The following is a 57,671-nucleotide window of genomic DNA, read 5'->3' as shown; positions in this document are numbered from 1 at the left end:
AAAGATGAAAAACCAACCTATTTTTCATCTATCCCAAACTCTCAAACCTAAGAAACTGTTTTTGTTCCGTCTTAAATTTCTTGTTAGTAGTTTATTTTACTATAACCTCACTCAATCTAAATCTGATTGACTCACATGCGAGATCAATGAGAGCACTAATCTCTCTGTTATTTTCTACAGAATTTTTATAGTAATTTTGATCACTAGATTTACCGTGCTTATAGTCAACGCTTTCGTTATAACAAGCTTTTCTCACATCACTAAGTGTTTGATAAACAGCTAAAGAAAAGAAAGGTTTGTTCTTTTCAATTGTTGATGCAAATTTATTAAATGGAGTAGCAAAATTGTTATAACGCTCTCTCTTGCGATCATCTTCCAACTGATTTTCATTAATAGTATCGAATACAGGTCGAAGCTGGCTTGTTGAAACATTCAGTTCGACTAAATACTCCCATACTTCACCATAAATTTTATATTCTTTATCAAATTGAACCTGAGATACAAATATTGAATGTTGCAAATCTGCATCTAAACGTTTATTTGAAGCAACGAGTTCTTGCTCAAGCCTTTTTAACTCTAAAGTTAACTCACTCTTATTTTTCTCAACTATTCGGCTTAACCATATCTTCCCAACAAAACCAAAAAACGCAGCAAGGACAATGGTTGTGCCACCAAGCAGTTTAATCGCTTCACTATAATATTCCAATCATACACTCCGAAATAGTACTTCTAACACAAAGCCACCCCTAATTTTGGGTCAGATAAAAAAACAATCTATTTTCAATCTGACTTCAAACTTCAATTATTTATTTTGATTATATGAAAATCAATTCCAAAAGATCCATGTTTTTTCTCTCCCTTATAAAAAGAAACATTGTGCAAGCCTTTACTTTCAAAAATACCGATAATTTCATATATATCTTCTTGACTACTATTTATTCCAAAGTAAACTTCTTTAATAGCCTCTTTATTTATTTCATATAAACCAAACTTACTTTTATATATTCTTATCTCTTTTTCATATTCCCACTGCGAAGATTTTATTTTTATTGTATCAATAGCTGACTTATTTGGGTTTTTAAAATAATTAAGCTCATCATATTGATCTCTATAATCAACTTTTATGGGTGTGACAAAAAAACCCAAATCAGACTTCAATTCAAAACCGAAAACAATTCCTTTATGACTGTCTGAATAATGTGACCACATCAATATATTATCAAACCTTTCAGAAAGAGCGAATACACCATAAGAATCAATTACTTTTTTAATTCTGCATAAAATACCATCAACTGTACTAGGATCTTTTTTAAAAAGCTCGATTGCAATATCAATAACTCCTTTTTGCTGTCCTAAATTCTCAAGGTGTTTTTTCACATCATTTAAATCTGGGCTCTTTTTTTCTGAAAGAGAACAATCAAATGGATCATTAAACGAACTAGGACTTGCGAACCAAAATGAAAAATTCTCTAAAGCTTTCCTAGCTTGATCAACAGTCCTATATTTATACAAAACCTCAGGAAAGCTTCCATTTTCAATCCCCTTCAAAAGAAGATTTTTTTTATCAACTTTAATTGAACCCATAAACACTTACCTATAAAACTATCTATTTTTATTCAAAACTCTTATTTATTAATACTAATGCCCTTAATCTTTCAACACCAGAAAAACCCTACAAACCAATGACAATTCTCAAGTCTAACTCCCCCGCTTATCCGTCAAGCTCCCATCGGCTCTTGTGGCCACATCCATGTTGCCCATCATGCCTTGTGCAAATTCGGCTTTAAGGCGTTCTATCACTTGGTCGCTGAGTTGTTGGTCGTAACTTGGATTGCCTGTTGGCGTTAGGTGGATGGTTGGCGCGAAGGTCATGCTTTTGTTGTTGTTTTGTAGCTGTTGGCTTTGCTTTGCGATGGCGTCTGGTGCGGGTTGGTCGGTTTTGTCGTCTTCAAACCATCCGCCGATTTTGCCGCCGATCCATTCGCCCAAAGAACCACCGCCCATGCCCCCTGCAATAGAGCCGACGATTCCGCCAATGGCGGTGCCGATAATGGGCACGACGGAACCAATGGCGGCACCAGCTAACCCGCCAGCGGCCGCGCCACCCAAGCCCCCTGCCATGTCGCCTGCGGTCGCGCCGATTTGGGTGCTGTTGCCTTGGGATATGGCGGAAGCAAGGCCTGCGCCTTGTAGGGCGATGTCTAATGGACGAAAGAGTTTCCCCGCGCCTTTTAGTACGCCGCCAGCCATGCCACCCATTGGCAACATGGAAGATAATCCGCCAGCGGCTCCCGCTAGGTCTGCCCCTGTCATGGCAAGGTCGCCTAAACCACCCGCACTCGCTGATCCTGAGAACATGGACAAAGCCGCGCCGCTGCCGAGTAAGCCAGCGAGTCGACCGTATTTGCCAAAGCGAGAACGTCCGCTTAGACGGGATGGTCTGGCGCGTTGTGTTTGGGTTCGGCCTTGCAGGTAGTCTTTTTTACGTCGTTTGCGTTCCTCTTTGCTGAGTCGTTCGCCACCGTAGGAGGTGGGGCTTTGTCGTGCGCCTGCGCCGAGTCCGTTTAGTTTGCGGTTGAGTCGGTCGAGGGAGCGTGATGCTCGGTTGGCGCTTTGGGTGGTTTGGTCGGTGGAGCTGGTGAGTTTGGTTTTGCCAAGGTTGAAGCGATCGCGTCCGTTGCCAAGGGTGAGTTTGGCGAGTTTGAAGGCGATGGCGCCGGCTTTTACGACAGCAATGGCGGCGGCAACGCCCATTAAACCTGTGGCCAGTTCTGGGTTGGCTTCGGCAAAGTTGGCGATGCCATCGACCACGGACATGAGCGGCGGCAAGACGGTATCGAGCACGGGCAAGAGCCTATCGCCAAGGATGATGGTCATGCGGTCGAATTTGGCACCGAGCATGGCGAGGCTGTGGCTTCGTGTGGCGGCGCGATTGGCGTATTCGTTGTTGACGCTGTTGGCTCGGTCGGCTTGGTTGGCGACTTTGCCAAAGGCGGCGACGAGGCCGTTTTTGTCGTCGTCCAGTGTGGTGACGAGTTTGGCGACGGCGCCTTTTACTTCTTCGCCAAAGAGTTGCGAGATGACCGCGCCTCGGTCTGTGGCGTTGACGTTTTGTAGGCCGCGCATGACTTCCACAAGGGTGCCTTGGGCGTCTTGCTGCATCATTTCCGCGAGTTCTTCCGCGTTGAAGCCAATGCGCCCCATGGCGTCTTTTTGTGCGCTTGTGGCGGCGTAGCCTGCGGTGAGTCGTCCAGTGATGTTTTTCAGCGCGGTCGAGGCGACTTCGTCCGTTGCGCCGCCTGCAATGAGGCTGGCAGACAGGGCGGCGGTTTGGTTGTAGCTGAGGCCTGCGCCCATGGCGGTGGAGCCTTGACGCACCATGACGGCGGCAATGTCCTTTGCCTTGGCGTTCATGTTGTTGCTTAGGTAGTTGGTGGCGTCGGCGAGGTCTAGGGCGTTCTTTTGGGTTAAGCCCATGGCCGCGCGGAATGTCGCTAAGGTGGAACCGGCTTCTTCTGCCGATACGTCCCACGCGACGCTCATTTTGGTGGCGGATTGGGCGAATTGTAATAGCTGGTCTTTTTCGATGCCCGATTGCCCTGCGGCGGTGACGATGTCGGCGATGCCTTCTTGCTGTACGCCAAGGCGGCCAGCGAGTTTCATCATTTCGGTGCGGTATTGGGCTTCTTCTTTTTTGTCGGAGAAGTCGACAACCTTTTTGACGTCGGCAAAGGTGTTTTCGTATTCGACCGCGCGTTTGCCCGCCATGATGAGTGGCGCTGTTTTCACTGCTAGGCCGACCGCTTGCCCGACGAGTTCGCCTTTTTGGGCGTTACGATCGGCAATGCGCCCTTTTAGGGTTTGGATCTTTTTTAGCTTGGCTTGCTGGCGGTCTAGGGCTTGGCTGGCTTGATCGGTTTGGCGCGCGAGTTTGAGTTCTTGGGCGCCAAGGGAGTTGACTTTTAAGCCTGCGGCGCTCATGTCTCGACGCAATCCGCCTAGTTCTTTGGCTTGGTGGCCGTAGGCGGTGGTGAGTTTGTTGCTGGCTTGTTCTGCGTTTTTGAGGGCGGCTAGGTGGTAGCGACGTATGGCTTCGTCGATGAGCCAGTTTAGGATTTCGGGTGGGAAAGGTGAAGATGCCTTCTGCGACGAGTTTAATTTCACTTTTGCCTTATTAATTTCAATGTTTCCATCAGACTCTTAGATATCTTGTAATTTTATGACATAATATGACCCATCAGTCGCTGGGAGGCATTCCCCTATGTCGCGACGCTTTTTTGAATTAATTCGATAGTAGAAGCATGTCACTAGATAACGGGGTAACCCCAGTAAACCCAAGCAATAAGCTTGATCGTCGATTTTCCATCGCTCCAATGATGGATTGGACGACCAGCGATTACCGAGTATTCGCTAGAAAATTGACGAAGAATACGTTGCTTTATACCGAGATGGTGACCACTGGCGCATTGCTACAAGGCAATCATCCTGAAAGATTCTTACGTTATGATGGTTGCGAACACCCTATTGCGTTGCAGTTAGGTGGATCTGACGCGGTTGCGCTGGGTAAATGCGCAAAAATGGCGCAGCAAGCTGGCTTTGATGAAGTTAACCTTAATGTCGGTTGCCCAAGTGATAGAGTACAAAACAGTTTAATCGGTGCGTGTTTAATGGCTTACCCTGATAAGGTGAAAGATGCCATGCGTGCGATGCAGGATAACTGCGATATTCCGGTGACGATCAAACACCGCATTGGTTTAGATGACCAAGAAGATTACGGCGTAGTACGAGATTTTGTTGGCGATGTGGCCACCACTGGCGTGACGACTTTTATTGTCCATGCCCGCAATGCGATTTTGGAAGGTTTGAGCCCGAAAGAAAACCGCGAAGTACCGCCGCTCAAATATCATTATGTGCATCAGTTAAAGAAAGATTTCCCTGACCTTGAAATCATACTAAACGGTGGCATAAAAACACTAGAGGAATGCAAAGAACAGTTAGCACACGTAGATGGCGTAATGGTTGGCCGCGAGGCTTATCATAATCCTTGGATATTAAGCCAAGTCGACGACGCATTATTTGGCGGTCAGGCGTTGGTTCGTGATCGCTACGAGGCACTAGAAGCTTTCGTTCCTTATGTTGAACGTAAGCTAAAAGAAGGCGAACGCTTGATGCACCTAACCCGACACATTTTGGGTATTTTTCAGGGTGAAGCCGGCGGCAAACAGTTCCGTCGCTACTTGTCTGAAAATGGTCACAAAGCTGACGCACAGGTAAATGTATTATTAGAGGCCATTGAATTGGTCAAAAATCATCAACGCAAAGGATAAGAGCAATGAGCAATAAGTTATCTCAGTTAAAAGAGTTCACGACCATTGTGGCCGACACCGGTGATATCACGGCAATCAAAGATTTTTTACCACAAGATGCGACAACAAATCCGTCTTTGATGCTTAAAGCCGCGCAAATTCCAGAATACGCACCTTTCCTTGACCAAGCAATTGCTTGGGCAAAAACACAAAGCAAGGATAAAGATCAGCAAATTCTAGACGCTGGCGACAAGCTTGCAGTTATTGTTGGTACTGAAATTCTAAAATATGTTCCAGGCCGTATCTCTACCGAAGTAGATGCACGTTTGTCTTTTGACAAAGAAGCGACACTAGCGAAAGCACGTAAACTGATTGCACTATATGAAGAAGCTGGCGTGTCTCGTGACCGCGTCCTGATTAAAGCGGCGTCTACTTGGGAAGGCATCAAAGCCGCAGAAGAGCTAGAAAAAGAAGGCATCAACTGTAACCTGACTTTGCTTTTCTCTTTTGCTCAAGCACAAGCTTGTGCTGAAGCTGGCGTTTACCTGATTTCTCCATTCGTGGGTCGTATCCTTGATTGGTACAAAAAATCTACTGGTCAAGAGTACACAGCTGAGACTGATCCAGGCGTTGTTTCTGTGACTGAAATCTACAACTACTACAAACAGCACGGTTACAAAACGGTTGTCATGGGCGCGAGCTTCCGCAACATCGGTGAAATCGAGCAACTTGCTGGTTGTGACCGTTTGACTATCAGCCCTAACCTGCTGGAAGAATTGAAAAAAGACGAAGGCAAACTTGAGCGTAAATTGGTTCCAACAACTGACGTGAAACCTGCTCCAGCATCTATCACAGAAGCAGCATTCCGTTGGGCGATGAACGAAGACGCAATGGCTACAGAAAAATTAGCTGAAGGCATTCGTAACTTCGCTGCAGATCAACGTAAATTAGAAATTACTCTAGCGTCTATGCTATAAAATAGAAGCACGTAAGTTAAAAACGCGGCCTAGGTCGCGTTTTTTATTTTTCACAAGAAGAACGAAAGATGACCGAAACAACAGAATTTGAAAAAATGGCTAATGGCGAAGCGTTTAATGCTATCGACCTAGATCTTCGTCTACGAAGAGAAGCGGTTCGTCTTGCCTGTGCTAAATTCAATGCGCATCCAAGTAAGGGTAATCTTCGTCATGTTACGCGTTTGTTTGCAGAATTTGGTAGTGTGGTGATTGAACCGGGCTTTCAATGCGATTATGGTTCGCAAATTCATCTTGGTGAACGAGTATTCATTAATTTCCAATGTATTTTCTTAGACAGCGCTAAAATTCATATCGGTGACGATGTATTAATCGGTCCCGGCGTTCACTTTTATACGGTTGATCATCCTAGGGATGCTGACTTACGGGCCTCTGGCGAATGCTTTGCGCGGCCTATTACCATTGGTAACAAAGTCTGGATTGGCGGCGGTGCCAAAATCCTACCCGGTATTAAAATTGGCAATAATGCCATTATTGCCGCTAATACAGTGGTGACTAGAAATGTAGCTGAAAACGAACGCTACTTCGGATCGTCACTTTAGATCTTCAATTTAGATAGTTACTTTAAGTAGATACTATTTGCATGATCCCATCAAAAAACATGCTTTAAGACCTTAATTAACGCTTCGCTGAATACTTTATCCAACTAGGCAAGCAATCGGCAATTGTTAAGGAAATGCCTTCCAAAACCCTCATCTTGCGACTATTTTCTATATACTTCACTGAAATTCGCGGTAAGAGGTCGCCTTTATGAAAACTTGGATTCTATTTTTAGCAGGCCTGATGGCGCTAAATGTTAGCGCCTCTGATGCTATCGTTGACGATTCACTAAACATTGATCAGATCACTCAATTTGATGGCATACCTTGGGGTATTGCCATAATCAATGATCAAGAAGCTATTGTCACAATCAAAAAAGGTTCTGCCTATAAAGTCGATTTAACTACGGGTAAAAAACAGGCCCTTACAGGACTTCCAGAAGTGGATAACCGAGGCCAAGGCGGCCTGCTAGACGTGGCAAAATCCCCGCAGTTTAAAGAACAAGGTTGGTTATATTTCACCTATTCAAAACCAACCGATGATGGCTCAAAAACTACGTTAGCCAGAGCTAAATTAGCAGGCAACAAACTAACTGAATGGCATGATTTATTGGTCACAGACTCAGCGACCAGCGAAACCAAGCACTATGGTGGACGTATTGCCTTTGATGACCAAGAGCATGTCTTTTTCTCGGTTGGTGATCGTGGTGTTCGTGAGAATGCTCAAGATTTAACAAACCATGCGGGCAGCGTTATTCGTTTAAATTTAGATGGAAGTGTACCAAGGGACAACCCTTTTGTGACTCATGCCAACATTCGTAATGAGATATGGAGTTACGGACATCGCAATCCTCAAGGCCTTTTTTACGACACAGATACCCATACGCTATGGTCAAATGAACATGGTCCAAGAGGCGGAGATGAAATAAATCTAATACGCCCAGGTGCGAATTACGGCTGGCCAATTGTGTCTTATGGCAAAGAATACTGGGGACCAATCAGCGTCGGTGAAGGGAACACAAAAGATGGCATAGACAACCCTGCTAAGGTGTTTATTCCTTCTATCGCACCAAGCAGCTTGATACGTTACAAAGGTATGTTGTTTTCGAACTGGAACGGTGATTTTCTATCTACCGCGCTCGCTTTGAGACATTTAAACAAGATCAAAATTGATAAGAATGGCAAGACAACAGAAACTCGTTACCTAGAACATTTGGATGAACGTCTTCGTTCAATTGCTCAGGATTCAGCTGGTGTGCTGTACATTGGTACAGACTCTGGAAAGGTATTAAAGATTACACTTGCAATAGATAGTGGTCTCAAGAAAGCAAGCTAAGGAGCATTAACAATGCTCCTTCATTTTGGGCTCAATCTATTACTAGCGTCTAATGATTCATTAAATGAACTCATCAAAAACACCTAAACTCTTAATCCATTAAAACAACACAATTCCGACCAAGGCTTTTTGCTTTGTATAACCGCTGATCGGCAATTCTGTATAAATGCTTAAAATCACCACGCCCTTTCTGACTACAAGACACGCCAATACTCACAGTATAATGAATTTCCAGCTCATCAAAATAAAATAGAGAGTCATCTACATACTGGCAAAATGCGACTGACCAGTTCTTGCTTTGCGCAGCTGGCATAAAAACACAAAACTCTTCTCCACCTAAGCGAAATAGCTGCTCGTTATCATCAACATGCGCCCTTAATCGCTCAGCAAAGTCCACCAGCACCGCGTCACCCACTTCATGTCCATGGGTATCATTTATCTTTTTGAAATTATCTAGATCTATCAAAACAAGTGCTAATTCATCGCCCATCCCAGTAACTTGTTGAAGCTGATATAGCGAGTTTTGATTAACATTACGGCGATTGGCAAGACCTGTAAGAGGGTCGGTAGATGCTATTTTCTTTAAAGCATATAACATTTTCTTGTGAACTCGCTCGGCACCGTGAGTTAGCCCCCATAAGAAGACATAGGCTAGAAACAAGTTCACGACAATACTAATTAGACCGTCTTTAAAATCATCATAAAAGCGCAGAAATAGAATAGTACTAACCAAACAAAGGCAAACAGCGCTCAACCAAAAGCCTGTGCGTTTACCCAACATAAGATAGGAGGTCATAGGGAAAATAAGCACCCAAACTTGTCGACCAGAATGCAAAGGAGAAAAGCTGATTCCGATTAAAATACAGGCAAAGATAAACGCTACATAAATAGACACAACCCATTTATAGTGACGCCATTGTTTAGGACAAAACCATACGCAAATGGTTAATATCAGTAAAATGCTTTCTATTAATGCAAGTTGATACTTTGCCGACACCACATTAAGCGTTATCAGCATAAGACAGGAACTGCCGATAACAAGCAAAAAACCTTTTATTAAAGCTTCATTAAAAAGGCTTTCATTAAACCAATGATGTGTCGACAGTCGCTTATTCATTAAAATAGATTCTGTTATTCGGACCAACTACTGTCCGCGGTGACATCGCCCTCTGACGAAATATTTTCATCCTTAGCTGCGGTAGAGTCATCCCCCCAACTATCGACTTCAGTTTCATCACCCCAACTATCATTCGCTGCATCATCACCCCAACTATCGTCTGCTGAATCAGTATTTTTGATAGCTTGTTTCTTTGGTGGATTTCCATCGTAAACTTCATAAGCTCTATTCTGTAAATACACATCTCGGATAAAGCTATACCTGTCCCCAACAATCATGCCTTCTGCATTGAGGTAACGTGCTCTTGTTTCCACAACGTCTAAGGCTAATAAACCAAGCTCCTCATCACCATTTAAGTCGAGAATACTTGTTTCATCAAGGTACGTATATTTAATGGCTAAACCTGAACCATCACGCACAGTAGAAGGGCCAAAGAATGGTAATACCAAATAAGGGCCAGATGACACACCCCAATACCCAAGCGTTTGGCCAAAGTCTTCATCGTATTTTTTTAGCCCCATTTCGCTAGCCACATCAAAAAGACCCAACCAGCCAGCTGTACTGTTTATCAGAAAACGAAAAGTAGACGACGCCGTTGCATCCCATTTACCCTGTAGTAAATTGTTGGTTATATTGCCGATTTCCCCAAGGTTAGAGAAAAAATTGCTCACACCTCTCTGTACGGGGTTAGGCGTAATAGCCTTATATCCCTCAGCAACAGGCTTTAAAACAGCACCATCAATTGCATCATTGAAAGTAAACATAGAACGGTTAAAACCTTCCCATGGATCTTCTTTGGTTTCTACTGGCACCTGTGCGCAAGACTGCACAAGCAATAACATAGAGCCAAAAAGTAAAGCGCCTATTACTTTAAACATTTTCACTATCCTTAACTTGTAAGACTGCACACACAGCGTATGACTAAAAAACAAGATCTTATCTATAAAATCAAACCAATTTTTTAACTTCCTGCCACTGTTTTGACAAGCGCTTCTCTGAAATAGGCTCTAACGTGCCAACCGACTGTGCAAACAAAGAAATACGATATTCCTCTAACATCCAGCGATATTTGATCAACTCTGGATCATATAATGCTTTCTCGTCATGGGCTTTTTTTTGTCTAGAATAAGTTTGCCAAAGAATTTCTAATTCAGACACATATTGATTTTCTTTGTTCAAATGATTTTGAAAACGCTCCAAGCGCACTTCAATACCTTTGAAATAACGCGGTAATTGCCCTAACCAAAACAAGGGTGTATTACCGATAAAGCCAGGGTAAATAAGCTGCTCTAATTGGACTTTAATATCACCGTAAATTCGTGTCCAAGGCAATGGAATACTGCCTTTCATCCTCTTTGCCACACCTTGATAAGATGACAACACACGATAAAGCTGTCCCGCCATGTCGTTCGCCACACTCACTAATTGTGGTTTATGATTCAAAACACAGCTTTCAAACTCAGCTTTCGTTCGTGGCAAAGCACGCCCATCCAAAAAAACCTTATCTAAAACCGCATTAAGTAAATCGTCCAACAAGGTTTCTTTTTGACCTAATGGAGAAAAAATTAGCATGGATTCTTTTAAGTGCGGTAGGTTCTTTTGCAAATAACGCATTTCTTTGCTCAATGTAAGTTTAAGCAAAGTGACCACCCCTTTTCGATGGGTTTCCAACGCGGTGTTTTGATCATCGAACATCTTCAATGAAACATGATCGCCTTGCGCTACCAAAGCGGGAAAAGCCGTGACCTTGATACCAGCTTGTTTAATCTCCTGACGCTCAGGAATGCCCTGCTCAGGCCAAGAGGTTAAACCTTCTTGCTCATGCTGCTTGGTACCAAATTTTGCAAAACTTTCTTCAACTAGGTCACTAAACTGAGTTTGCAGCTGCGCTAGGTTTTTACCTACACCTAGTATCTTACCGCGCTCGTCCACTACTTCTAAGTTCAGCGTTAAGTGTGAATCAAGTTTTTCAGCATTCCACTCATTTAGCGGGATATCAATCAGCGTTTCGCGCTTAATCTGCAAACTAAGCTGCTCAAGCAAATCGCCTTTGTCTTTCGACAAGTTGGGATAAACACGATCAACAAACTGCGGAATCGGCACAAAGCGACGACGCAAAGCCTTAGGCAAAGCACGCAGCAAGGCTTCGCAGCGCTCTTTGATAAAACCGGGCACAGCCCAACCTAAATCCTCTAAGCTCAGCTGACGTAACAAACCAACTGGCACTTTTAAGGTCGCACCATCGGCTGCTTGACCTGGATCGAATTTATAATCAATCGGTAACGCGACGCCGTTCAAACCAAAGGAATCCGGGAAGGCAAAATCATCGACGCTAACGTCTTGGTTGATCAAATCCTCACGAGTCATTAACAAAGCATCTGGCGAAGTTTTAACGAAATGCTCTAAGCTTTTTAGATTGCGAACATGATCGGGTAATCGAGAATTGTAGAAGGCAAACACCGTTTCATCGTCAACCAGAATGTCACGTTTGCGCAGTTTAGCTTCTTGAGTTGCTAACGATTCCATCAGAGCTTTGTTCTTACGATAGAACGCCTGTTTAGTACGAAGTTCTCCTTCCACCAGCCCTGAACGAATAAAGATCTCACGCGCTTCTTCAGGGTTCACATGACCATAATCAATGCTGCGTTTCGCCACAATCACCAAACCATAAAGCGATACTTGCTCATGGGCCATGATGCGGCCTTGGTTACGCTCAAAGTGTGGATCAAAGTATTGACGCTTCACAAAGGGCGCTGCGTACTCTTCAATCCAAACAGGATCAATTCGCGCCGTGACTCGCGCATACAATTTACTGGTCTCAATTAACTCAGCCGCCATAATCCATTGCGGTGGTTTTTTGAATAACATGGACCCAGGGAAAATCGCCAATTTACGCGAACGACAGCCAAGCATTTCTTTGCTGTCTTCCATTTTATTAGCAACTTGCGTAAACATACCCGCCAACAAAGCGCGATGAATCGCTTCGTAATGACGTTCTTCATGCTGCACCTCTTTAAAGCCGAGCTGCTTACAAGCAATCATGATTTGACGATGAATATCACGCCATTCGCGCATGCGCATGAAGTTCAAAAATTGCTTACGGCAATACTGGCGTAATTGATTCTGCGACAAAGCTTGACGCTGCTCTTCAAAACGTTCCCACAAATTCAAGAACACAGCGAAATCAGAATCTTCGTCTTTATCTACCGCATGAGCCTGGTCTGACTGAGTCTTCTTGTCTTGCGGACGCTCACGAGGATCGGGAATAGACAAGGCACTAACAATAATGGCCACTTCTTTGAGAACACTGTGCTGCTCGGCTGCGATTAGAATTCGCCCTAATTTAGGATCGATTGGCAACTTAGCAAGCTGACGTCCAATCGGCGTCAGTCGCTCTTTGTCCAAGGCACCAAGCTCGGTTAACGCTCGATAGCCATCGTTGATCATTCGTTTTTCAGGCATTTCAACGAAAGGAAATTTCTCCACCGCACCAAGTTTTAAATTGGCCATCTGCAAAATAACCGATGCCAAGTTGGTACGGAAAATTTCAGGATCGGTAAACTCTGCACGATTGTTAAAATCTTCCTCGTCATACAAACGAATACAAATACCATCCGCCACACGACCACATCGCCCTGCTCTTTGGTTCGCACTGGCTTGGCTGATTTTTTCAATCGGCAACTGTTGGACTTTGGAACGCACGCTGTAGCGACTAATTCTCGCCAAGCCCGGATCAATCACGTAACGAATACCCGGTACCGTCAACGAGGTTTCAGCAACGTTGGTCGACAACACAATACGACGACCAGAATGGGATTTAAAAATACGTTGTTGCTCGCTAGCGCTCAATCGAGCATATAAGGGCAAGACTTCCGTGCTGCGTAATTCGGCACGACGAAGAATTTCTGCGGTTTCACGAATTTCTCGCTCACCCGGCAAGAACACTAGAATGTCACCCGCACCGCGATAGCCGGATTGTCGCTCTTCGGCGATCAGCAGTTCTACTGCGTCTAAAACGCCTTGCTCCATACTTTGGTATTCGTCTAGCTCTTCTGAGTCAGACTTACTGAGCAATGGCTGATAACGCACTTCAACAGGATAAGTTCGACCTGATACTTCGATGATAGGTGCGTTTTCAAAATGCTCAGAAAAACGCTCAACGTCGATAGTAGCCGAGGTGACAATGACTTTTAGATCTGGTCGAGCCGCCAAGACTTGCTTTAAATACCCAAGCAAGAAATCGATGTTCAGACTGCGTTCATGGGCTTCATCAATGATGATGGTATCGTATTTATAAAGGCGTTTATCTTGTTGGATTTCGGCCAACAAAATACCGTCTGTCATCAGCTTAATCAGTGTTTCTTCATTACTTTCGTCACTAAAACGAACCTGAAAACCCACTTGCTCGCCAAGATTAACTTGCAACTCATCACTGATACGCTCAGCCACGCTACGAGCGGCAATTCGTCTTGGTTGTGTATGACCAATTAGACCCGCAATACCTCGACCTGCTTGCAAGCACATTTTAGGCAATTGCGTGGTTTTACCCGAGCCTGTTTCACCAGCAATAATGATGACTTGATTTTCTTGGATCGCTTTGATGATTTCGTCAGCACGAGCCGCAACCGGCAAGCTTTCATCGTAGGTAATCTTTGGCATACGTGACAAACGAGCTTGGTACAGAGTCTCAGATTTTTCGATAAGAGCATTCACTTCAGATTGCATACGATCAAAAGGCAAACCATCCTTTTGACGCTTACTAAGCTGCGCTTGTTTTTGATCAATTAGATGACGATCGCGCGTCATTACGGCATTTGTCGGCATGATAGGTAAACTTGTATCCTTTTTACTTGGCGCAGAGAAAATAGTTGCAATAAATAAAGCGCCGTTTCTATTCGAGGTTGTGGCACAGCGCTTCAAGTGAAGCTAAGTTGTTGTACAAAAACCTCTATCTATATAGTTGCAAATTCTAACATCAATCCCAACCTAAGGGTTATAGTGAACAACATTCGCGGCACATCTAATACGATGTTGCCATTACTCTCTAAAGACCAACTAACTACAGATCAACAACAAAAAGGAAATGGTATGTCTCATCAAGTATTTGAAGATAACTCTCTTACCATTGGCAACACGCCACTTGTACGTTTAAACCGTATCGGGAATGGAAATATTTGGGCAAAGCTCGAATCTCGTAATCCTGCTTTCTCAGTAAAATGCCGCATCGGCGCCAACATGGTGTGGGATGCAGAAAAGAAAGGCATTCTGAGCAAAGGTAAATCCATCGTTGAAGCCTCAAGCGGTAACACAGGTATCGCCTTGTGTTTCGTTGCTGCATCTCGTGGTTATCCGATTACCATCACTATGCCATCCAGCATGAGTGTGGAACGTCGCCAAGTCATGAAAGCCCTTGGGGCGACTATCGTTCTAACTGAGCCAGCGAAAGGCATGAAAGGCGCCATTGCCAAAGCCGAAGAAATTGCCCAAGACGAAAACTTCGTTTTGCTGCAACAATTCGAAAACCCAGCCAACCCTGAAATTCATGAAAAAACCACTGGCCCAGAAATTTGGCAAGACACCAATGGTGAAATCGATGTTTTCGTCGCTGGTGTTGGTACTGGCGGCACTATCACTGGCGTGAGTCGCTACATTAAAAACACCCAAGGCAAAGCCATTATCAGTGTCGCGGTTGAGCCAACCAGCTCACCTGTTATCACACAAACAATTAACGGTGAAACACCAACACCATCTCCACATAAAATCCAAGGCATTGGCGCAGGCTTCGTACCGAAAAACTTAGATCTTTCTATCGTAGACCGAGTTGAGCAAGTATCTAACGAAGACGCCATTGCCATGGCAAAACGCCTAATGCGTGAAGAAGGCATCTTGTGTGGTATTTCTTGTGGTGCTGCTGTCGTTGCTGCGGAACGCTTAAGCAAACTAGCAGAATTTAAAGACAAGAAAATCGTCGTAGTATTACCAGATTCGGGCGAGCGCTACTTGTCTACCGCTTTGTTTGAAGGTGAATTTACCGACAACGAATTGGTTCAGTAATAAACGAAATGTAGGTCGACATAAATGTCGATAAAAAACTCGAATCCCTCCTCCTAATGTCTTGCAAGAGGAGGGATTATTTTATTAACGCAAAGCACAATTAATGCGGTTTTTTCGTACCGTAACGAACCATGTCTTTACCATTTTCAAATACTTCGGTGGTCACATAACGCCCTAACACCAACTGCTGATTATCATCCAGCACTGCCACAAATGGACGACCATTGGCATTATTCGTCGCCAACGCCACGCCAGATACACTGTTCAGACCTAAACCACCCACCTCAACCAAACGTAGAAACGTCTCAAGTTCGTCCAAGGTTTCAATTACATCATTATCATTAATCATTCGTTCTACTCTGTTACACCAATAATGGCGCTAGAATAACAGTAATCACAGCGAGAGAAAAATGGGAAGCCCAACAAAAGTGCTGAGCGTTAGTAATCTCTCATAACTCTTTGTTAGGCTTTTTCTACCACTAGGTAAGTATGAAGTTCAGGATATTGGTCAAACTCTAAGTGCCTGATAATACAACCAAGCTCAATGAATAACTTTAGGAAACCATTTAAACCAAGTGACGAATAGTAAACTTCTGGCCCCATAAAATTGTTAGTATGAAAACCCTCTTCATCTGTACCACCAAATGAAAAAATCAACACACCACCGACATTCAGACTTTCTACTAGTTTAGTAAGAACATTTCTTTGCTCTGACAAAGGAATATGCCAAATACTGTCCCATGCTGTTATGAAATCGTACTTCTCAGATAGTTCGCATTCACAAATGTCACCTTGCACAAAGCGAATATCCGGATGCTTTTTACGCGCAATATTTAGCATCTCATCGGAAATATCTAAACCTGATGGAGTAAAACCTTCACCTTGGAGTAAATCTATAAAGCGTCCAGTGCAACCGCAGCCAACGTCCAAAGCGTTGCCTCGACTCTTAACAAAACTAATTGCTTTCTTGTGCTGAGAAATCCCATTATTTATATCAAATTCTTCACTATTCCAAATATGAGTGATTTGATTATATGCTTTCCCGATATCTTCTGGCTTCACCCTTTATCTCCCTTATAAAGCCTAACATTGCTAACTGCGACCAAACTCAGAACACTCCAGCGCACGAAGCCCCAAGCAACTAGTCTTTGTTATGCATCTTGATCTATTCTCAACTGAAATATATTGCCCTCACAGTCATGAGCATCACATACTTTTCGGCCACCAAATTCCCAATTTTTTGGAGGAAAGACAGAACCACCTTTGTTTTTAATCATCTCACTAATTATCTCTAATGGAGTATTAATAAAAAATGTTGGTTTGATCGGAGTACTCGCTCTTGGAGAGTGCAAGTCGGAAACCGTTTTAGAAGCCTCTGTCTCAAGCAACACCAACTCAAAATCGCCATCCGCCAATAAAGCATATGAATTATCCCCTTCAACTTTATTAAGCGCGAAGACGTGAGAATAAAAATCAGACAATCGGCTAACTGAAGAAGCGTACATCACAAATCCTGTTTTCATATGCCTATCATATGCCTCAATCTTGGTTACACAATGTCGGTAGTTTTCTGGGCATGCACATTAGCTTATCGATGCAACACCTCACCAGTTCTAATATTAAATGAGCCTATACATGGCTGTTGAACGTCACGCCCAAACTCTTCACAAGATAAAAGATATTCATCTACCGAACAACGAAACTCGGCTTCAAGCTCTTTCAACGTCGTCGCTTCATACATCGCTAACAGGTTTCTTAGGTCATTTAAAAAATATGACAATCATTAACGCTCCGTTAAGCAGTGAACAACACGCTGATTGCATCGATGCTTCACTGAAGTTAGAAATACCATGTACTGGCTATCAGCTTAAGCCGTTACTTTTGTTAAATCGCCTAACTTTGGTACGCATATTTTTCATTGGTGATGATGTATTGAACTGAATCATTCGACCTAACGTCCATTTTTCATACCATGTCGTTTCATACAATTCTTCATTGCTTAAACTTGAAACTAAAGAGATAAGCTCGTTAATAGTTGAGTCCAACTCCTTGAGTAAGTCTTCATATTTCCAGTCACTGTACTCATCATGAAAACTGACAGCCAATAAACCAAGCTGATTCCATTTATAGCCAGTATCTGGGAAATCCACCGGAAGACCTTGAGACTTCAAACTATGCCACTTCAAGACCAACTTCCCCCAGCCTACAAGGTAGGTAACAGTGTCACAAACACTAATTTGTGTTCCTTTTATATTACCCTCAAGCTCGCACTTACGTGAAAGTGACTCTGGAACAATCCGGTAATCGTCCATAAGTTTGGGAAATATCGAGTTTATGGCAAAGAGCAGCTCATCTTTTGATTGTGGAACTGAGGACATACTTTCCTCCATTTACATAACATAAGAGTTAAAAGGCGGACTTCAGCCCGCCTCAATAAGCGCAACAAATAGTTTGATCCACTTATTAGACATTGCTCACTATAACTTCACAATTTGTCAAGGAAGTGTTCAAGTATCTCATCATCAGCATAATTAAATAAACCAGTGGAACGCCAGCCTAGGTGTCGATAAAACCAAATCACCTAGGTGTAATGGCAACAGGGAACATCAACAGAGCATAAAACCGGAAAAATGAGCGTGCGTATTGTGTTCTTTTAAAAAGAATAAAAAGAAGTTATTTGAAGGGTCAATCGTCCATTAATTTCTTTGCTTTTGATTCCTTTACGTAGCAAATGTAACGCGAGTTAAAGTAGATTTCCAGAGAGGTTGTCGGCACCTGCTTGAAAATCAAAAATTACCACAACCTGCTTTCACTAATAAAACCATGAAAGCCAAAGCAAATCCCATAAGCGAGGTCAAACGATAGTCTCGAGCGACGGGGATTGCTTTGGCTTTTGCTGATTAGAAAACAACCCCATCTTCCGTCTTCCCCTTTCTTCAAGGGTAATAGACTTTAGTTCGCTTTGATCTGACAAACCACTTCGCCACCTTCAAACACACATAGCTCACCTTCTTCCATTTGTTGCCACGTTTCGTCGTGGGTTAATGGTTGTGTGGCGATGACGGTGACGACGTCTTTGTCTGTGGTGACTTCTTTGAAATCAATAATGACATCTTCATCTGACAAGGTGGCTTTCTTAAATGGCGCTCGACGGGTAATCCAATGCAACTTGGTGGTACAAAAGCAATATAAGCGCACACCATCAGACAACATCATGTTGAACACACCACGTTTTTTTAGCTGCAAAGCTAATGCCGATAGCGCTTCAGACACTTCTGTTAAGCTTGGTTCCTTATCACCAAAGCGTGTTTGTAGTTGCTCAACGATCCAACAAAAAGCGCGCTCGGAGTCTGTGCTACCCAATGGGTGATGAAAAGTAATCGGTAAGGAATCCGCTGCTTCTAATTGCCCGTTATGAGCATAAGTCCAAGTTTTACCCCATAACAAACGACTAAACGGATGTGTATTTAATAAACACACCTCACCTACGTTGGCTTGGCGGATATGACTGATCACGATATCGCATTTTAATGATGTGTTGCTGATGACTTCCGCCATATCCGAATCAGCACTCGGTCTTGGGTCGTGGATCGCCCAAACATAGCCATCACGATACATAGCCATTCCCCAGCCATCTTTATGAGGACCAGTACGCCCGCCACGAGCACGTAAACCAGAAAAACTAAAACATATATCGGTCGGCACATTGGCGCTCATGCCCAATAACTCACACATCGTCTAGATCATCTCTTCTAAGGGATTGATTTTTCTTTATACGACGATACAAAAATATACCGCCAGCTATCACCACAATGCCTCCTAGATTTAGTGCGGCATACAAAACCCATTCTGATGTTGATAGATTGTTTGCTTTATCTAAAACTTGATCAGCTACAGACTCTTCCGTTGCTGAACTCTCTTTTGGTAATGGATCAGAAGTTTCTGCAACATCGTCGACAATAGACACAGATGGTGGAACGAACACAGGAGCCACATCATTGTTAGACGAAGGTTCTGACATATTGAGCGAACTATTCATATCGCCATTCACCAAAGTAACGATTGGCGCGCCATTTCCTTGTCGATCAAAGTGCCACATCGGCGTCCAATAATCAAAACGCTGTCCAGTTTGAGTCATACCAATCAACTTAGCTCGGACATTAACATTATCGCCCGGAGAAACTGGAATGATTTTTTCCCAATAACCTTGCCCAACAAGGGGCATTTCTTCCGTCTCGGTGGTGCCATTATTGTAGGTAAACTCAAGCTTCACATTAGAACGCAGCATGTTCAGTTTTAAGTTCACAGGCTTCGCAGAAAACGCGACTAAATTACCGCCAGGACTCGTACCTTCGAATTCAATAGCAGGATGAACGGTAAAAAACTGGCTAAGCTGGCGAGAGAAGGTTTTGCCATCTAATAAGCTGACAAGCTCATAATTGCCCGGTTCGTTAATGCCGTCTAAACGCTGTTTAAATTGCTCATTCGTTCTCACCGTATCCTGAGAGAAAATAGTCTCTTTTTGTTCGCCACTTAAACGTACTAACGTTTGTTTTACGTCCAGTAGATTCAGCACTTTGTCGTCTTTGATTAGCTCATTTTTTTGAAACAAGCCGACAGTTGAATAAATAGGTTCATTCTGAAATATCACGGGTGCGACAGGTGTTGCTTGCGCGCTTAAATCTGTAATCACGCGAATGCTGCTTCGATCAAGATCAACATTATTGACTTGCCATGTACCAGACGCAGGACCGCGAACTGTTATTAGGGTGTAATGATCCGAACTAGAGACAGACACTTCGGCATTGCTAACCAGTGACAATAACTTACCATCAGGTTTGACAATATGAGGCTGTATACCGTTTTCGTGGAAAACAACAAGTGTAAGCTCTTGGATCGCATCGTCCACTGTAAAACGATTACCATCGAATGGTAATTCATCTGAGGGTGAAGCTTGGGAGAAAATACGGTCAAACGTGTCTAATAAGTCTTCAGGAATAGCGACTTCAGTGTGTGTTGCGTCAGTGCGCAATGACAAGGATTCAAGTAACGCTTTGTCGGTGTAACCCGTCATAGAAATAGTATGAAGATGAATACCACGCTCTTCTAACTTGGACGTTAATTGATTAAGAATACGATCACGAGAAGCTTTGTTCACCGCCTCTTCCAAACTGATGTCTACCATGCCATCAGTAACTAAAATCCAATGACGATTAAAGCCAGGCTTTAGGTTTCCCGAGTCGGGTGTTTCCAACAAAAGCTTGATAATGGCTTCTAAATCGGTTTTGACATCTTGCGTCACATAACTATCTACATAGCTCGCCAGTTTAGTTTTATTGGCTTTATTAACGATTGCTTCAGGTAAGAGCACTCTAGGCTCCTCGCCAAACAACCAAATCCCTAGTGTGGCTTTTTCTTCAGGCGCAAGATTAGAAATAAGACGCAACGCCTCAGATGTAAGCTTATCAGGATCACTGATCAACATACTGCCAGAGGCATCAACAATGACACGGAACTGAGTGTCCGCTTTACTCAACGGCATCCACAAGGATAAAACAGCCACTAACAACACAGTATTTATTTTCAACCACTTCACGTTTGCGAACTCCTTGAACTACTTTACTTTGCTGAATTTAGCGACCATTTGCCGTAACTAAGCCGAGATCTCAAATTATATCATACGGTTCCGGCATACCATGTACCCATTTAATAACATGGGTTTCCCACTCTTCTTCATCAACGGTATTTTCATTCACCGCATAATGGCGAACAGTTAGCCCTTGGCGAAGCATTTCTTTATCACTACCAACCACCAAAGGGTGCCAATTCGGCAAGTCTTTGGTTTCGTACAATACACGATAACTACAGGTATCAGGTAACCAATGAAATTCGTCAACCTGATCAGGTGTTAGCGTAATACATGTCGATACTTTATCTTGTCGAGTTTCATAGACCTTACACTGGCAAGAACCAATATTCAGTTGATGACAAGATAAATTGGTATAAAACACCTCTTCGGTTTCATCGTCTTGTAATTTTTGCAGGCAACATTTACCGCATCCATCACAAATAGATTCCCATTCGACTGGAGACATTTTCTCCAGTGGAGTGGTTTTCCAAAAAGGCTCGTAACGCTTTGCAATCATTCTCTAAATCCAAGTAATTAATAAACCGCTTGCGTCGGTGTTTTATATAAATCCAACAAATACTCTTCCTTCACTGGCGGTAATTGCAAATAAAAACCTTTTTCACGAATGCCTTTAGTGACACTTTCTGGTGTCGCGCGAGCTAACTTACTTTCATTGGTCAACAACATGGTCATCGCACTGATGCCTTTGCCAAACCGAGTCATTAACTCTTCAGGGATTTCTTTCAATCCCTTGCTTTTTTCCACATACAAGTACATTCCATCATGTTTGCTGGAACGAAATACTTCTACGATTAAATGCTGTTTCATATTTTACCCTTGGCGCTATAAGGCCATTTTAGGACTTTTAAATCTTTCTATTTTTTAAACCTATTCAATATAGGATCAACAATCACATCACGACGCCAGCCAGTCATTGCAGGATTTTGCAAGTCAATCTCAGTACCTTCGTACAAATGACGCACTAATGGATCCAACAACTTACGCTTCATCATAGCTTCCGGCGCAATATTTAACATCTCAGCTTTATCACGAATAAACGCTTTAATTGCTTTCGTTAAATCACCGGCCTGAGATGGTAAAGGGATTTCCAACGGCAATTGATATTCATCAGGTGACAATTCATTCACCAAAGCGACATTTTGCAAAATAACCTCACCATACAAACGGTGCTGACGGCCAGTTAGCTCTTCCGCCTCAGAAACTGCTTTATGATGTGTCGGCAAGGTTTTCGCCAACGACCAAAGAGTACGATCTTTTAATATCTGCCCTTTAGGCACGTCTTCTTTACGAGCTTGCTCATCACGCCAAATAAACAGCAAACGCAATAAGGTTAAACCAGCTGGCGTCAAACGCCACGCGGTTTTAATGCCATCCCAGTTTTGCTCTGGATCAGAGTTCATCTGGTATTGCCATTTCAATGAATCGCAATCTTCCATTGCCCATTCGAGCATGTTTTTCGCTTCTAAACGGGCAATTTGCATTGGATAGACTTTTGCCAGATAAACCACATCAAGCGCTGCATAACGCTTTTGTGCATCCGTTAAAGGACGTTGAACCCAGTCCGAACGAGTTTCATCTTTCGCTACTTCAATTTGCAAATATTCATGAATCAGCTTCACATAGCTTAGCGACCATTGCGCGCTAGCATAGGCTTCACCAATTTGAGTATCGTAAAAAGGCGTAGGTAACACACCTAACAAACGATCAAAAACATCCAAATCTTCGGAACAAGCATGAAACACTTTCATCACCGAAGGGTCCACCATCAGGTTACGAAGAGGTTCCCATTCGTCGATGCTCAATGGATCAATCAGTACGGCTTTCTCGCCTTCACTAATTTGAATGAGCCCCGTAATTGGAAAATAGGTTGTGCGACGAATGAATTCTGTATCGACCGCAATTACAGGCAAATCTGCCCAATAATCACACCAGCTCGCCAGCGACTCATTATCCGCAACCCACACAATATTAAGAGCATCATCTTGATCATTCATACTAGAGTTTCTTCCGTCCCTCTAGCGCTAAAGCCAGAGTGTTTCCATCAACGTATTCCAGTTCGCCACCCATAGGAACACCATGGGCAATACGACTGACATTAATGTTCAATGTTTTTAATTTTTCAGCAATATAGTGACAAGTCGCCTCGCCTTCTACTGTTGAGTTAGTGGCAATAATCGCTTCTTCCACTTCATTATGCTGAACCAAAGCTTCTAAACGATCTAAGCCTAATTCTTCCGGACCAATGCCATCAATAGGTGACAAATGCCCTAGCAAAACAAAATAACGCCCAGAAAAGCTACCTGCAGATTCGATTGCAACGACGTCTGCTGGTGTTTCTACAATACATAAATGCTTTGCATCACGCTCGGGATCTGTGCAAATCCCGCACTCTGACTCTTCCGTCAAAGTACGGCAACTTGAACAACGCCCGACTTTGTCGAGCGCCTCGCGCAATGCATTTGCTAGTCTATCTGCCCCTTGATGATCACGTTCCAATAAATACAATGCCATCTTTTGCGCCGACCTTGGTCCAACGCCCGGTAAACAGCGTAATGATTCAATCAGTTCTTTAATTAAGGGACTAAACAAGGCTCGCTCCTAGAAAGGCATCTTGAAGCCAGGTGGCAAAGACATACCCGCTGTAGCAGCAGCCATTTTCTCTTTTTGAGTCACTTCGATATTACGAACAGCATCATTCACTGCTGCAGCGATCAAGTCTTCTAGCATTTCTTTGTCATCACCAAACAAAGAGTCATCAATAGAAACTCGTTTCACATCATGACGACCTGTCATCAGAATTTTTACAAGACCAGCACCCGCTTGACCTTCTACTTCCATATTGGCAATTTCTTCCTGCGCTTTCTGCATATTTTCTTGCATCTGCTGCGCCTGGCGCATCATGTTACCCATACCACCTTTAAACATAACTTTTGCTCTCCAATTTAAGCTTTAACTTTAACCGTATCGTAAACCAACTGCGCGCCCATCGTTGCCGACAAAGCCTGCACAACTGGATGTGAATTCAAATGTGTAATTGCCACTTGCAAGGCTTCTGCTCGCTTACTAGCGGCAAATTCTTCTGCGGTCACACCTGTGGTGTCTTCCACTGTATCTATAATCAAAGGCACCGTCATTGCGAAGAAATCGCTCAGTGCACTTTGTATTTGTTCGTAACGCACTTGGTTCAACATGTGCCCGTATTCTAAAGGCACTTCAAGTCGAATACCTTGATCACTTGCATCCACCAAGCTGGAATTCATTAAAATATTTTGCACCAAACCTGTCAAAGGCAAACGCGGTGCCACCAGCCACCAAAGCTTCATGGTTAGCTCATTATAATGGCTCATTTCTGGCAATGGCATACCTAATGCAGGTTGAGCAATGGTATCTGGTACTTTTGCTAGACGCGTATCAGGTTCTTTGCTTTCTTCGACGATTGGCGACTCTATAGGTTCCGCACCTAAGGCATCAACCAAGTCTGCCGCGGGATTAAATGGATCGACAATATCAGCAATGGCACGTTCTTCAGCTTCTTCTTCGTCCTCATCCTCATCACTTTCATCTAACAATTCTTTTGTGAATCTATCTTCAGCAATAACAAAAGATTTAGGCTCAAGTTCAGGCTTGCTAGCAGTCTCTACCTGTATGTCTGGCTCTTGCTGAGCAGTAGGCTCTAACGCAATGCTGACGGTCTGCAACTCTACATCAATAGACTTTTCTAGCTCACTGCTTTCTACTGCTGCGATTTCAACATCATCTAAAGTGATGGATTCAACATCTTCTTCAATATGGTCCTGAACAGCCTCACTCTGAGCGCTTTCGCTGTCAACAGAGACATGTTCAACAAAATATTCTTCAGCGACGACAGGTTCCGGTGCATCTTCCCAAGGCGGATGTTCAGCAGGTGCTGTAGACCGAACTGACTCTTGCACAGGTTCTGGCTCGATCATTTGCTCAGCAGGCTTAGTGACTAACGGCTCTTCTGATTCAGCTGCTAATGTTTTTTTTTCTGTAATCGGCGAAGACGGATAGTCAGGTTCTGCCGTTTGGTACATTGTTTCAGGCAATGTTTCAGATGATGCTACTGGCACAGTGTCTGTTTGAGCATTCATTACAGGCGGCGCATTATGACTAACCGCCATTGGCGGTACTGGACGGAAGGCTATCAGCCTTAGCATCAGCATTTCAAAACCCGCACGTGTAGAATGTGCTAAATGCAAATCACGACGGCCAATCAATAGGCTCTGATACATGATTTGTATTTCTTCAGAACTAACACTAGCAGCAATAGCTTGAATACGCGCCAAGTCACCCAGCTGATCCATTAATGCGCCCGGGACTTGTTGCTCTATCGCCACACGATGCAACACATCTAATAAGCTGCCGCATATAGCCGTAAAATCTGGCTGATAGTCAGCAAGTTGCTCAATACGAGTTAAGACTTGCGCCGCGTTTTTAGACGCAACACTTTCTAATAAATCTAGTACTTGCGCTTGATTCACCAAGCCCAACATTGCCGTCACGCCAGATTCCGAAATCGTGCCATTACCAAAGGCAATCGCTTGATCCGTCAAGCTCAACGCATCACGCATACTGCCATTTGCGGCTTGGCCAATTTGCCAAAGCGCAGGCTGATCAAAGTTAACTTCTTCGGTGGTAAGCACGGTTTGCAAATAATCCACCACGCGTTGCGGGGTCATATTTTTAAGGTTGAACTGCAAACAACGTGACAAAATCGTCACAGGAAGTTTCTGTGGATCGGTCGTTGCTAGTAAAAATTTGACGTGTGCTGGCGGCTCTTCAAGAGTTTTTAACAAGGCATTAAAGGAATGAGTCGACAACATGTGCACTTCGTCTATCAGGTAGACTTTAAAACGGCCACGAGTTGGCGCGTATTGCACGTTTTCTAATAATTCGCGGGTATCTTCTACTTTGGTACGAGATGCCGCATCCACTTCGATGAGGTCGACAAAACGACCTTCAGCGATTTCTCGGCAACTATCACAAGTTCCACAAGGCTCAGGCGAAATGCCATTGGTTTCACAGTTCAAGCATTTAGCGAAAATACGCGCGATAGTGGTTTTACCAACACCGCGTGTCCCGGTAAACAAATAGGCGTGATGCAAACGCTGTTGGCGTAAAGCATTCACCAACGCTTGAAGTACATGGTCTTGCCCAGCCATTTCAAGGAAAGTCTGTGGGCGCCATTTACGTGCTAAAACTTGATAACTCATGATGGATACTGGCTGATAAAAAGCGATTTTTTATTGTACGGCAGTACGAGCAATTTCGAAACCACTCTTAGTGCACAGGACAGCAGGTAATTAGGAGAAATAACAAAAAACTTCGCTATAAAGATCAATAGCTTAAATTTAGAACACATTTTCGCCCGATCTATCACCTGAAAATCTAAGTGATAGATCGAACAAAATCCTTCTGCTAGTTCGCTTTCGCTGCGCGGACCTTACGCTGGCGTTCTTTTTCTACTGCCTTTTCAACACGATGTTTTTCAACCGCATCTAATACTTCTGCACCAATATGTTCTTCACCACGAGAACGAGCAAGTTGAACTTGACGCTCACGTTCGATAAAACGCTGGCGCTGTTCATCAGTGTATTTATCTACACAATGCACACAACTCACGCCTTGAATATAATGCTCGCTTTGTTTCTCTTCTTCAGTAATAGGCATACGACAAGCATGACATTGGTCGTATTCACCTTTTTGTAGATCATGATTTACAGAAACACGATTATCAAAAACAAAACACTCACCTTCCCACAGAGTTTCTTCTTTTGGTACTTCTTCCAAGTACTTCAAGATCCCGCCTTCAAGGTGATAAACCTCTTCGAAACCTTGTTCTAACATATAAGCTGTGGATTTTTCGCAACGAATACCGCCAGTACAGAACATGGCAACTTTTTTGTGTTTCGCTGGATCCATGTTTTCTTTTACGTACGCTGGAAATTCACGAAAGGTATCGGTTTTTGGGTTTACTGCGTTTTTGAACGTGCCAATTTGCACTTCGTAATCGTTACGCGTATCAACCAAAACCACATCAGGATCAGAGATCAACGCATTCCATTCGCTTGGTTTAACATAAGTACCCACCACGCGTTTAGGATCGATGCCTTCAACCCCCATGGTAACGATTTCTTTTTTAAGCTTCACTTTCGTGCGATAGAAAGGCATATCTTCGTCATAAGACTCTTTGGAGACAATCTTATCCAAACCTGGTTGCTGATCTAACCAAGCCAACATGGTATCAATACCTTCACGAGTACCGGCAACCGTACCGTTAATACCTTCGCTAGCCAGCAACAAGGTGCCGCGAATACCATTATCTTCTAATGTTTTTTGAAGTGGTTCACGAAGGGACTCAAAATGAGGTAAGGCAACAAATTTATAAAGGGCACACACAACGACTTTAGACATAACTCTCTCCTATGCGATCTGGAACGTAAAACCAGAGCAATTAAACAAGGCGCGCATTATAGAGAGTTATAAACCATTTTTCGAGGCTAAATCCAAAAAAACCACACAAACAAGAGGGAGTAAATTTATTGGTCTGGATCAAGTGTAGAGCCTGTGGTGTTATTAACACGGAACCAGCCAGCGATACTGTGCCGTGTTCGTTTAGCCACCATCACTTCATGATAAAAGCATTCACTCAGAAACACAGCCAAACGACCTTTTTTAGGGAAAAAACGCCCGACTTCGATAGAAGGATCATTTTCATCATAAATAACCAATTCGCCGCCATCGCCATCTTGCCAGCCTTCGTTTAAATACAAAACGGTAGACAAAATACGATTACTTTCACCTTTGAAAGCATCTATGTGTTTTTCATAAAATGCGCCTTCCTCGTAACGAGCAAAGTGTGCCTCGTAATCAAACAAACCAAGAAACAAACGACGGTTCAGCGCAACGCGTAAGTCAGCCATCATTTTTAAGAAATCTACACGAACGGGCTTATCCGGATCTATCCACTGAATATAATCACGACGAGAATCTAATACGATTTGATGATCCTGTTTTCGCCCAACGCCAGCCTGCAACATAAAGACGTTTTGAATACTTTCTGCTTCATCCATCAAGGCTTGAGTAAAATCTGTTGAAAAAAAGTCATCCTGAACGCTCCAACCTTTTGTCTGTAGATCCATTAGCAAATTAGCAAATGGCTCTTCTCGACTAAAAGCTGGGATAGAGTTTTCAACATATAAACGCTTAGCAGGCAGGACTTCAGTAAACATAGATAGGTTCGTCACTTATAAAAAATCACTTGTAAAAAGGCAAATAACTACAGCAGCTATGATACTGTAGCCCAACAAACAAGACATCAAGATTTCGCCAGATAGATTTAAAAGACCATGACCCAAACCTTTCAATTACGAGACTATCAAATTCAAGCCGTTGAGGCCTCTTTGGTACACTTTCGTAATAGCGATGACCCAGCCGTTATTGTGCTTCCCACAGGCGCTGGCAAAAGCTTGGTAATTGCAGAACTTAGTCGACTCGCCAAAGGTCGAGTTATTTGTCTGGCGCATGTGAAAGAATTAGTTGAACAAAACCACGCTAAGTTTCTAGCAACAGGATCCTCAGCAGGGATTTTTTCTGCTGGCTTAAGCCAAAAAACCAGCACAGAGAAAACCACCTTTGCCAGCATTCAATCACTTTCCGCAAACCTTGCTGATTTCATCGAGCCAGTCAGTTTAATAATCATCGATGAATGCCATCGAGTTGGCATGGAAGAAAGCGGTCAGTACAACAAAACCATCGAGCATTTTCGAGCCCTAAACCCAAAAGTAAAAATTCTCGGCTTAACCGCCACGCCCTATCGTTTAGGCAGCGGCTGGATCTACCAAAATCATTACCATGGCTACACACGAACCTGCACAAACTCGCTCTTCAAGAAATGTATATTTGAACTACCGCTGCAACACATGGTTAAAAAAGGCTATTTAACCTCGCCAATCCATTACGATGCGGCCATTGCCCATTATGATTTCAGCCTACTGGCCGAAAGTTTAGATGGCGAGCAAAACACCGATGACATCGCGCTGAACGAGCTCATCCATAAACACCCTCGGGTTACTAAAGCCGTCACCGAACAAATATTGCAGCTTAGCCAAGATCGCCAAGGCGTAATGATTTTTGCTGCGACCATCGATCATGCAAAAGAAATCGCCAGTTACTTGCCCGCCGATAAAACCGCACTAATAACCGGCAAAACAAAACTCAAACAACGAGATTCATTGATCGCAGCGTTTAAAGCCAAAGATATTAAATACCTCGTTAATGTTTCGGTACTAACCACAGGATTTGACGCACCGCATGTGGACGTGATTGCTATATTGCGCCCAACCCAATCGATCAGTTTATTTCAGCAAATCGTTGGCCGTGGTTTGCGTTTAAGTCCTGGTAAAAAAGACTGCTTAGTCTTGGATTATACGAATAACGGCTACAATATCTTTCAGCCAGAAATTGGTGAGAAACGCCCAACCCAAGATTCTGTCGCCGTACAAGTTCATTGCCCAGCCTGTGACTTCGCCAATACGTTTTGGGGAAGAAAAGATGCCGAAGGTAACATTCTTGAGCATTTTGGGCGCCGTTGTCATGGCCTACTGAAAAACGCACAAGGTGAAGAGCAACAATGCAGCTATCGCTTTCGCTTTAAACGCTGCCCTTATTGTAATGAAGAAAATGATATCGCCGCGCGACAATGCCAGCATTGTACAGTGAAGCTTATCGATCCAGACGACTTACTCAGAAGCGCACTCAACCTAAAAAACAACAAAGTGCTACGCTGCTCAGGCATTACACCAGAACTAAATATAAAAGAAAAAAGTATCAAGATTATTTATCACGATGAGGACGGATTGACACTATCAGAGACATTCCGCTTTAATTTCAAGAAATCACGACAGACGTTTAATGATCTGTTTGCGCGCAGAATAGCCAATGGCAGCCAATCAATTCAGTTTGATAAAATTGAGGAAGTTGAGCGCTTTTTACCTTATCTTCCGACGCCAGATTTCGTCATTGCTAAGAAGCAAAAACAACACTGGCAAGTCACAGAGCGATTGTTCGACTACCAAGGCCCGTATAGAAAAGCTAACGAACTTAGTTAATCTCATCAACCTTTGTTTTTTAACGCATTACGATAAGAAACTTCAAACGGAAGATTCATACGCTTCAGATGATCGATCGCAGCTTGCCCAAGAACACCTTTTGGCACCCCAGTGAGCAAAACGAACCAATAGTTAGAAATCATATTTTCCGCAAAAATACTGGCCGTTTTATCGTCTACGCCCACTTGCTTAAAACGCTTGATAATACCTTCTGAAATTACGGTCATTTGATTGGTGTGAAAGCCACCTTTTGCCAAGCTATCCAACAACACTTGGCGAGTAAACTCTGCGTACGCATCATAAAATTCAAACAATACTTGTGCCATTTGCAGAAGATAATCAATGGGAGAGGAGCTGGCTTTTTGAGAAGCAACTGCAGCACGAAGCGCCACATCCATTTCATCAAAAAAGATATCTTTTACTAGGGAAAGTTTATCGGGAAAATGAACAAATAAGGTTCCGACTGCAATGCCAGCTTTATCACTTAGATAACGAGTACTGGTTGCTTCAATGCCCTGAGCCAGAAAAGCTTGCTTGGCAATGACTTTAATTTTAGATCGCGTATTGGCTTTTTGTTGCTGACGAAGACCCACCTGAACATTCCCCTAAGTAAGATACCAAGAGAGTTTAGCGTGTCTAATTTTCAAAGACGAGTGTAATTTAATACATGAAACATTAACGCATAGAACTTAGATTAGGCATAGATGATCGACTTAAAGACTCAGAAAGGTCTGCCATAAAGGACACAATTCGCTCGGCATTCACACCAAAATCGCCACTTCCCACTCTTGAACAGGAACGCATATCAACCCGAATTTTCTTAGGCTCTATCTGAGTAATACGAATCACCACATCATCTCGAAAGCCGAAAATAGGCGTACGAGCCGTTGCTTCGATAATACCGGCTCCGGAATACGTTGCCACCACATCCCAGCCACGTTCCTCAACCAACGCTGTTATAGCTGAATACACTGCTGTTTTGCTTTTTGTAGAAAATAGAGGCTGAACATCAGGATAATACTTATGCTGAATAGGTGCCCATTCACTGTTGTAACGTAGATCATTTTCTTGAGATTTTCGGATGAAGTTAACATTTAGAAAAGCGGGAGGGACATCTGTGTCAGTCGTAATATCATTTATGTCAGGTAAACCAGAGCGCTGCAGATAAAAACCAATCCACATAATGCTATACACCAACGACACGATCAGCACTAAAAAGAAAAATCTCTGACACGCTATATTTTTTTCTTTCCGACAAACACCTAGTGACACAGCAGCAAGCAAGGATAAAACTAAAGAGGCAAATACGCTTTTGCGAAGCATAGAAAAACCAGTTATTGGCTCAAAAATCCCAACTCGAACACCGGCAATAGATATAAACGCTATACACCCTACTAACATGAGAAGAACGTATAAAACCGGAGAGATATAACGACTCATAGACAACTCATAGCGAAAAAATAATATCTCACACCTTATCGCGACTTGAAGACAACGAACAGGAGCAACAAGCCTGTTTCAACGCATTCCTTTGTATTTGCATATTTTGTGTAAAGTTTTCCGCAAGACATCTAAAGAAGAGGCGTTTTTGTTAACAATTTGAAACATTTAACTCATATTAGCCCTTACTTTAATCACACCCCTAAATTATGAAAAATCAACATGAGGCCTACCTCACTCTAGACATTTCAAACAAAAAGCTGATAATGGCGCCGTTAAAAACAGAGCATAAATCACATGAAGGTTACGCCAAACAAACACTGTGTCGACACATTGCGAGAGCAGTGTAAAACAGACTCGATGAGGCCCTTCACCGCGAGAGGTTCCAATGCCATTCGCTGCCCTCATTGTCTAATGGCGGAATTTGCCTGCTTTTGTCACTTAAGAGAAAACCAAACCTCTCCTATAGAATTTATTCTGCTTTTCCATCGTGATGAAATCCACAAACCCACCAACAGTGGCAGACTTATCGCAGATTTATATCCAGATGACACTCAAGCCTATTTGTGGAGTAGAACCGAGCCACAACAAGCGTTGCTAGATCACATAGAAAACAAACAAGGGAATTGCACGATATTATTCCCAAACACAGAAACCGCTCAGGCACAGAAAAGACAAACAAGAAGTGCTGCCCCATCAAGTAATAAAGGCGATGAGAAACATACTTTTATTATCTTGGATGGGACATGGAAGCAGGCTAGTAAAATGTTTCATCAAAGCGAGTGGTTAAAAGACATTCCTCACTTTGAAATAAACAGCGAAGCGCAGCGCTCTTTTCTTGTTAGACACTCAAGCCATCAAATGCAATTTGCCACCGCTGAAGTTACCGCTATGTTGTTTGACGCACTAGGACATAGCAAACACAGTCAACAGCTACTTAGCTACTACCAAGCGTTCAACGAGCATTGCTTGATCAGTCGAAAACGTGGCAACAACGAGCACTTGTGAAATATTATTACAAAAAAAGAAAGCCTTCCAAAACAACGAAATACATGAATCTGCTAATTAAGATTCTCTAAACAGCAAATTTCCCCAACCATTAGAATGAAACTGTACTGCTTGTTTTTTCTTTTTACCGACCAAAACAGGCCCATTATCGAGGAACAAAAATGCTTTCCATGTGCGTTTAAAAACGCCCCAAGGAAGTTCAAAAACTAACTCGTTATGGCAGCAAAAAAACACCGTAGTATCATCACCCCAAGCAGAAAAATGCGCCAAGATCCCCTCCGGTAATGATGCCTGATCACTATCCCACGCTTTTTCCCACTGAAGCTTACCATCTGGGGCCTGTGTGCTGGCTTTCTTTAACCAATCTCGATCCGAAAAATGATCCGGATGTATTTGTTCATCACTAATGTAATCGCGCCAAATCTGGCCTGCACGCTGCTCACTTAACAAGCGAATTTCTTGCAAGTCTTCTGGCTCAACTTTTGGATCATTACGTTTAAAAATCCAACTCTTTGAAAACTGTTCTAACGATTGGTACAAGGAGGTTTCCTTAAATGTGTTCTTATCTAATAGATATAAAAAATGATGAAAAAAACTAACCTAACAAGTGAAAAAGGATCGTTTGTTCAATCGGTCAAGCTTAACTAGTATTAGCATTGTTGTAATAAAACAACATTTCTTAATTAGCAAATCAGGAGAATACTATGGACTCTCAACAACAATACGAAGCACTTTTAGCAAAATGGGGCTACGCAGATACTACAGTTGAAGACCACGCTCGCCGTCAAAGACGTGCTCGCCGTGTTAAAGCTGTTGTTACTTTCTTTAAAGCTACTGTAAAAGCAATCAAAAAAGTAAGCGCTCGTCCTCAGCAACTTGGTCAAACAAGTAACTAAGCTCCACAAGAATAAGCCCATAATAATTGGGTGTTAGTGTATCGTAAATAGATCTTTTTAAGGGGAGAAAAATAATAAAACCCCCTCCCTTCCTTAACGCCCCCCAAATTCGTTATCATCAATACTCATTCACAACAAAATATCTTCTTTATGACTTACTCTTACAAAGCAATAATCTTTGATTGCGATGGTGTCATTGTCGACACAGAAAACATATCCAATACTATTTTAAAATCCATGCTTAGTGAGTGCGGCCTTGAACTCGACGACGAGACTTTGCACGCAAAATTCACCGGATTCACCAACAAAGAAAACCTCATCAATGCCGAAAAATTACTTGGTAAGCCATTACCAGCGAACTTTGATGAAGATTATAGACAGCGTTTTCATGCCATCATCGAAGCTGATCTAGAACCTATTTCTGGTGTGCGAGATTTACTCAGTAAAATAACAACCCCCATTGCCATGGCGACCAATGCACGACGCCAAGAAATGAACTTCAAATTAGACAAAATTCAATTGTCTGAGCGATTTTCTACCCGTTTCTGTGTCGAAGATGTGGAAAATGGCAAACCAGCGCCAGATCTTTACCTAAAAGCAGCTCAAGCACTAAATGTCGATCCGAAAGATTGCTTAGTGATTGAAGACTCTATTGCTGGAATTACGGCAGGACGAGCTGCTGGAATGAGAGTACTCGCCTTTAGCGAAACCCTTGATGAGAAAATGCAAGCTGCCGCAGGTGCGACTGAATGCTTTAAAACCATGAAAGAACTAGAAGGCTTGTTAGGTCTTTAACAAACCTTCTAACGTTCATTCAAATTAGTTCGACTTGTCTAACAAAAAATCAGTTAGACATTGCCTGCAATTGTTTCAGCAGACTCTTCGGCAAGTCTTTAATAGTAAGCGTGCCAGAGTCTGCATTAAACACAATCGACTCAGCCAGCAGCTCGCTATCAAAACTAATCGTCAAAGCACGAGAACTGCCGGACAAACGCGTCAATTTTTTCAGTGCGGCTTTTTCGACAAAAATTTCTTTTTCCATCTTAAAGCTATCTGAATCGGCGATTTCTAAAAACTTATTCGCTTGCTCAATAGAAAATCGAGACTCAACCTGAGAAGCAATCTCTTTAATCGCCAAAGGTTCACGGTCTTGCGCTTTCGCCTGACAATGTTCAGAAACTACTTTTTTAAATTCATTAGCTTGCTTAGATGGAAACCCTTCTGACTGACAAAACGCCGCCGTCAAATCCACCAGTTTGCGTGTTTCTTTTGCCGCGACTTTAGGTTCATCACAACCAATAAACTGAGTAAAATACTCACTCTCGAATTTAGGCGCTCGACCAAAACGGAAAGAAATATAGCGACCTTCATCGCCAGCTTGCCATGCTGTCAAATTGATACGCAACGACATATGAAGTTTTTCCATCTCAATCTGCTCAATTTGAGACAAACTAAGATCCGCACCAAGGCCAATGCCTTTTTTGCGTTTCAGCATCACTATGTACAAGAAATGCGTATCGTGAAGCTCGTAATGGTTAAACCACAATAAACCACCTTCAGCTTCTTCAACTGGCTCTAAATATTTTAGGAACTCCGCCGCGCAATCTTTGGTAAATCCCGCAAAATCCACAAAGGTATCGTTTTTAAAATTCTTAAAAAGTAGAGCGGGTAATTGTGCGCCCTCCTCACTTCCCTGAGGGTTAACAAAACGCCCTGTATTCATGCCAGAACGATTAAATAGATTCGTCACCTGAGCAGACAGGGCTTCGGCTTGCCCATCAACTGGGTTCTCATTTGGACGCGCAATAAGTATCGCTTTACGCTCGCCTTCATGCTTTTGAATCTCGTGCACAATTAAGTTGCTAATAGACACCAGCTACCTCTTACGTTTAATATGGATGATTACGATCAATTTTTAACCCATCGACTTACTAAAGGATCTCCCCAAACCAAAACACTATGATAAAACCAAAAACCACTAAAAGAGACACACGAAAAGAACTTGAGTCTCTGGTAGATCAATTTATCAAGAAAAACGGAACGATCCAGCAAGTCGACATGGGTGAATCCGGTTTAGTTGATGGCAAGTATAACACGAGCCATATGGGCTTTAACGAGCCAAAACAAGATCGCACGCCATTAAATCACGTTGTTGCCGCTATTCAACAACGAAAACACAGTAAATCCCCTCCACCAGCACCAACCAAAAAGCGCCCTAAGAAAAAAATCATCTATGATGACTTCGGCGACCCTCTTCGTTGGGTCTGGGAAGAATAACAAGACTTACCACTCAAATTAAAAAAGAGCCTTCTGTCTATTGTTTTGAAATGCCAAGCTGATACTGCAATAATACTCCCGCATATCTTCACCAAAATAGGGAGTGATCATGTCTATTCGATACCTACATGCCATGATAAGAACAGATAAACCAGAAGAAAGTCATGCCTTCTATACTGAAGGCCTAGGTCTCATTCAAACAAGACGTATGGACAGTGAAAAAGGCCAATTTTCGCTTATCTACTACGCTACTGAGCAAGGTGCGCCAGAAGTAGAACTAACTCATAACTGGAGTGATCGCACTTACACTGGCGGTGACCAATTCGGCCACCTAGCCTTTGAAGTAGACAACATTTACCAAGTATGTGAAAAACTACAATCTATGGGAGTAACCATTTTACGACCACCTCGCGATGGACACATGGCTTTTGTTAAAGACCCAAATGGCATTTCGATCGAACTATTACAGAAAGATGGGTCTCTTGAAAGCGCTGAACCATGGGTATCCATGGAGAACACTGGCAGCTGGTAGTTACATAAGTTTACAAAAAAAGGGATTAATTAAACAACGCTACAAAAATACGATAGTCATATTGGCTTGTATTTCTTAAGCTAACAGAATCGTAGAACTTAAAGGGTAGCAATAGCGCCATGAAGACTCTCATTAAAACCATCGCACTAACAGGAACATTACTGGTTTACGGGCATTTATCTGCTGCCGAAAGCCTATATGCTTCTAATGTACAGTCTCGATTGGCTGATGCAGATCGAGATGGCGTTATTGACGCTCGAGACCTTTGCCCAGACACTACTGAAGGTGCAGCTGTAGATAACTATGGCTGCCCTAACCAAACGACCAAACTACTCTCAGTAGAACTAAACATTCTATTTGATACGGGTAAAGCTGATATTAAACAGCGCTTTTATTCTGAGCTGAAAGATCTTGCTAAGTTTTTAAAAGAACACCCAGCAAGCACAGTGGTCATTGAAGGCCACACAGACAGCCAAGGTTCAGCAGAGCTAAACCAAGAGTTATCTCAACAACGCGCCTCATCTATTGCTGATGTACTGGTAGACAGCTTTAGAATCCAAGCAGACCGTGTAAAAGGTATTGGCTATGGCGCAACACGCCCTATCGCAGATAACGAAACAGAAGACGGTAGAAAACTAAACCGTCGAGTTGTAGCTGAAGTCTTTGCCAAACAACAGTTTGCCAACGAACGTTGGACAATCTATAGCGTAGACAAAAACGGCAGCACCGCGCTAAACAACAGAAACTAAGCGCTTAGCAAATAGAACATCCAGAAAGCCAGTCATGATAAATGACTGGTTTTTTTGGTTTGGAGATAGGAGCCATCTAAAAGCTAAGCCATTTTTCATTTCCTATCCCATTTTTGAGCAACTCCACCTTTTCTATTTGTTACACTGTCAGAAATAACACCAAATAAGAGAGAGTTTTATGGCTAGTGTTGGGTTTTTAGGTTTAGGCATCATGGGTAAGGCGATGGCAGCGAATTTGGTTAAGGCTGGATTCGATGTGACGGTATGGAATCGCAATTCAGAAAAATGTGCTGAGTTAGTCGCATTGGGAGCCCGCCAAGGCTCAACACCAAAAGACGTCGCGGCTAGCTGTGATATTACCTTTGCAATGGTGTCTGATCCTGAAGCGGCGTTAGCGCTTTGCCAGGGCCCTGATGGCGTCGCGGCAGGTATTGGCGCTGGTCGCGGTTATGTTGATATGTCGACAGTAAACGACACAACCTCTAAAACCATTGCTGGTTTAATCAGCCAAGCTGGCGGACGCTTTCTAGAAGCGCCGGTTTCTGGTACTAAGAAGCCTGCTGAAGATGGTACTTTGATCATTCTCGCCGCGGGCGATCAATCCCTTTATAACGACGTTAAACCCGCGTTTGAGGTGATGGGTAAAATGTCACCGTATCTTGGCGATGTCGGTCAAGGCGCTAACATGAAGCTAGTCGTTAATATGATGATGGGCGGCATGTTAAGCATTTTCAGCGAAGGTATGTCTTTGGGACAAAAAGCTGGTTTAGACGGTCGGCAGATTTTAGACATCGTCGATGCTGGCGCCATGTCGAATCCGATGTTTAAAGGCAAAGGCGCCATGCTGCTGAATGAGAACTACACCACCAGCTTTCCGCTTAAACACATGCAAAAAGATATGCGCCTTGCGGTTGCCCTAGGCGATCAACTTGAGCAACCTTTGCCAACTGCAGCAATTGCCAACGAAGCGTTCAAACAAGCGATAAAAGCAGGCTTTGCGGAGGAAGACATTGCCGCGGTTTATAAAGTGATAAAGTAGTCATTGCAGTAACATTTAAGAAGTTAGTTGAGTACTCCACTAACTTCTTTTCTCTTATCTCTTCTCAGTGTGTTATCTAAATTCATGGATCTACAGTCCACAGTCCACAGTCCACAGTCCACAGTCCACAGTCCACAGAATTGTAGTATGAGCTTTTTTATCCTGAAGGCAGCATCCTTACATGAGCATTTTTTGAGAAAAATGGAATCTTAAAATTCAGCTGCAATGAATCTCAGTGAGACTAACTAAAAGAATAAGCCTCTGAATATCTAACACATAAGTGCAATCAGCAACACCATACAAAACAACATCCCATTAAGAGAGTTATTAAATTAAGCAGCTCAGCACTTACCTTCGTTTCATGTCATATTTAAAAAGCAGGTTCGACAGTTTTAATTATAATGTCAATTAATAGGTCAATTTGATTTGTTAATGTCTCTAAAGTCTGAGCATTAGCCTTAAGTCCACGAGAAGTAACTGAAAAAATGTAAGCTAAATCTTGAGCATCCAAACTAGAATCCGTTGGCAAAACACCTCTGATTAACTCAGCAAGCATAGCCTGAAAAATTTCATAGTGATTATTAACTGCATCAGGTGCATAAGAAGATACATTTTGTAAAATATCTCGCCCTGTATCCAACACTATCACTGAAGCTGCTGGTTGAAGCGTCCAAACATCAAAAAAACGCTCAAGTTTTCTGCGAAACGATAGATCAGACAAAGCTAATCCTTCTGTCTCGCAAATATTATGCTCTAGTGATTCATTGATTAGACCAACGACAATCGACTCTTTATTTGGATATGACTTATAAAGAGTAGTTCGAGAAATCTGACAGGCATTGGCAATGTCTGTCATGGTCACTTTAGGGTACCCATACTTCAAAATAAGTTTCTGCGCTTCTCTGAGAATAATCACGTTAAATTCTATCCATCGTCTGTAGATACGAAAGCATGCCTAAAAAACATATTGACATCAAGTGTTAACCTGTTAAGTTACCCAAAAGTGGACAAAATTACATAATATGTTCACATGTAAAATCACGAGTTTATATAGGTGCACTATGAAAATTTTCATATCTGGCGTTACAGGTTATGTTGGACGGAATGTCGCTAGACACTTAGCTCAGTCTCATGAGATCGTTGGTCTTTCACGAGACAAAGAAAAAGCCAAAATCCTTAAAGACACCTCGTTAACATTCGTATATGGAGATCTACATCGCCATGCACTAAGAAATGAGCTAAAAGACTGTGATATCGTAATTCATACAGCAGCGGATACAGACCATAAGAATCTTTCCAAAACCCAATATAAAACGAATGTCGATGGTACAGCCCAACTGCTCACAGCCGCTAAGGTAGCTGGAGTGAAACGGTTCATTCATATCAGCACTGATTCGGTACTACTGACAGGCAAGCCTATGAAAAATGTGTCGGAAGACGCCTCATATCCAAAAAAGAGTGTAGGAGACTACTCACACACCAAGCAACTAGCGGAAAGGATAGCGTTAAATGCGAATTGTGACGCTTTCACTGTTATTGTGCTGCGACCTCGCTTTGTCTGGGGGCGCGACGATACAACAGCCATGCCACAAATACTAAAGGCTATTGAAAATCAAACATTTTCCTGGATCAGCGGCGGACACTATCTCTCGTCAACGACGCACATTGCCAACTTATGCCATGCCGTTGAAGCCTCTCTCTATCGCGGCACCCCTAAGGAAATCTATTTCATTAGCGATGGCGATGATAGACCCTTCCGAGAGACCATTTCTGGCCTAATCGAAGCCCACGGACTAACTGTTCCAGATAAAAACATCCCTGGTTTCATTCCTCTAGTAATTGCAAAGTTAGACAGCTTACGCCGTCGTCTAGTCCCCAAAAGCAGTCCACTTCCAGTTACTTTTCAAGAATACGCCACAAGCGCTGTAGAAGTTACCCTAGACATTACCAAAGCCAAACAAGATTTAAGCTATCGTCCAATTATGACATTTCAAGCAGGACTAGATGAATTAAAGACAACGAAGTCTACCAAGCAGCTATCGTAATGTAATGAGCCGAGTTGGTTTCTTGCGGTGGGCAGCAGCTTTCACTCGGCTGCCGCTCAAATACATGCAAAAAGATATGCGCCTTGCAATTGCCCTAGGCGATCAACTTGAGCAGCCTTTGCCAACCGCCGCGATTACCAATGGAGCGTTCAAACAAGCGATAGAAGCAGGCTTTGCGGATGAAGACATTACGGATGAAGACATTGCCGCGGTTTATAAAGTGATAAAGTAATGAGCGTTCAAGGATAAGAGGTAAGTAATACTGACATTCGAATGTAAGTATTTCTTTCCTCTCCTATTTTTCTTTTCCTGATTAGAGAACGGCAACCAAAAAATTAAGCAGTTAAAATATCAATGCCTTTATCTCTCAATTCATTAAACGCGCTTTCTGGCAATCCTGAGTCGGTAATAATGGTATCAATTCGCTCCATATCCAATGCATGAAAGGCGGCAATTTTCCCATATTTAGAGGTGTCGGAAACCAGACAGACAGCTTTCGATGATTTGGCAATAGCATGCTTAACAATGACTTTATCTTCATTTGGTGTAGATAGCCCTTTCAAATTCCAAGACGAAGTCGAGATAAAGGCGATATCGATGTTCATGCTTAATAAAAAATCGGCCACTTTTGATCCAACGGTAGACTGGTTCTGTCGGTCGATTTTTCCGCCTGTATGGTAAATATCGTTAGCAGAATTCGCCATTAGGAAAGCCGATATAGCAAAGTCGTTAGTGATAATGAGCAGGTCATTTCTTTGGGTTATTTGGTGAGCAATTTCTAACGTTGTGGTGCCTGCATCAAGGTATATCGTCATATTTGGAGCAATGATACTCGATGCCAACTTGCCAATTTGCTCTTTCTCAGTGGCAAACTGAGTAATTTTAATATCATGCGAGAGCTCAATATGAATGTTTCTTGCTAGCTGCACGCCTCCAGAAACTGAACTAACTTTGCCAATAGCCTCAAATTTTTCAATGTCTCGGCGAATAGTCATATGAGACACATTAAATAAATCAACCAGCTCTGAAATACTCACTACTTCTTGATTCTTTAATAATGTCAGGATCTTTCTTTGCCGCTCTACTGGAATCATCTTTCCGCCGTTCAATTCGCAAAATTACTTCCACTGCAGCTTAACAAAAAAAAACCGCCATGTGAATTTATGTGAAAAAGTATCTATACATTGCATGAAAGCACTATTTTTAACGCCCTCAATCACACTAGCAACACAGCACATAGGCAAAAAACACAAAAACCTTTCAGACTGAGTGTTAAATATTGTTGAAATATGTGAAATAAAGCGTTTTAATCATTCCCATCAATTATAAAATCACAAATCTGAACATAAACTAACAATAATTCAGTAGGTATTGTATGACAAATAAAGCGAAATCCGTCGGTGTGATCGGACTAGGCTCAATGGGCATGGGCGCGGCCAAGTCTTGTATTAACGCAGGATTGGACGTCTATGGTTTTGACTTAAACCCTAAAGCCTTGGAAGAGCTAAGCCTAGCAGGAGCTAAAGCAGTCTCTAGCAGCGCTTTAGATTTTGCCGAGCAATTAGACGCTGTCTTAGTGCTTGTTGTAAACGCAAAACAAGTAAACGCTGTACTTTTTGACAGCGGCTTAGCCGCCGCACTAAAACCACAAACTGCCGTCATGGTGTCTGCGACTATTTCCGCAGAAGATGCTAAAGCCATCCACCAAAAACTATCTCAATACCAATTATTGATGCTCGATGCGCCCGTGTCTGGCGGTGCAGCGAAAGCGGCAACAGGTGACATGACTGTCATGGCATCCGGATCGCTAGAAGCCTTCGAGAAACTACAGCCTGTCCTAGATGCGACAGCGGCTAAAGTCTACAACATTGGCGAAGAGATTGGCCTTGGTGCGACGGTTAAAATCATCCATCAACTGCTCGCTGGTGTACATATTGCTGCTGGTGCAGAAGCGATGGCGCTTGCTGCTCGTGCAAACATCCCGCTTGATCTTATGTATGACGTTGTCACAAATGCTGCTGGCAACTCTTGGATGTTTGAAAACCGCATGAAACATGTTGTCGATGGCGACTATTCACCTAAATCTATGGTGGATATTTTTGTTAAAGACTTAAACCTTGTTGCAGATACCGCCAAAGAACTTAAGTTCCCTCTTCCTTTATCTAGCACTGCTTTAAATATGTTCCTTTCTGCTAGTAACGCAGGTTTCGGCCAAGAAGATGACAGTGCGGTTATCAAGATCTTTGATGGAATCAATTTACCAGGCGTGGAGAAGTAATATGTTATTAGGTGTTATTGCCGACGACTTTACTGGTGCTACCGATATTGCAGGTTTTCTTGTTGAAAATGGCATGCGTACTATTCAAGTGAACGGCATCCCTTCAGCAAATACGGAGATAAATGCAGACGCTGTCGTCGTTAGTTTAAAGTCGCGCTCATGCCCGACCGAACAAGCGATTGAACAATCTGTTGCGGCTCTGAAATGGCTTCAAGCTCAGGGCTGCAAACAATTTTATTTTAAGTACTGCTCAACCTTTGATAGCACGGCTAAAGGCAACATCGGTCCAGTAACGGATGCGCTTCTGGATGTCTTAGGCGAAGACTTTACTATTGTCTGCCCTGCCCTGCCAGTTAACGGACGCACTGTTTTTAACGGCCATCTTTTTGTGCTTGGTCAGTTGCTCAGTGAATCAGGTATGCGTAACCACCCAGTCACTCCAATGACTAATTCTAATCTTATGGATTTGATGGACGCGCAATCTAAAGGCAAAACGGGACTGATTAATTATCAAAGTATTGAGCAAGGCGCAGACGCCATTATTGGTGAATTTGCTGAGCTAAAAGCACAAGGAAAACGTTACGCCGTTGTCGATGCTTTTACAGCGGAACACCTTAATGAGATTGGCAAAGCAGTTAGCTCATTGAAATTAGTAACTGGCGGTTCAGGGTTAGCAGCAGGTATTGCAAAAAACTGGGGAGAACACTTACAAGACCAAACCCAAGCAAAACAAGCAGGTCACCCAGCTAAAGCACCAACCATCATATTTTCAGGCTCATGCTCTGTCATGACCAACAAGCAAGTTGAGCTTTATAAAGCCAAAGCGCCTTTCTTTGCCCTTGATATTGAGCAGTGCATGAGCAATGAAAACTACGTCAACGTGTTATTTGACTGGGTTGTCAGCCACGCTAACGAGTCATTGGCACCTATCGTTTATGCCACGGCGGATGCTGAAAAACTCAAAACAATTCAGCAGCAATACGGTGCAGAGGCGTCCAGTCAAGCAGTTGAGACTCTCTTTAGTTTGTTGGCTATCAAGCTGCAAGATTTCGGCATACGTAATTTTATTGTTGCAGGTGGCGAGACGTCAGGCGTTGTAACTCAAAGCCTAAAAGTCGATAGCTTTCACATCGGTCCTCAAATTGCCCCTGGCGTGCCTTGGGTAAAAGCCATCAATCAAGATTTATCGCTGGCGCTTAAATCTGGCAATTTTGGCGACGAGAACTTTTTCACCACGGCTCAGGGGTACTTTTAATGAATGAAGCTGAATTGAGACAACAGATGGTCGACTTAGCTCGCTCTATGTTCGATCGTGGCTACGCAACAGGTGGTGCCGGTAATTTATCGTTGAAATTACCTAATGGTCATTTTTTAGCGACGCCGACGGGGTCATCTTTTGGTCGCTTAGTTGCAGAAGACCTGTCTGTCGTTGATAAAGACGGTAACCATCTATCTGGTAAACGACCTTCTAAAGAAGTGGCTTTTCATTTAGCCATTTATGAGAAAGATCCAAACTGCAACGCTATCGTGCATTTGCACTCTACTTATTTAACGGCACTTTCTTGTCTAGAAAATCTGGATCCTAGTAACGCCATCAAAGCATTTACACCTTACTACGTGATGCGAGTCGGTGAGCTTCCGGTCGTCCCTTACTATCGCCCAGGCTCCCCACATATTGCTGAAGACCTTGCAAAACTGGCGGGCAAATATCGAGCATTTTTGCTAGCTAATCATGGGCCAATCATCACTGGCAGCGATTTTTTAGACGCTGTTGATAATGCAGAAGAGCTAGAAGAAACCGCTAAATTGTTCTTTTTATTAGCAAACAAACCTACTCGTTATTTAACCGATGACGAAGTAACTGATCTAAAAGGGAGAGGCAAATAATGGCTAAATTTGCAGCAAATCTAACCATGTTATTTACCGATGTGCCGTTCTTAGAACGCTTTGAACGAGCACATAATGCGGGCTTTAAAGCAGTTGAATATCTATTTCCTTATGCTTTTGACGCTGATGTCTTAGCGTCTAAATTAGAGCAATATGGATTTGAACAGGCTTTGTTTAACATGCCTCCTGGCAACTGGGATGCAGGTGAACGAGGCTTTGCCGCTATCCCAGGCCGTGAAAAAGAATTCCAACAAAGTGTAGAAACCGCTTTAACCTACGCAAAAGCGCTTAACTGCAAAAAAGTACATGCTATGTCTGGCATTGTTGATCAAAACTTCACCCGTGAAGAACATATCAACACATTCATAAATAACATTCGCTTTGCCGCAGACGAATTTGCTACGCACGGTATCGAGCTCATGATTGAGCCACTGAATAACCGTGATGTTCCTAACTATTTTATTGCTCATCAAAGAGAAGCTGCTGAGCTAATAAGACAAGTAGATCGACCAAACGTCAAACTACAGCTCGACATCTATCACGCTCAAATTATGGATGGTGATCTAACCCACCTAATTCAAGATCTTGCTGATGTCACCGGTCATATTCAAATTGCTTCTGTCCCTAAAAGACATGAACCATCTGAAGGCGAAATCAACTATCCGCATTTATTCAACATATTGGACGAGTCTGGATATAAGGGCTGGATTGGCTGTGAATACAATCCAAAAAACACCACAGAAAGTGGCTTAGCTTGGGTCAAACCTTATTTATAAAAAAGTCAAAATAAAAAGTATAAGGATAAAAATATGAATATTGTCATTACTGGCGGAGCTGGTTTTTTAGGTACTGAACTATTAAAAAATTTATTGGAAAACTTCCATACAATAAACAGTATTAAAATTGTTGATAGAGTTTCATTAAATCCAGGTTTGATAACAAGTAACAGAATCCAATCTATTATTGCTGATATTACCGTTGCAGAAGAAGTTAAAAAGATCATTGATAAAGAAACAACTCATGTTTTTCATCTTGCGGCAATCGTATCAAGCCATGCGGAAGAAGATTTTGAACTTGGTATGTTGGTTAATTTAAAAGCGACTCAACTTTTATTGGATCGTTGCCGCGAAGCCAACACAAATATTCGCTTTGTTTTTTCAAGTTCTCTTGCTGTATTCGGCGGACAACTACCAGAAAAAATCGATTACATGACAGCAATGCAACCTAGTTCATCTTATGGCACTCAAAAAGCCATCTGTGAATTATTAGTGAATGACTATGCGCGAAAAGGCTTTGTTGATGCTGTATCTGTGCGCTTACCTACCATTTGCATACGCCCAGGAACACCGAATAAAGCGGCATCTTCTTTTGTTAGTGGCATCATTCGCGAACCCTTAAAGCATGAGAAAACCAACTGCCCAGTCGATCTAAATCTACCCCTGTGGGTATCCAGCCCAAACACTGTCATTAAAAATATTGTTCACGCCAGTCAGATCAATACAGATAGTTTAGAGGGATTTAGAACCATTAACCTACCGGGCTTACAAACATCTCCAAAAGAAATGATTGAATGCCTTTCCAGCGAATATGATGAGTCTTATCTTGGTTTTATTTCCTATGAAAAAGACTCAAAGATCGAAAAAATCGTTTCAAGCTGGCCAAAATCCATTAATAACGAAAAAGAGCTATCACTAGGCTTTATAAAAGATAGCAACTTCAATTCGATATTTAGTGAATATGTAGAATCAGTAAAATAAAAAATAATCTCTAATAAAAATAAAGGAAATAAAAACATGCTACCTATATCTGTAATCGGCTTGATAATAGCTGTATTCGTTTTAATATTTTTAGTATTAAGAACAAGAGTTCACGTGTTAATTGCCATGCTAATTGCAGCATGCATTGCCGGTTTAATCGGTGGGTTGAGTGTTGATGAAACCATGTCAGCCATCAGTAAAGGATTTGGTGGAACATTAGGCGGTATCGGTATTGTTATCGGTTTAGGCGTCATGATGGGGGCAATTTTAGAAACCTCTGGTGCTGGCGAATCAATTGCTTATCACTTCATCAAGTGGCTAGGGAAGAAAAAAGAGGAAATGGCTTTAGCTATTACAGGCTACATCGTCAGTATTCCTGTTTTTGTGGACAGCGCACTGATAATTTTGTACCCGATTGCTAAGTCTTTAGCAAAAAAATCCGATCGCTCTATCTTAACCTTAACAGTAGCGCTTGCTGGTGGTTTGGTTGTTGCCCATCACTGTATTCCACCAACACCTGGCCCATTGGGCGTAGCAAGTATCTTTAATGTCGACTTGGCTTCTATGCTTGGTTTTGGTCTCTTAATCGCCATTCCTTGTGTATACGGTATTGTTTTGTATGCTCGCTGGTTGGAAAAGCACTTCCCTGAATTTTCAGTTTCACCAACTTTAGCCGCTGATGACGATCTTAAGAAAATCCATGATGATTACATGGCTTCTAAGGAGTCAAAAGAACTTCCTTCGCTGATTAAATCAATCATGCCGATTGTGGTTCCAATCGTCCTAATTTTGATTAAGTCGCTTATGAGTCTTGCCGAGAAACAATTTGGTATGGAAGGCTTATCTACTAGCGTCGTTGGTGTTGCTTTTAACTTCCTTGGTAATCCTATTATTGCGCTTTCAATCAGTACATTACTTGCTGTGTATACGCTAACGCCTTATTTGGATAAAGAGACAACAACCCGGAAACTAGAAGAAGGCATATCTACTTGTGGCATCATTCTTTTGGTAACAGGCGCAGGTGGTGCATTAGGCAGCGTATTACGTGAATCTGGCGCAGGTGCAGAAATTGCTAACCAAATTGTTGCTCTTTCTATATCGCCAATCATGATCCCGTTCATTATTGCGACCTTAGTTAGAATCATCCAAGGAAGCGGCACGGTGTCGATGATTACTGCAGCCTCTATCTCAGCGCCAGTACTAGCAGAAATGCAAGGCGTTAACATGCTGTTTGCTGCGTCTGCCGCAACTATGGGTAGTTTGTTCGCTGGTTACTTTAATGACAGCCTATTCCACATTGTTAACCGTTTAATGGGCGTTACTGAAGTGAAAAAGCAATTGGTAATCTGGACTGTTCCAACAACAATTGCTTGGGCTATTGGTGGATCACTTATCATGATCCTGAACCTAATATTCGGCAGCCTAGGCAGCATCTACGATCCTGTACTACCGTTACTCGTATTAGCTGGCTGTATCTTGTTTGTGAAAAGCCAAAGCAAGCCACAAATCAAGACAGCTTAATAGATATAATTAAATAAGCATCCAAGGGCCGACAGTGAAATGTCGGCTTTTTTTTTCAAACATACTGTCCTGCACAAAACCCGCTCGCCCAAGCCCATTGAAAATTATAACCACCGAGCCAGCCAGTCACATCAAGCACTTCACCTATAAAGTAGAGCCCTGGTTGCTTTTGTGATTCGAAGGTTTTCGAAGATACTTCGTTGGTGTTTACGCCACCTAGAGTTACTTCTGCGGTGCGATAGCCTTCGGTACCATTAGGAGCGATGTCAAAGTTGGCAAGATAATGGAACAGATTGTCGATTTGTTCATTAGACGTTTGCGCACTGCGTTCGGTTAACCAAGGGAATTCAGCTTTGATTAGCTCTACCAATCGCTTTGGTAATAAATTTGATAAGAAGCCTTCGTAGCTTTTTTTCGGAGTGCTTTGGCGAACGTCGAGTAAGTCGTCTAAAGATAAGGTCGGTGCGATATTAATGTTAAGTGTTTCGCCCGGTTGCCAAAAATTGGTTATTTGCAAAATAGATGGGCCGCTTACGCCACGATGAGTAAACAGCATTGGCTCTTGAAAAGTCACACCACTTGCTGTTGCGGAGATCTCGCACGCAATACCTGACAATTCAGCTAGTTGTGCTTTACGATCTGGTTGTACCGTAATAGGCACTAAGCTAGCACGAGTTGGTAAAATATTGTGTCCGACTTGTTTAGCGATGTCGTAACCAAAGCCTGTTGCACCCATGGTTGGAATCGACAAACCACCAGTGGCAACCACGAGGGATTCGCAAGTAAAGTCCCCTTGGTTAGTTTTAATAACGGTCTGTCCGTCTTGAAAATCAATATTATGAATTTTTGTATTTAACCTTAACTCTGCCCCAGACCATTCAAGCTCTGTCAGCAATATATCAAGCAGGTCTTTTGCGGAATGTTCACAAAATAATTGTCCTGGAGTTTTCTCCACATAATCTAAACCATGACGATCCACTAGATCAACAAAGTCTTGCGACGAAAAACGACGTAGCGCAGAAATACAGAAGTGTGGGTTGTCAGATAAAAAATGTTTAGGAGCAGCATCCATGTTAGTAAAGTTGCAACGACCTCCACCAGACATAAGAATTTTTTTACCTGCTCTATTTGCGTGATCCAACACCACCACTTTTTTACCTCGGTAGCCTGCTGTTGCCGCACACATTAAACCAGACGCTCCGGCACCAATTACGATCACATCAACTTTATCCACAACCTACCCCATCACTTATTTGTGGCTGCATTATAGTGTCTGGGTCATTTATTACCATCGAATCGGGTGTGTTTTTCGCCAAATAAAAGCAAAAAAAGAATTACAAAATCTTGTCCACAGAAACCGTTAAGAAGGCTGTGGGAATCATGAATATTCCCTTAAAATTCAATGCACTAAATAAAATCAAACATTATTTATTAATTTTTTAAAAAACATCAAACAGACCAAAACCAAGAAATTTTTTTGAGAAATGCAAACTATTTTTAAAAAAGACCCTGTACAAATATACTGTCTAGATATACAGTACTGTATAAATAAACAGTAAAGATATTTTAAGGATGTGGATATGATCAAGCTATTAAGCCCTACTCATACTATTCATAAAGTTGCACTTTTTGGCATCATCGCCTTAGCTTTGTACGCGCCAGCAAAGGATCTAGTTCAATTTGCAGAAACACATTTTGCAAAAGAAAGCATTCAGATTGTTGATGCATCATTTGGTACTAATATGCCTTGGCAGGAAGCAAGCTCTTCTTATGTTAAAGTCAGCCAAAATGCACAAACGAGCCTATCCAGTTCTCAAATTATCTATACGAAATTACGCTTTACTAATCCGACGTCTAAACCACAAAATTACCGTAAGATTTGGTTGAATTTCTCTCACGCAAACGGTGATCAGGAATACACTACGGATTACACCTTATATAACACTGAAACTCGTCAGCGACTTATTGGGCAGTCAATTCAGTTAGGGGCTAACAGCAGTATTGATGTAGTTGCAGCGTATCGATTCATTCCTAGCTATAAGAACAAATCACCAATCAGCATGAGCGTTTCTTGGGAAGGACAGAATCTTTTAAGAGATAAAGCATGTGAATATGACCTTCACAATACGGCAGGTAATACCTTTCAATATCAGTGTGGGAATTAATAGTTCCCCACTATTAATGTAAAAAATGTGCAAAAACAGTCATTGATAATCGTTTTCATTTCTAATATTATGCTTTAACAAAATAATATTGGAGCTTCAGACATGAAACGATTGTTAACCCCCATCGCAATTTGCGTTACAGGTGCGATGCTTACAGCCTGCGGACCAGCTACCGTAAAAAAAGAATCTAGCGTTATCACAGCAGATTCAGTTGTCGTTCATTATGCTGATATTGCCGAAGCTGTTTATGGTGACTCTTTAACAACTGCAAAAACACTTCGTTCCTCTATTGATACATTCTTAGCTAATCCTACAGAAGTAAACTTGAAAGCCGCTCGTACTGCATGGGTTGCTGCTCGTGTTCCTTATCAGCAAAGCGAAGTCTATCGATTCGGCAATCCAATTGTGGATGAGTGGGAAGGTAAAGTTAACGCTTGGCCATTAGACGAAGGCCTGATCGATTACGTTGCAGCAGACAGCTACGGCACTGAATCCGATTTAAACCCTCTTTATGCTGCAAATGTTATCGCTTCTACAAGCTTGATGATTGGCGGTGTGAAAATAGATACAACTAATATTACTCCTGAACTTATTGCCGACAGCCTTCAAGAAGCTGATGGCGTAGAAGCAAATGTCGCTAGTGGTTATCACGCCATTGAGTTTTTACTATGGGGTCAAGATCTAAACGGTACAAACCCTGGTGCGGGCGAACGTCCTGCTACGGATTTTGATTTAAATAATTGTTCAAATGGCAACTGCGATCGTCGCCGTGACTATTTAGTAGCGGCTACCGATTTGCTTATTTCTGATTTAGAAGAAATGGCGAATAATTGGAAACAAGGTGGCGCTGCACGTGTTGCATTATTAGAACAATCACCAGAACAAGGCCTATCTACTATTCTTACCGGTATGGGAAGTTTGGCATACGGCGAATTAGGTGGCGAAAGAACTAAACTTGGTTTGATGTTGCACGACCCAGAAGAAGAACATGACTGCTTCTCTGACAATACACATTGGTCACACTACTATGACGCTAAAGGCATCAAAAATGCCTATCTAGGTGAGTACAAACGTGTAGACGGTAGCTGGGTTAAAGGTGCATCTCTATCTGATCTTGTCGCTAAGCAAAACCCTCAGTTAGACACAGAAATGAAGCAAAAGCTAAACGAAACAGAAGCTGCTGCACAGGCAATGGTAGATGCCGCTAAAAAAGGCCAGACCTTTGATGTTCTAATTGCGATGAATAACACTAAAGGCAATCAACTGGTACAAAACTTTGTTGATTCATTAGTTAATGAAACACGTACTACTGAAGAAGTCATTCATGAGTTGAACCTTGAAGGTATTGCTCTTGAAGGGTCAGACAGCTTAGACAACCCAAGTGCGGTATTTCAATAGAGAGCAGAATAATCTGCCACCCTATAAAATTAACGAATGGGATACCAAGGAAGATGTGTCATTTAGTCAGTTAATGGTATTTGTCTATTTATGACAGCAAATGTAAAAAATGGTATTTTTCTAGTAGCTGGCGTTTACGCCAGCTTTTTTTGTTTTCAGAACACAGCTGTAGCCAGTGATTATTCAACACCTCTTGTAGGAATTAAGGTTGAAGACAAACTCGACTTTCATATTGGCGAAGGTGTATTTCAAAAGTTTTGGGTACCAGCCCCCTCTTCGACGACCGCTAGCGATGGTTTAGGTCCGCTATTTAATACTCGCTCGTGCAATAATTGCCATGTCAATAATGGTCGTGGTCACGCTCCAGAAGCGAATATAAGTGGCGCATCCGTTCCTTCTTTTTTAATTAAGCTAGGAAAGTCTTATCCTGCTTACGACAACAAGACCAATAAAATCTATCCTCACATTGGCGACAAACGTTATGGACATCAGTTACAAGGCCTAAGCTCTCCAGGTATTTCGCCTGAAGGCGATTATTACCTCACCTACAGTACGTACACTGAAACACTAGACGATGGTACAGAAGTCAAACTAAGAAAACCCAAACTTCATTGGAGCAAGCTTAATTATGGCGACTTCGAGAGCAACACTGGCTTTACCATGCTGGTATCACCAGCTTTGGTTGGAATGGGGTTATTAGATAACATTACTGACGAAATAATTATATCTGGCGCCGATCCTGACGATACAAATAACGATGGCATTAGTGGACGTGTCAGCTGGATATTCAATGGTGAAAAAAAGGTCATTGGTCGTTTTGGCTATAAAGCCTCTGTGGCAAGTGTTAGCGCGCAAAATCAGTCTGCATTTAATACCGATTTAGGACTATCGACGCCGCTTAATCCGTCACCGTCGGGCGATTGCACTGCTTTTCAACGCGATTGCATGGAAAGCCCAAATGGTAACAGTCCACATTTAGATAATTTAGAAGTTGATAAACAGCAAGCTAGATTGGTCGATCTTTTTGTATCATTGTCTTCACCTCCAGCAATGCGTAATCTAACCAGCGACATTTTTTTAGACGGAAAGCGCTTTTTTGAAGAAGGAGGTTGCGCTAGCTGTCACATTCCCAAAATGAAAACGGGCAATAATTCAGATTTTGCGGTATTAAATAATCGTACTTTTTACCCTTTTACAGACATGCTATTACACGATATGGGACCAGAACTCGCTAGTGGATTTCCAAGCTTTTCAGCATCCCCGAGCGAATGGCGAACAGCGCCATTATGGGGCATTGGATTATCTGAAAAAATCTCAGGCCGTGTTGGCTTCTTGCATGATGGTCGTGCTCGAACAATAGAAGAAGCCATTCTTTGGCATGGCGGAGAAGCTAAACGTAGCCAAGAATTTTATAAGAATCTAAACAAAGAACAACGCAAAAAACTCATTTACTTTTTGGAGTCGCTTTAATGAAATATTTTCCTAAGCTAATAGCCCTAGCCATTAGCGCTTCCACACCTCTGCTTGCCTCAGCTGGTCAGTGGGAAGGTCCACTCGACGGCATCGTAGCCAACGTGGTCAAACAAGGCTATGTATCCTATTCTGAATCATCAAAGACATTACAACAACGCACAGATGCACTCTGTGCTTCACCATCTAAAGAAACACTTCATGACGCGCAAGACGCGTTCCAGACCAATGCGTTGGATTGGCAGCAGGTTCAGTGGCTAAACTTTGGCCCCGTCACTTACTTTATGCGTTACTACGCTTTTGAGTATTGGCCCGACAAAAAAGGCGTAACTCAACGTCAACTAAGAGCTCTAGCACAAGGCGATCCTGCAGTTATGGATGCACCAAAATTCTGGACATCAGCGAGTATTGCGGTACGCGGCTTAACGGCAATCGAAAGTTTGCTTTACCACCCTGATTTCGAGCCAATACAATCCGCCGAGCATTGTCGTTTGCTTGAAAAAGTCACAGCTCATCACTTAGAAAGTGCTGACGCTGTCGCAAAGCAATGGCAAAACGGAACAGCGCAAGATTGGGTATTTGACGAAGAAGGTACTGGCTTTGATCCAGAAAAAGTCGCGCTAGAATTGTTTTTACAGCAATGGATCGAGCATATGTCGGCGGTTAAAGACGCCAAGCTTGAAACCCCGATAGGCTATAACAGCCGTGAAAACCTAAAACTTGCCGAATTTTACCGAAGCGATCTTTCCTTAAGAGCCATCCAAAAGAATTTGCAGTCATATCGTGAGATTTATCATGCAGGCTCACCGTCTTTGTATGAAATCGCCAAACAGAAAAATCCTGAGCTAGCTGAACAGTTTGAAGTACAACTAACGCAGAATATTAAATTAGCACTTCAATTGCCGAGTGATTTTTTCCATGCAAACCATACACAAGAAGATCGTATTGCTCTAGCGAAACCTTTAGTGAAATCGATATCTAATAGCCAGTCTTATCTCGCCAGTATGGTTACTCAACTAGGCTTCCAGATAGGCTTTAATAGCAGAGACGGAGACTAACCATAGATGCTTTCAAGACGGTCTTTCCTTGCGATGAGTGGCGCAGTCATTACTGCACCATCATGGGCAACATTAACCCAACAGGATGCAGGTAAGAAACTTTACGCCTCCGCATATTCTTTGAATAAACAAGAACATTTTTTTGGTCTATTCGATGAAAAAGGCGACATAGTATGGAATGTTCAACTTTTAGATAGAGCACACGCTCCGGTTGTCCACCCTAGCCAAAGCATTGTTGGTATTGTTGCCCGAAGGCCTGGTTTTTTTATAGATTTCTTTAATGTATCGACTCATCAAAGAATAACGAGAATCGAGCCTATTAAAGAACATCATTTTTATGGTCACGCTCTTTTCACCACTGATGGCAAACACCTAATCACTCAAGAAAACCACTACCCATCCGGACAAGGTAAAATATTTGTGCGCGATTGGCCAAGTGGCCAGGTGGTTCAATCTTTTAACAGTAATGGTATTGGCCCTCATGAGTCCGTACTTTTAAATGACCAAGTATTAGTGATTGCCAATGGTGGATTGATGACTCATCCAGACGAAGACCGAAAAATCTTAAATCTGGATACCATGAAGCCAAACGTTACTTATCTAAATCTAAAAGATGGTAGCATTTTAAATCAGTCTGCCAATAGCGATGATTTACACCAATTGAGCATCCGACACCTTGATGTAAACCAACAAGGAATCGTTGCATTAGGTTTTCAATATCAAGGCGAAATGTGGGACCAAGTGCCATTAGTTGCCCTATCTCGTCTTGATCAGTTAGAACTAGAATATCTGCCTATTCCAGAAGAAGTGAGAGTTCGATTTAAACAGTACTGTGGCAGTGTTTGCTTCGATAGCTCAGGTGAAATACTTGCTATAAGCACACCTAGAGGTGGATTAGTTGCCTACTGGCATGTGAGCTCAAAAACCTTCTTAGGAGTGGAAAACTGCCGAGATGTTTGCGGTCTGGTTGCTACAGACAACGCCCATGAATTTTTACTAACAAGCGGTATTGGCTCTCAACTAAAAAGCAATCCTGTACAAAACGTCAGCAAAGAGCTCAAAAAACACACAACCTTACATTGGGACAATCATTTACGACAAATAAACACATGATTTTTTAATTTAAATTATAAACTGGCATAGTCAAATTCTTGATTTTTAGGTACTGTCTATTGAAAGCCGCAAATAACTGCGGCTTATTTTTTCGCATTATGAAGTTTATTAATGTTTATCAATTTTCTTAAAAATTATTTTTTGGTTGATTCAGCACAATCTGCAGGAGGCGATGAAAAAGCACTCCAGCAAAACGCTTTACGAATTTTACTCGCGCTGACGACCTGCATCTTTATGGTGTCAGAAATACATTCGTTATTTATCCCAAGAGACCTTTCCTTTTTAGGAATCAATAGCGTGTATTTATGCCTTCTCGGAGGGCTACTTTACTTCAGTAAAAAACACACAAAGATTACAGCAGTTTTATTTCTTATCACTCTAATCACAACAAGCTTTCTGCTACTGGCGTTCAGCGATGAATTTCATGCTGAAAAATACGCTTTAGTATCTCTATATTCTTTGCCACTCATTACTCGCTTGCTTTTCAGCTTTAAAGCCTCCTTAGTAGCGATGATTATTAATATCTATCCTTTTTACTTGGTGACTAGTGATAACACCCAAATAGACATCGCATCTTCTTTCTATTTTCAGTTACTCACGTTTGTTACACTGAACGTTGGCTTACCTTTTGCTGTCTCAAGAATTATTCAAACTCTCGAAAACAACACCTCTCACATGCGATTGCTTTATCAAAAACTTAATGATAATTACGCAATGTATGAGGAATTTTTTGAGAACACAGGGACGCCTACTTTACTTTGCGATCAACGAGGCAAAATCCTCAAAGCTAATCAATTAGTTCGTGAGTTACTTACAGATTCCCCACAAAAAAACATATCAGATTCAACCATTACTGATTGGCTATCTCCTCTTGGCGAAACTGGTCGTTTTTTTTGGCAATCAAACATAGCGGAATGCACACTAAAGCAAAAAACAAACATACACATTGAGATACGCAGAGCATCGTTAACCCAACATGGTTATTATGTTCTTCATTTGCAAAACACGACTCAATTAAAAGCAATACAGCAAGAACTTGAAAACACACAACAAACTAACAGTCGTTTAGCACACTTTGATTTACTCACACTTTTACCTAACCATAGACACTTCTGTAGACAAGTAAATCAACGCATTGATGAGCAAGACAATCACTTAACTGGTGCTATGTTCATTATCCGTATCAGCCAGTTTAAATTACTAAATAAACAATACGGTAAAGATAACGCCAACAAAGTTATTCTCAATTTCTCAAAAACACTGCAAAAAAAGCTATCCGAACAAGCCATTATTGGTCGCTTACGAGGCGTAAAATTTTCCTGTTTTGTACCATTAGGACAAGCTTATTTAATTCAAAAAAACCTATCTGCCCTCATACATTCTGTACTACCTAGCCAGATAACAGTTGATGGCAATAGATTAAATATGGACTATCAAGTTGGTATAGCCTATTACCATACCGACGGTAAAACGGCAGAAGAACTATTAGAACACTGTGAAATGGCATTAGAGTATTCGACAAGTACAGATAGATTCTCATACTACAACCACAGCCTCGAACAAAAACTCATTGAAGAACACAAGCTTGGCCTAAAGTTGAGTACAGCCATTAAAAATAAAAAAATAGTATTATGGCTACAACCACAAGTATCGCCAAATGGACAAATCCGCTCCTTTGAGGCTCTCGCTAGATGGCAATGTGATGGACAATTTGTTCCACCTACCACTTTCATTAAAATCGCAGAAAAATTAGGCTTACTTCCGCTACTTGCCGAAAACCTAGTACGCGAACTCGTAAGCACTCTCACAGAATGGCATAAAGAGCATATTCATACTCCAATAGCCTTTAATCTGGCTGGGCAAGAACTTATGAATGATTCATTTTTTGCTCTGTTGATGGCACTGATTGCTGATAACCCATGGTTGAGTGATATGTTAGAACTTGAGATTACAGAAACCAGCCCTGTAATGACTCACCCGCTTATACACAAGCGTTTAAGAAGCTTATCTCAATATGGCTACTCAATTGCCATTGATGACTTTGGTACAGGTCAGGCGTCACTGGGACAGCTTGTAGACATTCCAGCTAACATTCTCAAAATAGACCGTCGTTTTGTTTCCCCCTTGCCTGGCGATCAACGCCATGTAGATATAGTGAAGTCCACCATACAACTAGCAGAATCCCTTGGCATGAAAGTGATTGCAGAAGGTATCGAAACCAAAGAACAAGCTAATCTACTAGCAGCACTAGGCTGCCAAACACTACAAGGCTATTACTTTGCCAAACCTTCCCCTATGTCAGACTGGACAGAAAGAGATAACGCCAAAGCAAAAGAACTGCGCATGGTCTATTAATAATTATCAAACTGAATGCAAAAGGCCATCATAAATAATACTTCGCCTTAAAATATGCTGACGATTTTTTGTTAAGCAATAAGTGGTTCTGAAGTGCTTCCATACTGTTTTTGTCATTTAAAGATGAAGTTAGGCCGATATCTTTTATAAGTCTGGACTTCCCAGACTTTACTAGACACCCATTAACGTTAAAATCTAGTTAATCAAGAGGTGTTTTTTATGAAGTCCAAACGTTACCCTGAAGAGTTCAAAAGAGAAGCGGTTAAACAAGTGACAGAGCGGGGTTATTCTGTCTCTGAAGTCGCTCAACGGCTCGATACGACCACCCACAGTTTATATGCCTGGATCAAGAAGTTTGGAGAGCCGCAACCTCAATCATCAGAAGATCTTGATTTGGTCTCTGAGAACGCACGACTAAAGTCCGAACTGCGACGAATCACGGAGGAGCGTGACATTTTAAAAAAGGCAGCAAGGTACTTTGCCAACAACCCAGAGTAAAGTACGCCTTTGTTCGTG

56 protein-coding genes and 1 pseudogene (1 of these 57 running past the window's edge) are annotated in these 57,671 nt (G+C 42.4%); 29 read left to right on the top strand and 28 right to left on the bottom strand.

What is annotated here, in order from left to right; translation table 11 throughout:
• A protein-coding gene (locus tag BUA59_RS10970) for a hypothetical protein (protein WP_072839748.1) crosses the window boundary here: on the top strand, positions 1-8 show its 3' portion. It extends 1,309 nt beyond the left edge of the window; the window shows 8 of its 1,317 coding nt (coding positions 1,310-1,317); the start codon falls outside the window, past its left edge; its stop codon occupies positions 6-8.
• An 83-nt stretch (positions 9-91) separates the two neighbouring features.
• On the opposite strand, the gene BUA59_RS10965 is transcribed toward BUA59_RS10970, so the two are convergent.
• The 3 genes from BUA59_RS10965 to BUA59_RS10955 all read right to left on the bottom strand — a co-directional run bounded on the left by BUA59_RS10965 (position 92) and on the right by BUA59_RS10955 (position 4,164).
• The gene (locus BUA59_RS10965) at positions 92-706 is read right to left on the bottom strand and encodes a hypothetical protein (RefSeq protein ID WP_072839747.1); all 615 of its coding nucleotides are present in this window, start codon (positions 704-706) and stop codon (positions 92-94) included.
• 92 nt (positions 707-798) lie between these two features.
• A complete protein-coding gene (locus BUA59_RS10960) occupies positions 799-1,584 on the bottom strand; it encodes a DUF2971 domain-containing protein (protein ID WP_072839746.1) in 786 nt (261 codons plus the stop codon).
• Positions 1,585-1,698: 114 nt separating this feature from the next.
• Positions 1,699-4,164, bottom strand: a complete 2,466-nt coding sequence (locus tag BUA59_RS10955) for a phage tail tape measure protein (RefSeq protein ID WP_072839745.1) — start codon at positions 4,162-4,164, stop codon at positions 1,699-1,701.
• 137 nt (positions 4,165-4,301) lie between these two features.
• Between BUA59_RS10955 and dusA the strand changes: the two genes are divergently transcribed.
• The 4 genes from dusA to BUA59_RS10935 all read left to right on the top strand — a co-directional run bounded on the left by dusA (position 4,302) and on the right by BUA59_RS10935 (position 8,215).
• Positions 4,302-5,327, top strand: coding sequence for a tRNA dihydrouridine(20/20a) synthase DusA (gene dusA, locus BUA59_RS10950; protein ID WP_072839744.1), 1,026 nt, complete (start codon positions 4,302-4,304; stop codon positions 5,325-5,327).
• A gap of 5 nt (positions 5,328-5,332) precedes the next feature.
• On the top strand, positions 5,333-6,283 hold the full coding sequence (tal, locus tag BUA59_RS10945) for a transaldolase (RefSeq protein WP_072839743.1): 951 nt from the start codon (positions 5,333-5,335) through the stop codon (positions 6,281-6,283).
• A 68-nt stretch (positions 6,284-6,351) separates the two neighbouring features.
• Positions 6,352-6,882 (top strand): sugar O-acetyltransferase, encoded by a 531-nt coding sequence (locus tag BUA59_RS10940; RefSeq protein WP_072839742.1) that lies wholly within the window; start codon positions 6,352-6,354, stop codon positions 6,880-6,882.
• Positions 6,883-7,090: 208 nt separating this feature from the next.
• A complete protein-coding gene (locus BUA59_RS10935; RefSeq protein WP_072839741.1) occupies positions 7,091-8,215 on the top strand; it encodes a PQQ-dependent sugar dehydrogenase in 1,125 nt (374 codons plus the stop codon).
• A gap of 91 nt (positions 8,216-8,306) precedes the next feature.
• Here BUA59_RS10935 and BUA59_RS10930 read toward each other — a convergent pair whose 3' ends face one another.
• The 3 genes from BUA59_RS10930 to hrpA form a co-directional block, all read right to left on the bottom strand.
• Positions 8,307-9,332 (bottom strand): GGDEF domain-containing protein, encoded by a 1,026-nt coding sequence (locus BUA59_RS10930; RefSeq protein WP_245813133.1) that lies wholly within the window; start codon positions 9,330-9,332, stop codon positions 8,307-8,309.
• Positions 9,333-9,346: 14 nt separating this feature from the next.
• The gene (locus tag BUA59_RS10925) at positions 9,347-10,210 is read right to left on the bottom strand and encodes an MlaA family lipoprotein (protein WP_072839740.1); all 864 of its coding nucleotides are present in this window, start codon (positions 10,208-10,210) and stop codon (positions 9,347-9,349) included.
• 70 nt (positions 10,211-10,280) lie between these two features.
• Positions 10,281-14,156, bottom strand: coding sequence for an ATP-dependent RNA helicase HrpA (hrpA, locus tag BUA59_RS10920; RefSeq protein WP_084122358.1), 3,876 nt, complete (start codon positions 14,154-14,156; stop codon positions 10,281-10,283).
• 264 nt (positions 14,157-14,420) lie between these two features.
• Between hrpA and cysK the strand changes: the two genes are divergently transcribed.
• Positions 14,421-15,386: a cysteine synthase A gene (gene cysK / locus BUA59_RS10915; RefSeq protein ID WP_072839881.1), complete on the top strand. Its 966-nt coding sequence runs from the start codon at positions 14,421-14,423 to the stop codon at positions 15,384-15,386.
• A gap of 100 nt (positions 15,387-15,486) precedes the next feature.
• Here cysK and BUA59_RS10910 read toward each other — a convergent pair whose 3' ends face one another.
• The 15 genes from BUA59_RS10910 to BUA59_RS10845 all read right to left on the bottom strand — a co-directional run bounded on the left by BUA59_RS10910 (position 15,487) and on the right by BUA59_RS10845 (position 28,289).
• On the bottom strand, positions 15,487-15,735 hold the full coding sequence (locus BUA59_RS10910) for a hypothetical protein (RefSeq protein ID WP_072839739.1): 249 nt from the start codon (positions 15,733-15,735) through the stop codon (positions 15,487-15,489).
• A gap of 113 nt (positions 15,736-15,848) precedes the next feature.
• Positions 15,849-16,448: a class I SAM-dependent methyltransferase gene (locus BUA59_RS10905; RefSeq protein WP_072839738.1), complete on the bottom strand. Its 600-nt coding sequence runs from the start codon at positions 16,446-16,448 to the stop codon at positions 15,849-15,851.
• Positions 16,449-16,537: 89 nt separating this feature from the next.
• The gene (locus tag BUA59_RS10900; protein WP_100637230.1) at positions 16,538-16,909 is read right to left on the bottom strand and encodes a VOC family protein; all 372 of its coding nucleotides are present in this window, start codon (positions 16,907-16,909) and stop codon (positions 16,538-16,540) included.
• Between the two features lie 65 nt (positions 16,910-16,974).
• Positions 16,975-17,166: a hypothetical protein gene (locus BUA59_RS23600; RefSeq protein WP_139248857.1), complete on the bottom strand. Its 192-nt coding sequence runs from the start codon at positions 17,164-17,166 to the stop codon at positions 16,975-16,977.
• 82 nt (positions 17,167-17,248) lie between these two features.
• Positions 17,249-17,764 (bottom strand): ClbS/DfsB family four-helix bundle protein, encoded by a 516-nt coding sequence (locus BUA59_RS10895; protein ID WP_084122356.1) that lies wholly within the window; start codon positions 17,762-17,764, stop codon positions 17,249-17,251.
• A gap of 574 nt (positions 17,765-18,338) precedes the next feature.
• Positions 18,339-19,121, bottom strand: a complete 783-nt coding sequence (locus BUA59_RS10890; protein ID WP_072839735.1) for a class II glutamine amidotransferase — start codon at positions 19,119-19,121, stop codon at positions 18,339-18,341.
• A complete protein-coding gene (locus tag BUA59_RS10885) occupies positions 19,114-20,982 on the bottom strand; it encodes a VWA domain-containing protein (protein ID WP_072839734.1) in 1,869 nt (622 codons plus the stop codon). The genes BUA59_RS10890 and BUA59_RS10885 overlap by 8 nt, the downstream gene beginning before the upstream one ends.
• 70 nt (positions 20,983-21,052) lie before the next feature.
• Positions 21,053-21,532, bottom strand: a complete 480-nt coding sequence (locus tag BUA59_RS10880) for a YcgN family cysteine cluster protein (RefSeq protein WP_072839733.1) — start codon at positions 21,530-21,532, stop codon at positions 21,053-21,055.
• A 17-nt stretch (positions 21,533-21,549) separates the two neighbouring features.
• Entirely contained in the window at positions 21,550-21,843 is a 294-nt protein-coding gene (locus tag BUA59_RS10875) for a YcgL domain-containing protein (RefSeq protein ID WP_072839732.1), read from the bottom strand.
• A 47-nt stretch (positions 21,844-21,890) separates the two neighbouring features.
• On the bottom strand, positions 21,891-23,030 hold the full coding sequence (gene rnd, locus BUA59_RS10870; RefSeq protein WP_072839731.1) for a ribonuclease D: 1,140 nt from the start codon (positions 23,028-23,030) through the stop codon (positions 21,891-21,893).
• A 1-nt stretch (position 23,031) separates the two neighbouring features.
• On the bottom strand, positions 23,032-23,625 hold the full coding sequence (gene recR, locus BUA59_RS10865) for a recombination mediator RecR (protein WP_012070230.1): 594 nt from the start codon (positions 23,623-23,625) through the stop codon (positions 23,032-23,034).
• 9 nt (positions 23,626-23,634) lie between these two features.
• Positions 23,635-23,961, bottom strand: a complete 327-nt coding sequence (locus BUA59_RS10860) for a YbaB/EbfC family nucleoid-associated protein (protein WP_012070231.1) — start codon at positions 23,959-23,961, stop codon at positions 23,635-23,637.
• Positions 23,962-23,978: 17 nt separating this feature from the next.
• Entirely contained in the window at positions 23,979-26,270 is a 2,292-nt protein-coding gene (dnaX, locus tag BUA59_RS10855; protein ID WP_072839730.1) for a DNA polymerase III subunit gamma/tau, read from the bottom strand.
• Between the two features lie 205 nt (positions 26,271-26,475).
• Positions 26,476-27,471: an oxygen-dependent tRNA uridine(34) hydroxylase TrhO gene (gene trhO / locus BUA59_RS10850; RefSeq protein WP_072839729.1), complete on the bottom strand. Its 996-nt coding sequence runs from the start codon at positions 27,469-27,471 to the stop codon at positions 26,476-26,478.
• 125 nt (positions 27,472-27,596) lie between these two features.
• Positions 27,597-28,289 (bottom strand): 2OG-Fe(II) oxygenase, encoded by a 693-nt coding sequence (locus BUA59_RS10845; RefSeq protein WP_084122354.1) that lies wholly within the window; start codon positions 28,287-28,289, stop codon positions 27,597-27,599.
• Between the two features lie 117 nt (positions 28,290-28,406).
• Here BUA59_RS10845 and radD point away from each other — a divergent pair, with 117 nt between their 5' ends.
• Positions 28,407-30,167 (top strand): DNA repair helicase RadD, encoded by a 1,761-nt coding sequence (radD, locus tag BUA59_RS10840; RefSeq protein ID WP_072839728.1) that lies wholly within the window; start codon positions 28,407-28,409, stop codon positions 30,165-30,167.
• Between the two features lie 5 nt (positions 30,168-30,172).
• Here radD and BUA59_RS10835 read toward each other — a convergent pair whose 3' ends face one another.
• Complete coding sequence (locus tag BUA59_RS10835) at positions 30,173-30,760, bottom strand: TetR/AcrR family transcriptional regulator (protein ID WP_072839727.1); 588 nt, start codon at positions 30,758-30,760, stop codon at positions 30,173-30,175.
• 82 nt (positions 30,761-30,842) lie between these two features.
• Complete coding sequence (locus BUA59_RS10830; RefSeq protein ID WP_072839726.1) at positions 30,843-31,607, bottom strand: DUF1499 domain-containing protein; 765 nt, start codon at positions 31,605-31,607, stop codon at positions 30,843-30,845.
• A 297-nt stretch (positions 31,608-31,904) separates the two neighbouring features.
• Between BUA59_RS10830 and BUA59_RS10825 the strand changes: the two genes are divergently transcribed.
• Positions 31,905-32,615, top strand: a complete 711-nt coding sequence (locus tag BUA59_RS10825) for a tRNA-uridine aminocarboxypropyltransferase (RefSeq protein WP_072839725.1) — start codon at positions 31,905-31,907, stop codon at positions 32,613-32,615.
• Between the two features lie 57 nt (positions 32,616-32,672).
• On the opposite strand, the gene BUA59_RS10820 is transcribed toward BUA59_RS10825, so the two are convergent.
• Positions 32,673-33,155, bottom strand: a complete 483-nt coding sequence (locus tag BUA59_RS10820; protein ID WP_072839724.1) for a DUF2947 family protein — start codon at positions 33,153-33,155, stop codon at positions 32,673-32,675.
• Positions 33,156-33,319: 164 nt separating this feature from the next.
• Between BUA59_RS10820 and BUA59_RS10815 the strand changes: the two genes are divergently transcribed.
• Together BUA59_RS10815 and BUA59_RS10810 are read left to right on the top strand one after the other, a co-directional pair.
• Positions 33,320-33,511, top strand: a complete 192-nt coding sequence (locus BUA59_RS10815; RefSeq protein WP_072839723.1) for a hypothetical protein — start codon at positions 33,320-33,322, stop codon at positions 33,509-33,511.
• Between the two features lie 150 nt (positions 33,512-33,661).
• Entirely contained in the window at positions 33,662-34,306 is a 645-nt protein-coding gene (locus BUA59_RS10810; protein WP_072839722.1) for an HAD family hydrolase, read from the top strand.
• A gap of 49 nt (positions 34,307-34,355) precedes the next feature.
• Here the strand turns inward: BUA59_RS10810 and BUA59_RS10805 are convergent, their stop codons facing one another.
• Positions 34,356-35,384 carry a nucleoid-associated protein gene (locus BUA59_RS10805; protein ID WP_072839721.1) on the bottom strand — a complete coding sequence of 343 codons (1,029 nt, stop codon included), beginning with the start codon at positions 35,382-35,384 and terminating at the stop codon, positions 34,356-34,358.
• Between the two features lie 86 nt (positions 35,385-35,470).
• Between BUA59_RS10805 and BUA59_RS10800 the strand changes: the two genes are divergently transcribed.
• The 4 genes from BUA59_RS10800 to BUA59_RS10785 all read left to right on the top strand — a co-directional run bounded on the left by BUA59_RS10800 (position 35,471) and on the right by BUA59_RS10785 (position 38,108).
• Positions 35,471-35,788 (top strand): hypothetical protein, encoded by a 318-nt coding sequence (locus tag BUA59_RS10800; protein WP_084122352.1) that lies wholly within the window; start codon positions 35,471-35,473, stop codon positions 35,786-35,788.
• Between the two features lie 109 nt (positions 35,789-35,897).
• Complete coding sequence (locus BUA59_RS10795; RefSeq protein WP_072839720.1) at positions 35,898-36,320, top strand: VOC family protein; 423 nt, start codon at positions 35,898-35,900, stop codon at positions 36,318-36,320.
• Between the two features lie 119 nt (positions 36,321-36,439).
• Entirely contained in the window at positions 36,440-37,069 is a 630-nt protein-coding gene (locus BUA59_RS10790; RefSeq protein WP_084122350.1) for an OmpA family protein, read from the top strand.
• 178 nt (positions 37,070-37,247) lie between these two features.
• Positions 37,248-38,108, top strand: a complete 861-nt coding sequence (locus tag BUA59_RS10785; protein ID WP_072839719.1) for an NAD(P)-dependent oxidoreductase — start codon at positions 37,248-37,250, stop codon at positions 38,106-38,108.
• A 370-nt stretch (positions 38,109-38,478) separates the two neighbouring features.
• Here the strand turns inward: BUA59_RS10785 and BUA59_RS10780 are convergent, their stop codons facing one another.
• On the bottom strand, positions 38,479-39,024 hold the full coding sequence (locus BUA59_RS10780; RefSeq protein ID WP_072839718.1) for a TetR/AcrR family transcriptional regulator: 546 nt from the start codon (positions 39,022-39,024) through the stop codon (positions 38,479-38,481).
• Between the two features lie 145 nt (positions 39,025-39,169).
• Here BUA59_RS10780 and BUA59_RS10775 point away from each other — a divergent pair, with 145 nt between their 5' ends.
• Complete coding sequence (locus BUA59_RS10775) at positions 39,170-40,153, top strand: NAD-dependent epimerase/dehydratase family protein (RefSeq protein WP_072839717.1); 984 nt, start codon at positions 39,170-39,172, stop codon at positions 40,151-40,153.
• Between the two features lie 4 nt (positions 40,154-40,157).
• Positions 40,158-40,385, top strand: a complete 228-nt coding sequence (locus BUA59_RS10770; RefSeq protein ID WP_072839716.1) for a hypothetical protein — start codon at positions 40,158-40,160, stop codon at positions 40,383-40,385.
• A gap of 103 nt (positions 40,386-40,488) precedes the next feature.
• Here BUA59_RS10770 and BUA59_RS10765 read toward each other — a convergent pair whose 3' ends face one another.
• Positions 40,489-41,247: a DeoR/GlpR family DNA-binding transcription regulator gene (locus BUA59_RS10765; RefSeq protein ID WP_072839715.1), complete on the bottom strand. Its 759-nt coding sequence runs from the start codon at positions 41,245-41,247 to the stop codon at positions 40,489-40,491.
• Between the two features lie 281 nt (positions 41,248-41,528).
• Here BUA59_RS10765 and ltnD point away from each other — a divergent pair, with 281 nt between their 5' ends.
• Genes ltnD through BUA59_RS10735 form a run of 6 tightly spaced genes read left to right on the top strand, consistent with a single transcriptional unit; the run spans position 41,529 to position 47,596 of the window.
• Positions 41,529-42,431 (top strand): L-threonate dehydrogenase, encoded by a 903-nt coding sequence (gene ltnD / locus BUA59_RS10760; RefSeq protein WP_072839714.1) that lies wholly within the window; start codon positions 41,529-41,531, stop codon positions 42,429-42,431.
• A gap of 1 nt (position 42,432) precedes the next feature.
• Positions 42,433-43,686, top strand: coding sequence for a 3-oxo-tetronate kinase (gene otnK, locus BUA59_RS10755; RefSeq protein WP_072839713.1), 1,254 nt, complete (start codon positions 42,433-42,435; stop codon positions 43,684-43,686).
• Complete coding sequence (gene otnC / locus BUA59_RS10750; RefSeq protein ID WP_072839712.1) at positions 43,686-44,318, top strand: 3-oxo-tetronate 4-phosphate decarboxylase; 633 nt, start codon at positions 43,686-43,688, stop codon at positions 44,316-44,318. Before otnK ends, otnC begins: the two co-directional genes overlap by 1 nt.
• On the top strand, positions 44,318-45,094 hold the full coding sequence (otnI, locus tag BUA59_RS10745; protein WP_072839711.1) for a 2-oxo-tetronate isomerase: 777 nt from the start codon (positions 44,318-44,320) through the stop codon (positions 45,092-45,094). Before otnC ends, otnI begins: the two co-directional genes overlap by 1 nt.
• A 33-nt stretch (positions 45,095-45,127) precedes the next feature.
• Positions 45,128-46,075 carry a D-erythronate dehydrogenase gene (gene denD, locus BUA59_RS10740; RefSeq protein ID WP_072839710.1) on the top strand — a complete coding sequence of 316 codons (948 nt, stop codon included), beginning with the start codon at positions 45,128-45,130 and terminating at the stop codon, positions 46,073-46,075.
• A gap of 36 nt (positions 46,076-46,111) precedes the next feature.
• On the top strand, positions 46,112-47,596 hold the full coding sequence (locus tag BUA59_RS10735) for a GntP family permease (protein ID WP_072839709.1): 1,485 nt from the start codon (positions 46,112-46,114) through the stop codon (positions 47,594-47,596).
• Between the two features lie 55 nt (positions 47,597-47,651).
• Here the strand turns inward: BUA59_RS10735 and BUA59_RS10730 are convergent, their stop codons facing one another.
• Positions 47,652-48,830 carry a BaiN/RdsA family NAD(P)/FAD-dependent oxidoreductase gene (locus BUA59_RS10730; protein WP_072839708.1) on the bottom strand — a complete coding sequence of 393 codons (1,179 nt, stop codon included), beginning with the start codon at positions 48,828-48,830 and terminating at the stop codon, positions 47,652-47,654.
• A 346-nt stretch (positions 48,831-49,176) separates the two neighbouring features.
• Here BUA59_RS10730 and BUA59_RS10725 point away from each other — a divergent pair, with 346 nt between their 5' ends.
• The 7 genes and pseudogenes from BUA59_RS10725 to BUA59_RS10695 form a co-directional block, all read left to right on the top strand.
• Positions 49,177-49,761, top strand: a complete 585-nt coding sequence (locus tag BUA59_RS10725; RefSeq protein WP_072839707.1) for a hypothetical protein — start codon at positions 49,177-49,179, stop codon at positions 49,759-49,761.
• 102 nt (positions 49,762-49,863) lie between these two features.
• On the top strand, positions 49,864-51,159 hold the full coding sequence (locus tag BUA59_RS10720; protein ID WP_072839706.1) for an imelysin family protein: 1,296 nt from the start codon (positions 49,864-49,866) through the stop codon (positions 51,157-51,159).
• Positions 51,160-51,249: 90 nt separating this feature from the next.
• Positions 51,250-52,629, top strand: coding sequence for a di-heme oxidoreductase family protein (locus tag BUA59_RS10715; protein ID WP_072839705.1), 1,380 nt, complete (start codon positions 51,250-51,252; stop codon positions 52,627-52,629).
• A complete protein-coding gene (locus BUA59_RS10710) occupies positions 52,629-53,687 on the top strand; it encodes an imelysin family protein (RefSeq protein ID WP_072839704.1) in 1,059 nt (352 codons plus the stop codon). Before BUA59_RS10715 ends, BUA59_RS10710 begins: the two co-directional genes overlap by 1 nt.
• A gap of 6 nt (positions 53,688-53,693) precedes the next feature.
• Positions 53,694-54,800, top strand: coding sequence for a DUF1513 domain-containing protein (locus BUA59_RS10705; RefSeq protein ID WP_072839703.1), 1,107 nt, complete (start codon positions 53,694-53,696; stop codon positions 54,798-54,800).
• A gap of 111 nt (positions 54,801-54,911) precedes the next feature.
• Positions 54,912-57,155 (top strand): GGDEF domain-containing phosphodiesterase, encoded by a 2,244-nt coding sequence (locus BUA59_RS10700; protein ID WP_072839702.1) that lies wholly within the window; start codon positions 54,912-54,914, stop codon positions 57,153-57,155.
• 219 nt (positions 57,156-57,374) lie between these two features.
• Positions 57,375-57,671: pseudogene (locus tag BUA59_RS10695) on the top strand (transposase); the annotation flags it as partial.

The sequence above is a fragment of the Marinomonas polaris DSM 16579 genome (assembly GCF_900129155.1).
Lineage (GTDB): Bacteria > Pseudomonadota > Gammaproteobacteria > Pseudomonadales > Marinomonadaceae > Marinomonas > Marinomonas polaris.
Note: the sequence above shows the minus strand (reverse complement) of the source record. Positions and strands in the feature narration are given on the sequence as shown.

What these genes read in the sequence shown, in the direction of transcription:
- BUA59_RS10795 (WP_072839720.1), top strand. Translation starts at nt 35,898, where the DNA reads ATGTCTATTCGATACCTACATGCCATGATAAGAACAGATAAACCAGAA.
- otnI (WP_072839711.1), top strand. Translation starts at nt 44,318, where the DNA reads ATGGCTAAATTTGCAGCAAATCTAACCATGTTATTTACCGATGTGCCG.
- BUA59_RS10800 (WP_084122352.1), top strand. Translation starts at nt 35,471, where the DNA reads ATGATAAAACCAAAAACCACTAAAAGAGACACACGAAAAGAACTTGAG.
- BUA59_RS10925 (WP_072839740.1), bottom strand. Translation starts at nt 10,210, where the DNA reads ATGTTTAAAGTAATAGGCGCTTTACTTTTTGGCTCTATGTTATTGCTT.
- BUA59_RS10875 (WP_072839732.1), bottom strand. Translation starts at nt 21,843, where the DNA reads ATGAAACAGCATTTAATCGTAGAAGTATTTCGTTCCAGCAAACATGAT.
- BUA59_RS10710 (WP_072839704.1), top strand. Translation starts at nt 52,629, where the DNA reads ATGAAATATTTTCCTAAGCTAATAGCCCTAGCCATTAGCGCTTCCACA.
- cysK (WP_072839881.1), top strand. Translation starts at nt 14,421, where the DNA reads ATGTCTCATCAAGTATTTGAAGATAACTCTCTTACCATTGGCAACACG.
- BUA59_RS10715 (WP_072839705.1), top strand. Translation starts at nt 51,250, where the DNA reads ATGACAGCAAATGTAAAAAATGGTATTTTTCTAGTAGCTGGCGTTTAC.
- BUA59_RS10900 (WP_100637230.1), bottom strand. Translation starts at nt 16,909, where the DNA reads ATGAAAACAGGATTTGTGATGTACGCTTCTTCAGTTAGCCGATTGTCT.
- BUA59_RS10790 (WP_084122350.1), top strand. Translation starts at nt 36,440, where the DNA reads ATGAAGACTCTCATTAAAACCATCGCACTAACAGGAACATTACTGGTT.
- BUA59_RS10880 (WP_072839733.1), bottom strand. Translation starts at nt 21,532, where the DNA reads ATGATTGCAAAGCGTTACGAGCCTTTTTGGAAAACCACTCCACTGGAG.
- radD (WP_072839728.1), top strand. Translation starts at nt 28,407, where the DNA reads ATGACCCAAACCTTTCAATTACGAGACTATCAAATTCAAGCCGTTGAG.
- rnd (WP_072839731.1), bottom strand. Translation starts at nt 23,030, where the DNA reads ATGAATGATCAAGATGATGCTCTTAATATTGTGTGGGTTGCGGATAAT.
- BUA59_RS10785 (WP_072839719.1), top strand. Translation starts at nt 37,248, where the DNA reads ATGGCTAGTGTTGGGTTTTTAGGTTTAGGCATCATGGGTAAGGCGATG.
- BUA59_RS10930 (WP_245813133.1), bottom strand. Translation starts at nt 9,332, where the DNA reads ATGAATAAGCGACTGTCGACACATCATTGGTTTAATGAAAGCCTTTTT.
- BUA59_RS10830 (WP_072839726.1), bottom strand. Translation starts at nt 31,607, where the DNA reads ATGAGTCGTTATATCTCTCCGGTTTTATACGTTCTTCTCATGTTAGTA.
- BUA59_RS10735 (WP_072839709.1), top strand. Translation starts at nt 46,112, where the DNA reads ATGCTACCTATATCTGTAATCGGCTTGATAATAGCTGTATTCGTTTTA.
- BUA59_RS10775 (WP_072839717.1), top strand. Translation starts at nt 39,170, where the DNA reads ATGAAAATTTTCATATCTGGCGTTACAGGTTATGTTGGACGGAATGTC.
- BUA59_RS10770 (WP_072839716.1), top strand. Translation starts at nt 40,158, where the DNA reads ATGAGCCGAGTTGGTTTCTTGCGGTGGGCAGCAGCTTTCACTCGGCTG.
- BUA59_RS10765 (WP_072839715.1), bottom strand. Translation starts at nt 41,247, where the DNA reads ATGATTCCAGTAGAGCGGCAAAGAAAGATCCTGACATTATTAAAGAAT.
- BUA59_RS10845 (WP_084122354.1), bottom strand. Translation starts at nt 28,289, where the DNA reads ATGTTTACTGAAGTCCTGCCTGCTAAGCGTTTATATGTTGAAAACTCT.
- otnC (WP_072839712.1), top strand. Translation starts at nt 43,686, where the DNA reads ATGAATGAAGCTGAATTGAGACAACAGATGGTCGACTTAGCTCGCTCT.
- BUA59_RS10895 (WP_084122356.1), bottom strand. Translation starts at nt 17,764, where the DNA reads ATGTCCTCAGTTCCACAATCAAAAGATGAGCTGCTCTTTGCCATAAAC.
- BUA59_RS10860 (WP_012070231.1), bottom strand. Translation starts at nt 23,961, where the DNA reads ATGTTTAAAGGTGGTATGGGTAACATGATGCGCCAGGCGCAGCAGATG.
- BUA59_RS10935 (WP_072839741.1), top strand. Translation starts at nt 7,091, where the DNA reads ATGAAAACTTGGATTCTATTTTTAGCAGGCCTGATGGCGCTAAATGTT.
- dusA (WP_072839744.1), top strand. Translation starts at nt 4,302, where the DNA reads ATGTCACTAGATAACGGGGTAACCCCAGTAAACCCAAGCAATAAGCTT.
- tal (WP_072839743.1), top strand. Translation starts at nt 5,333, where the DNA reads ATGAGCAATAAGTTATCTCAGTTAAAAGAGTTCACGACCATTGTGGCC.
- dnaX (WP_072839730.1), bottom strand. Translation starts at nt 26,270, where the DNA reads ATGAGTTATCAAGTTTTAGCACGTAAATGGCGCCCACAGACTTTCCTT.
- BUA59_RS10825 (WP_072839725.1), top strand. Translation starts at nt 31,905, where the DNA reads ATGAAGGTTACGCCAAACAAACACTGTGTCGACACATTGCGAGAGCAG.
- BUA59_RS10810 (WP_072839722.1), top strand. Translation starts at nt 33,662, where the DNA reads ATGACTTACTCTTACAAAGCAATAATCTTTGATTGCGATGGTGTCATT.
- otnK (WP_072839713.1), top strand. Translation starts at nt 42,433, where the DNA reads ATGTTATTAGGTGTTATTGCCGACGACTTTACTGGTGCTACCGATATT.
- denD (WP_072839710.1), top strand. Translation starts at nt 45,128, where the DNA reads ATGAATATTGTCATTACTGGCGGAGCTGGTTTTTTAGGTACTGAACTA.
- BUA59_RS10890 (WP_072839735.1), bottom strand. Translation starts at nt 19,121, where the DNA reads ATGTGTGAGTTATTGGGCATGAGCGCCAATGTGCCGACCGATATATGT.
- BUA59_RS10725 (WP_072839707.1), top strand. Translation starts at nt 49,177, where the DNA reads ATGATCAAGCTATTAAGCCCTACTCATACTATTCATAAAGTTGCACTT.
- BUA59_RS10910 (WP_072839739.1), bottom strand. Translation starts at nt 15,735, where the DNA reads ATGATTAATGATAATGATGTAATTGAAACCTTGGACGAACTTGAGACG.
- trhO (WP_072839729.1), bottom strand. Translation starts at nt 27,471, where the DNA reads ATGTCTAAAGTCGTTGTGTGTGCCCTTTATAAATTTGTTGCCTTACCT.
- BUA59_RS10705 (WP_072839703.1), top strand. Translation starts at nt 53,694, where the DNA reads ATGCTTTCAAGACGGTCTTTCCTTGCGATGAGTGGCGCAGTCATTACT.
- BUA59_RS10720 (WP_072839706.1), top strand. Translation starts at nt 49,864, where the DNA reads ATGAAACGATTGTTAACCCCCATCGCAATTTGCGTTACAGGTGCGATG.
- BUA59_RS10700 (WP_072839702.1), top strand. Translation starts at nt 54,912, where the DNA reads ATGTTTATCAATTTTCTTAAAAATTATTTTTTGGTTGATTCAGCACAA.
- BUA59_RS10960 (WP_072839746.1), bottom strand. Translation starts at nt 1,584, where the DNA reads ATGGGTTCAATTAAAGTTGATAAAAAAAATCTTCTTTTGAAGGGGATT.
- BUA59_RS10940 (WP_072839742.1), top strand. Translation starts at nt 6,352, where the DNA reads ATGACCGAAACAACAGAATTTGAAAAAATGGCTAATGGCGAAGCGTTT.
- BUA59_RS10815 (WP_072839723.1), top strand. Translation starts at nt 33,320, where the DNA reads ATGGACTCTCAACAACAATACGAAGCACTTTTAGCAAAATGGGGCTAC.
- hrpA (WP_084122358.1), bottom strand. Translation starts at nt 14,156, where the DNA reads ATGCCGACAAATGCCGTAATGACGCGCGATCGTCATCTAATTGATCAA.
- ltnD (WP_072839714.1), top strand. Translation starts at nt 41,529, where the DNA reads ATGACAAATAAAGCGAAATCCGTCGGTGTGATCGGACTAGGCTCAATG.